The organism is Rhodococcus sp. 852002-51564_SCH6189132-a, assembly GCF_001665495.1.
In the GTDB taxonomy this organism is placed as follows: Bacteria; Actinomycetota; Actinomycetes; order Mycobacteriales; family Mycobacteriaceae; genus Rhodococcus; species Rhodococcus pyridinivorans.
Genome location: NZ_LZMJ01000006.1, coordinates 1 through 50,530 on the forward strand (window position 1 = coordinate 1; position 50,530 = coordinate 50,530).

General features: G+C 65.3%; 35 protein-coding genes and 6 pseudogenes. 22 read left to right on the plus strand and 19 right to left on the minus strand.

Annotated elements, in window-relative coordinates; genetic code table 11:
* On the minus strand, positions 1-608 hold a 608-nt coding region (locus A5767_RS23975; RefSeq protein ID WP_331712082.1), incomplete at its 3' end, for a DUF6920 family protein.
* A gap of 270 nt (positions 609-878) precedes the next feature.
* Here A5767_RS23975 and A5767_RS01200 point away from each other — a divergent pair.
* Positions 879-1,565, plus strand: a complete 687-nt coding sequence (locus A5767_RS01200) for a ZIP family metal transporter (RefSeq protein WP_039958072.1) — start codon at positions 879-881, stop codon at positions 1,563-1,565.
* Positions 1,566-1,615: 50 nt separating this feature from the next.
* Here the strand turns inward: A5767_RS01200 and A5767_RS01205 are convergent, their stop codons facing one another.
* From A5767_RS01205 to A5767_RS23560, 4 genes and pseudogenes are all read right to left on the minus strand, one after another.
* Positions 1,616-2,416, minus strand: a complete 801-nt coding sequence (locus A5767_RS01205; protein WP_006552097.1) for an HAD-IIA family hydrolase — start codon at positions 2,414-2,416, stop codon at positions 1,616-1,618.
* A gap of 49 nt (positions 2,417-2,465) precedes the next feature.
* A complete protein-coding gene (locus A5767_RS01210; protein ID WP_019289459.1) occupies positions 2,466-2,720 on the minus strand; it encodes a hypothetical protein in 255 nt (84 codons plus the stop codon).
* 766 nt (positions 2,721-3,486) lie between these two features.
* Complete coding sequence (locus A5767_RS01215; protein ID WP_082937553.1) at positions 3,487-4,614, minus strand: ISAs1 family transposase; 1,128 nt, start codon at positions 4,612-4,614, stop codon at positions 3,487-3,489.
* Between the two features lie 186 nt (positions 4,615-4,800).
* Positions 4,801-5,009: pseudogene (locus A5767_RS23560) on the minus strand (VOC family protein); the annotation flags it as partial.
* 846 nt (positions 5,010-5,855) lie between these two features.
* Between A5767_RS23560 and A5767_RS01225 the strand changes: the two are divergent.
* From A5767_RS01225 to A5767_RS24075, 8 genes and pseudogenes are all read left to right on the plus strand, one after another.
* Positions 5,856-7,511, plus strand: a complete 1,656-nt coding sequence (locus A5767_RS01225) for an acyl-CoA dehydrogenase family protein (RefSeq protein WP_197483177.1) — start codon at positions 5,856-5,858, stop codon at positions 7,509-7,511.
* A 28-nt stretch (positions 7,512-7,539) separates the two neighbouring features.
* On the plus strand, positions 7,540-15,510 hold the full coding sequence (locus tag A5767_RS01230) for a non-ribosomal peptide synthetase (RefSeq protein WP_082937555.1): 7,971 nt from the start codon (positions 7,540-7,542) through the stop codon (positions 15,508-15,510).
* The gene (locus A5767_RS01235; protein ID WP_082937556.1) at positions 15,507-17,225 is read left to right on the plus strand and encodes a thioester reductase domain-containing protein; all 1,719 of its coding nucleotides are present in this window, start codon (positions 15,507-15,509) and stop codon (positions 17,223-17,225) included. The genes A5767_RS01230 and A5767_RS01235 overlap by 4 nt, the downstream gene beginning before the upstream one ends.
* Positions 17,226-17,245: 20 nt before the next feature.
* Positions 17,246-18,415: a cytochrome P450 gene (locus A5767_RS01240; RefSeq protein WP_331712083.1), complete on the plus strand. Its 1,170-nt coding sequence runs from the start codon at positions 17,246-17,248 to the stop codon at positions 18,413-18,415.
* A gap of 112 nt (positions 18,416-18,527) precedes the next feature.
* Positions 18,528-20,018: an MFS transporter gene (locus tag A5767_RS01245; RefSeq protein WP_197483179.1), complete on the plus strand. Its 1,491-nt coding sequence runs from the start codon at positions 18,528-18,530 to the stop codon at positions 20,016-20,018.
* Between the two features lie 85 nt (positions 20,019-20,103).
* Positions 20,104-20,655, plus strand: a complete 552-nt coding sequence (locus A5767_RS01250) for an NADPH-dependent FMN reductase (RefSeq protein WP_064851466.1) — start codon at positions 20,104-20,106, stop codon at positions 20,653-20,655.
* 438 nt (positions 20,656-21,093) lie between these two features.
* Entirely contained in the window at positions 21,094-21,909 is an 816-nt protein-coding gene (locus tag A5767_RS01260) for an N-formylglutamate amidohydrolase (RefSeq protein ID WP_082937558.1), read from the plus strand.
* Between the two features lie 747 nt (positions 21,910-22,656).
* Positions 22,657-22,800: pseudogene (locus A5767_RS24075) on the plus strand (ANTAR domain-containing protein); the annotation flags it as partial.
* 73 nt (positions 22,801-22,873) lie between these two features.
* Here A5767_RS24075 and A5767_RS23890 read toward each other — a convergent pair.
* Complete coding sequence (locus A5767_RS23890; protein ID WP_331712084.1) at positions 22,874-23,281, minus strand: VOC family protein; 408 nt, start codon at positions 23,279-23,281, stop codon at positions 22,874-22,876.
* A 286-nt stretch (positions 23,282-23,567) separates the two neighbouring features.
* On the opposite strand from A5767_RS23890, the gene eat reads away from it, so the two are divergent.
* A complete protein-coding gene (gene eat, locus A5767_RS01275; protein WP_064851470.1) occupies positions 23,568-25,022 on the plus strand; it encodes an ethanolamine permease in 1,455 nt (484 codons plus the stop codon).
* Between the two features lie 30 nt (positions 25,023-25,052).
* Here the strand turns inward: eat and A5767_RS01280 are convergent, their stop codons facing one another.
* The 3 genes from A5767_RS01280 to A5767_RS01290 form a co-directional block, all read right to left on the minus strand.
* Positions 25,053-25,892, minus strand: a complete 840-nt coding sequence (locus A5767_RS01280) for a sucrase ferredoxin (RefSeq protein WP_064851471.1) — start codon at positions 25,890-25,892, stop codon at positions 25,053-25,055.
* 66 nt (positions 25,893-25,958) lie between these two features.
* Positions 25,959-27,095 carry a cupin domain-containing protein gene (locus tag A5767_RS01285; protein ID WP_231913089.1) on the minus strand — a complete coding sequence of 379 codons (1,137 nt, stop codon included), beginning with the start codon at positions 27,093-27,095 and terminating at the stop codon, positions 25,959-25,961.
* Between the two features lie 70 nt (positions 27,096-27,165).
* A complete protein-coding gene (locus tag A5767_RS01290; protein ID WP_064851472.1) occupies positions 27,166-27,411 on the minus strand; it encodes a hypothetical protein in 246 nt (81 codons plus the stop codon).
* Positions 27,412-27,641: 230 nt separating this feature from the next.
* Between A5767_RS01290 and A5767_RS01295 the strand changes: the two genes are divergently transcribed.
* Positions 27,642-27,893, plus strand: coding sequence for a DUF6480 family protein (locus A5767_RS01295; RefSeq protein ID WP_019289476.1), 252 nt, complete (start codon positions 27,642-27,644; stop codon positions 27,891-27,893).
* Here the strand turns inward: A5767_RS01295 and A5767_RS22895 are convergent.
* Positions 27,868-28,242 carry a hypothetical protein gene (locus A5767_RS22895; protein WP_071934997.1) on the minus strand — a complete coding sequence of 125 codons (375 nt, stop codon included), beginning with the start codon at positions 28,240-28,242 and terminating at the stop codon, positions 27,868-27,870. The genes A5767_RS01295 and A5767_RS22895 overlap by 26 nt on opposite strands.
* A gap of 101 nt (positions 28,243-28,343) precedes the next feature.
* Here A5767_RS22895 and A5767_RS01305 point away from each other — a divergent pair.
* Positions 28,344-28,667, plus strand: a pseudogene (locus tag A5767_RS01305) (integrase core domain-containing protein); the annotation flags it as partial.
* A 108-nt stretch (positions 28,668-28,775) separates the two neighbouring features.
* A pseudogene (locus A5767_RS01310) lies at positions 28,776-29,506 on the plus strand (potassium channel family protein).
* Between the two features lie 181 nt (positions 29,507-29,687).
* Here the strand turns inward: A5767_RS01310 and A5767_RS01315 are convergent.
* From A5767_RS01315 to amiA, 7 genes are all read right to left on the minus strand, one after another.
* A complete protein-coding gene (locus tag A5767_RS01315; protein WP_064851474.1) occupies positions 29,688-31,376 on the minus strand; it encodes an ABC transporter ATP-binding protein in 1,689 nt (562 codons plus the stop codon).
* A complete protein-coding gene (locus A5767_RS01320; RefSeq protein ID WP_064851475.1) occupies positions 31,373-33,019 on the minus strand; it encodes an ABC transporter ATP-binding protein/permease in 1,647 nt (548 codons plus the stop codon). Before A5767_RS01320 ends, A5767_RS01315 begins: the two co-directional genes overlap by 4 nt.
* Positions 33,016-33,963 (minus strand): hypothetical protein, encoded by a 948-nt coding sequence (locus tag A5767_RS01325; RefSeq protein ID WP_156665107.1) that lies wholly within the window; start codon positions 33,961-33,963, stop codon positions 33,016-33,018. The genes A5767_RS01320 and A5767_RS01325 overlap by 4 nt, the downstream gene beginning before the upstream one ends.
* A gap of 139 nt (positions 33,964-34,102) precedes the next feature.
* Positions 34,103-35,527, minus strand: coding sequence for a YcaO-like family protein (locus tag A5767_RS01330; RefSeq protein WP_039587341.1), 1,425 nt, complete (start codon positions 35,525-35,527; stop codon positions 34,103-34,105).
* Between the two features lie 16 nt (positions 35,528-35,543).
* Entirely contained in the window at positions 35,544-36,494 is a 951-nt protein-coding gene (locus tag A5767_RS01335; protein ID WP_064851477.1) for a CocE/NonD family hydrolase, read from the minus strand.
* 29 nt (positions 36,495-36,523) lie between these two features.
* Entirely contained in the window at positions 36,524-37,192 is a 669-nt protein-coding gene (locus A5767_RS01340) for a hypothetical protein (protein WP_156665108.1), read from the minus strand.
* A gap of 261 nt (positions 37,193-37,453) precedes the next feature.
* Positions 37,454-37,552, minus strand: coding sequence for a streptamidine family RiPP (gene amiA, locus A5767_RS23895; RefSeq protein ID WP_016691944.1), 99 nt, complete (start codon positions 37,550-37,552; stop codon positions 37,454-37,456).
* A gap of 115 nt (positions 37,553-37,667) precedes the next feature.
* Between amiA and A5767_RS01345 the strand changes: the two genes are divergently transcribed.
* The 6 genes from A5767_RS01345 to A5767_RS01370 all read left to right on the plus strand — a co-directional run bounded on the left by A5767_RS01345 (position 37,668) and on the right by A5767_RS01370 (position 44,633).
* On the plus strand, positions 37,668-38,864 hold the full coding sequence (locus A5767_RS01345) for a hypothetical protein (RefSeq protein WP_033098200.1): 1,197 nt from the start codon (positions 37,668-37,670) through the stop codon (positions 38,862-38,864).
* 3 nt (positions 38,865-38,867) lie between these two features.
* Positions 38,868-40,616: a prolyl oligopeptidase family serine peptidase gene (locus A5767_RS01350; protein ID WP_064851479.1), complete on the plus strand. Its 1,749-nt coding sequence runs from the start codon at positions 38,868-38,870 to the stop codon at positions 40,614-40,616.
* The gene (locus A5767_RS01355; protein ID WP_231913090.1) at positions 40,613-41,764 is read left to right on the plus strand and encodes a FecCD family ABC transporter permease; all 1,152 of its coding nucleotides are present in this window, start codon (positions 40,613-40,615) and stop codon (positions 41,762-41,764) included. Before A5767_RS01350 ends, A5767_RS01355 begins: the two co-directional genes overlap by 4 nt.
* Positions 41,761-42,579 carry an ABC transporter ATP-binding protein gene (locus A5767_RS01360; RefSeq protein WP_052040130.1) on the plus strand — a complete coding sequence of 273 codons (819 nt, stop codon included), beginning with the start codon at positions 41,761-41,763 and terminating at the stop codon, positions 42,577-42,579. The genes A5767_RS01355 and A5767_RS01360 overlap by 4 nt, the downstream gene beginning before the upstream one ends.
* Positions 42,576-43,622 carry an ABC transporter substrate-binding protein gene (locus A5767_RS01365; RefSeq protein ID WP_071935002.1) on the plus strand — a complete coding sequence of 349 codons (1,047 nt, stop codon included), beginning with the start codon at positions 42,576-42,578 and terminating at the stop codon, positions 43,620-43,622. Before A5767_RS01360 ends, A5767_RS01365 begins: the two co-directional genes overlap by 4 nt.
* Before the next feature lie 570 nt (positions 43,623-44,192).
* Complete coding sequence (locus tag A5767_RS01370; protein WP_059384455.1) at positions 44,193-44,633, plus strand: VOC family protein; 441 nt, start codon at positions 44,193-44,195, stop codon at positions 44,631-44,633.
* Positions 44,634-44,690: 57 nt separating this feature from the next.
* Here A5767_RS01370 and A5767_RS01375 read toward each other — a convergent pair whose 3' ends face one another.
* The gene (locus A5767_RS01375) at positions 44,691-45,758 is read right to left on the minus strand and encodes a hypothetical protein (RefSeq protein WP_019289495.1); all 1,068 of its coding nucleotides are present in this window, start codon (positions 45,756-45,758) and stop codon (positions 44,691-44,693) included.
* A 616-nt stretch (positions 45,759-46,374) separates the two neighbouring features.
* On the opposite strand from A5767_RS01375, the gene A5767_RS01380 reads away from it, so the two are divergent.
* Positions 46,375-47,097, plus strand: coding sequence for an aspartate/glutamate racemase family protein (locus A5767_RS01380; protein ID WP_019289496.1), 723 nt, complete (start codon positions 46,375-46,377; stop codon positions 47,095-47,097).
* A gap of 697 nt (positions 47,098-47,794) precedes the next feature.
* Positions 47,795-48,307 carry a LysM peptidoglycan-binding domain-containing protein gene (locus tag A5767_RS01385; protein ID WP_231913091.1) on the plus strand — a complete coding sequence of 171 codons (513 nt, stop codon included), beginning with the start codon at positions 47,795-47,797 and terminating at the stop codon, positions 48,305-48,307.
* Positions 48,308-48,347: 40 nt separating this feature from the next.
* On the opposite strand, the pseudogene A5767_RS01390 reads toward A5767_RS01385, so the two are convergent.
* Positions 48,348-48,777, minus strand: a pseudogene (locus A5767_RS01390) (carboxymuconolactone decarboxylase family protein).
* Positions 48,778-49,676: 899 nt separating this feature from the next.
* Here A5767_RS01390 and A5767_RS23575 point away from each other — a divergent pair.
* Positions 49,677-50,336, plus strand: a pseudogene (locus A5767_RS23575) (IS3 family transposase); the annotation flags it as partial.
* Between the last annotated feature and the right edge of the window lie 194 nt (positions 50,337-50,530).

The following is a 50,530-nucleotide window of genomic DNA, read 5'->3' on the forward strand; positions in this document are numbered from 1 at the left end:
CCCCCCCCCCCCCCCCCCCCCCCCCCCCCCCCCACCCCCCCCCCCCACAACGCCCCGCCCTCGCCCACCCCCCCCCCCCGGTTGCGGTGCGCCCCCCCCCCGGCCCCGGCCCGGCGCCCCCCAATGGCGCCCCCCCGCCACCGTGCGAGGGGAAACGACGTCGGCACGAAGATGCTCTCCCCGGCCAGGCGGCCGGCCGCGCTGTCGCTGACATCAGGGCCGTCCGCGGACATCACCGGAATGATTCCCCCTATCCGCCAACACATCTCGCCACAACCGTCGGTGAAGCGGTCGTACCCCGACACTGATACCGGGCCGATCCGAGTGGTCGCAGCCCACACGAATCCCGACGTCGGGGCGAGGAGTTGGACAGCGGTGAACGGTCGCCAGGATCCGAGCCGGATCTGCCCGGACATCTCGAGTCGTGCGGCTGCGGCCATCGGCGTGCCCTCGGCCACCGCATGGTTGATCCAACGCCGCGCAGCAGGCGGCAGGGGTTCGGTCAGGGCCGGGACGAACCGCTCACCGGTGCCCCTGATCTCGGACAGAGCACGCCAGTGTGCGCCGACATGATGAGCGGCGCGCGGAATAATCGGTGCACGGCCCATGCGCACGAATCCTCCACCGCTCGATTCGGCCCTTCACGATGCTTCGCTCGGACTCGGTGCTTCATCGATGGTGTGGGCCGATACTCGCTGATTCGAGCAAATTATGCCTGGGCACCGTGTCCTTGCCGACGGAATCGTCGATCATCGCGTTATAGGTGACCCTGCCGAGTCGGTCGGCGGTGACGTCCCTGGGTACCAGGTCGCCGGGACGGAAGAGGTACACATGAGCGTAACGAGTAGAGGACGGTGCCGACGCGGGGGTTCGGTTCGATGTTGACGGCCCTGTGGTACGGACTGGGGACCGCCGTGCCCTTGTTCCTCGGAGCTGCGATCGGCCTGCTCTACAACCTGCCCCGCCCGGTGCTCGCGGGGTTGATGGCCTTCGGCGCCGGTGCCATGGTGGCGGCGGTCTCCACAGAACTGTTCGCCCCGGCCTTCGCCGACCAGGGGTTGTGGGCGGCCGGCGGGGCCTTGATGCTGGGAACCGTCGTCTATGTCGTTGCCGATCGCGTGATCGAGAACATGCTCGGCCCTGCAGCCCTGGGTTGGGCGCTGATGCTCGGGGCCCTCCTCGACGGCGTTCCGGAGAATGCTGCGTTGGGGACCACTCTCGCAGCCGGCAGCGGTGGAATCGTGTTGCTGGTGGCCGTGGCGGTTGGCAACATCCCCGAGGCGGTGGCGGGTGCGGCGTCGATGCGGTCGGCTCTGTCGCATCGCTCTGCTCTGCTCATCTGGGGCGTGACGGCCGTTCTGCTGGTGGCGGTGGTTGTGGTGGCCACTGCGTTCGCCGATTCTCTGCCGGAAGCGGGAATTCCGCTGATCCAGGCATTCGCCGGAGGCGCCACCATTGCGGTGATCGCCGACTCGTTGATGCCGGAAGCCTATCGAGAAGGCGGATGGTGGGTCGGTATCTGCACTTCGCTGGGATTCCTGGTCGCCTTCGCTCTCGGTGCATGAAAAGCCCACCCTCATCGGATCCGGCCGAAAGTTCGGACCCCCGATACTCTTCAGAACGGATTTGCCGTTGACCCAACGAGATCCGCAACGGAATTGATGACGCGGGTCGGGCGGTAGGGGAACCGCTCGACGGACTCGCGGGTCGAAATGCCGGTCAGGACCAGCAGTGTCTGCAGACCGGCCTCGAGGCCGCAGACGATGTCGGTGTCCATGCGATCACCGATCATCAGCGTGTGTGCGGAGTGCGCACCGATCGCACGCAGGGCCGACCGCATCATCAGGGCGTTCGGCTTGCCCACGAAATACGGCTCACGGCCGGTCGCGCGGGTGATGAGCGCTGCGACTGCCCCGGTGGCAGGAAGCGAACCCTCTCGTGACGGGCCGGTCGGGTCCGGATTGGTCGCGATGAACCGGGCGCCGCGTTCGACCAGTCGGATCGCGGTGGTGATCGCCTCGAAGGAATACGTGCGTGTCTCACCGAGGACGACGTAGTCCGGGTCGCTGTCCGTGAGGACGTAGCCGATGTCGTGCAGCGCGGTGGTCAATCCGGATTCACCCACCACGTAAGCGCTGCCACCGGGACGTTGATTGGCGAGGAACGTCGCCGTCGCCAGCGCGGAGGTCCAGATCGATTTCTCGGGCACGTCGAGGCCGGAGCGCAGCAGGCGCGCCCGCAGATCTCGGGGTGTGCGGATGGAATTGTTGGTGAGCACCATGAACGGCGTACCGGTGTCGCGGAGCTCCGTCAGGAACGCGTCGGCACCGGGGATCAGGTGATCCTCGTGCACGAGAACACCATCCATGTCCATCAGGTAGTTCCAGACCGGCGCGGATGTGGGTTCTTCGCTCATTCTCCGAGTGTGTCACCTACTGTTCCGGTCGGCAGCCGATACAAGGCGATCACCCGCCGAGGTTCGCGACGGTCGAGCCGAGCACGCCCGCCTGTAGCTCCAGGTCGCTCTCGTCGTGGTCCCGATCCTGCGGTAGCTGCTTGCGGAGGTCTTCCCTGGTGACCACGAGGAACGCTCGGTTCTCATCCGTGAGCTCCTGACCTCCGACCACGCGGAAGCGTCCCTCCTCCAGAACGAGTGCGGGGTCATCGAGCGTCGAATCGAGGAGTTCTCGAAGGTCGGTGGCGGTCAAGTTGGTGGGCACATGTCCTCCTGCACTTGCTGTTCTTTCGAACCTGTCGGTGTCTTCCGGAGGTACCCGGTGGAGCGGTGGCCGAACCCGGTGGTATTCGGTCGCCGGGGCGGGTCGGCCACATCCGTGCGGGAAGCGCATCCGGTGGCGAAGGCTCGCGTGGCGGAGTGCGCCGACTCGCGTTACGAAGTGTGAAGGGATCGGGTGCGTTCGGTCGCCTCTCGGCAAAAGGCGCAACACGGCTCCAGTCGAACGGAACTTCCGTGAAGGCAAAGGGTTGAGCCCGGGGGACACGAATATGCACCCGATCCGCCCAGCACAACGCGACCAGATCCCCGTCTATTCCCCGCGGGAGGTAAGCGCGTGCGGAAGCTGATTGCGTGCGCGACAGGCTGTGACGAACGATACGCCGGTTGATGCTTCAACCGGCGTACGCTCGACACCACTCATGTACACAGACTTCGCCACACTCGGCGGAACTCTCATCTGGTTCGCCGCCCTCATCGCCCTTACCCACATCCTCGGCCACACCCTCTGATCTCCGGACCTGGTCGGCACCCCCTAGTCCTGAGGTCTCCGCAGGACGCCCAGCAGGTGTTCCTCACCCCACGTCGGCAATCACGAGTAGCGTGGGCGGTACGGGCATCTTGCCCGACACTTTCTCGCCTTGACACGCGGCATCGTGAAACAGGCGGAAGAGGCTGCATTTCATGGCCGAATCGATCGAAATCTTGATCAAGGCCCTTGGAGATCAGGGCCCCGGAAAGGTCGGGTTTCCTCAGGTCAAGGCCAGCATGAGTGCGTGATCGGGATGCCTGGCGTGATGCCGTAACCCGGCGGCGATGTTGTCCCAGCCGGCGAGGCGAAGCAGGCCGATCGCGAGGCTACGGCAGGTCGCCATGATCCTCGGGGCCTGCCCGGTGCGAACCTGCGACGAATCCTCGGCGAACGTCACATCCCGCACCCAGTGCAGACGGTTCTCGATGCCCCAATGTCCCTGCACCCACGTCGCGAGCACCGCGGGCGGTGCGGCGAGGTGGTCGGCGGAGGTGACCAGGTAGACGACCTCGACGGTCTTGCGCCCCTTCTTCGTGACGGTGCGGCGGATCTGCGCGACCTGAGCGGCGCCGGGGAAGTCGATCCATCCGGGGACGGCAGTGACCTTGATCGTGCGGGTGATCCGCCGACCCCGTCCGGTCGTCGTGACCCTGGTGGCGGGGACATCTCTCCACGGCAACGCTTTCAACTCCCTGTGCAGGGTGGGGGTGTTCTTCTTCACCGTGAACACGTAGTCGCCGCCGGCGCCGGTGATCAGGGTGGCGGTGTCGGTTTGGGTGTGCATGGCGTCCATCGTCACCACCGCGCCCGCGAGGTCGAATCGGGCCAGCAGTGTTCGCGCGGCCGGGATCTCGTTGCTCTTCTCCTTCACGCAGACCTGCCCGAGGACCGTGGCGGCGCCGTGGTCGAACGCGGCCACCAGGTGCGGTGCGGCGGTGTCGTCTGCGCGGCGTCGTGCGCCGCGAAGGGTCTTTCCGTCGATCGCGATCACCCTCCGCTGACCTGTGACGACGGTGCGGGTCCACATCCATACACCGAGTGCGGTGTCGAGGGCGTCGGCGTCGATGCGGGCGAACAGTTTCCGCAGCGTCGACTCGTCCGGAGCTGCTGCATCGGTGAACCCGAATGACGTCAACACCTCGACCGTCGCCTCGGCAGCCCACTGGCCGATCGCCGCGAACGACCGGCAGCCGGCAATGGTGGCGGTCACCGCGAGAGCAAGGACCCCGGCAAGTCGGTAGCGCACTCCACGCCGGTCTCGGGGGTCCGGGACCGTCTCGAACGCCGACAACAATCGCTCGTGTCGTGTCGGATGCGCGGTCGACGAAGGGGTGGGGGAAGATGGCATACGGGTGTGACCTCGGGTTCGGCTGGGTTGGTGTCGCAACCTCCATCCAAGCCTGTGGGGCACACCCTCCCATCACCAGCCCCACACTCATAAAATCCCAGGTCAGGGCATTGTCGAGTCAACCTTTCCGGGACCCTGGGGCTGAGGCGGAGCGACACGACGTGCCCGCTCGGCCGGACGATGCGATCAACTCGGTGGCGCGAAGAATTCGAGCGCGATGTTGTCCGGGTCGCGGAGGGGGAGTCCCGAGCCGTATCGGCCTCCTTGATGTCTCCGTGTGCGATTCCCAAACTGTCGAGCCGATCGCGCCATTTCACCAGATCACCTGCCGTACAACCGAAGGCGATGTGATCCAGGCCCACATCCCGTTCGTCGAAGGCCTTCTGTGGTTGCGAACCGCGCGGTTCTTACGGTCGGGGGGCAGCATTGAAACCTGCGGAATCGGTGAGTGTCCAACCGGATTCGTGTCTCACTGTATCGACGCCGAGTCGCAACGGTCGTATCGGGCTCGCTTGATCCAGGATGGGGAGTGGTGTCAGGTAAACACGCCGGCTCGGCGACCTGCCGGAACAATTCCGTCCCCGCGACCGCGTTCCGGGCATCGACGAAGCCGTCTCGGCGCTGCGAGGAGACCGTGCCTGGGGGAGCGGCCCATCTGTCGTGCGAATTCGCGTACGGCTACGGCACGGCCGGGCCGCATCGGCACCGCGGTGGCGACCTCGAGTCCGGCTCTTTCCGGTGGGAGCTGCGGAGTGGGGATCCGCTCGGTGACCGGTTCGGCCGGGGTGCCGATGAGGATTCGATCGATGCACAACACAAATCGTCCACGAAGGTCGAGACAGTCGCCCTGCTGCGGGGTGAGCGGTGTGTGTGTGCGGCTTCGATGACGCGGTTCGCCACGGTGAGCTCCGGAAAGGTTCGGGCCGCCGAGCCCTCGTCGACCCTAGCGTTGCCCGAAGTCGAATGGATCAACCAACCCGAAGAGGCGAAGGAACAGGACAATTTCGGCGGCGATCAGGCTGCGGCGAAACTCCCGTTGGACCCGAACACGGCGCGGCGCAATCCCCGTTGGGATCGAGCACTTCGGCAGGTTCCGTTTCGAGCAACCATGCAAGAATCGTAAATCAAACCGGGATTTCGGTTTGATTGTCGGGCTGGGCCTCGAGTTCGAGTGTGGCCAGGCATTCATGCGGTCTCGAGTTGCCGAAGTGTTACGGATGCAGCTGAATTGGGGGGGATGTATGACCACGATGGTAGGGATTTCCTATGACTCCGGAGTCGAGACCGAAGTCCGGGAGTGGTTCCGTGACCGGGGAGCGAACGTCACAACACGACAGGAGGCTGTGCGGGCCACCCCTGCCGATTTCATTGAGTTCGTTCGGGATTCGAAGCTTCTCGCACGCACTCTGATCCCCTCTGCGCAGCCGGAATTGCTCGGTTGGACCCCGCGGCGCGTTGCTGGGACCAGCTCCGCACTGGCCGCGCACGGATTCACCGAATGGCTGATGTGGCACGTGTCCTCGCTGGCTGCACTGCCGGTGTGGATGTCCGACAACCTGCAGGTTCGTGACGTGTACCGCGAGGGTTTCGAACGAGGAGTCTTCGGGGCGTTCGCGATGTCGGAGCGGGCCGCGGGTGCGGACTGGAGGCATACCCGTTCAGTCGTGCGGCCTGCGCGGCACGGCTATATCGCCGAGGCCCAGAAAGATTACTCGGGCAACGCCGAGAGTTCTCAGCTGGTCACCACTTTCGCGCGTTACGACGATGGCGCTGAGGGCGGTTACGCGTTCTTTCGGGCCGACGCGCGACAGCGCGGCTACATCGTCGAACGCAATGCGGTCCCGGAGCAGATGCGCGTGACCCAGTTCCGCCTCGAGGGATACGCATTCGGACCGCAAGACATGATCACTGCCGGCGGTCAGGCGTTCGCCGATGCGGTCAACACCCTCAACGTCGGGAAGTTCAACTTGGCGACCGCTTCAGTGGGGATGGCTCGGCGGGCACTGGCCGAAACCGTGCAACACACCTCGACTCGATCGCTGTTCGGCTCACAGGTCATAGAGTTCGGGCAGATCCGCCGGATCCTGAACGATGCTGGGATTCGGATTGTGGCTCTGAATGCATTCAACGAAGCGACGATTCAGAGTCTCGAGCGCGCCAGTTCTGCGGACAGGTCGTTCCGGCTGATGACCTCGGTGGCGAAATCGCTCGTCACCCTCAAGGCGGTGGAAGTGATCCGGGATCTCGGTGAAGCCATCTCCGCTCGCGCCTTCGAATCCGAATCGCTGTTCCGGATTATGGCCCAGTACGTCGAGTGGCTTCCCCGTCTCGAAGGCACGCGGTACGTCAACATGATGCAGTCCGTGCGGGCCGCTAGCGCTTTCTCGGCCTATCTCCGCGGCCACGACGATGCCGAAATGCAGATGTCGTCAGGAGACGTCGGCGTTTCCTACCTCCTGAGTCAACAGCCGCTCGGCAAGCTGGAGAACACCTCCTTCTCGTACATCGACCGAAGTGTTCTGACCACTGATCTCGCCGGTGGCCGGGAGTTTGTCGCGCTGGTCTCTGCACTGGCAGAGGTGTTCGAAAAGGACCTGCCCCGCCGTGGCGACGAAGCGGTGATCGAGGCTCGGGGCGAGCTCTTCACCCGCTGCTTCTTCGGTGTCGTGGTCCTTCAGCAGCTCACCGAGACCGGCGAGTCGGAAGAGGTTGCCGACCGGGTGGCGAACTGGCTCACCGACGATCTCATCGAGTGTGTCCTGCGCGCCCGACGAGTGATGCGAATACCGTCGACGGTGCTGCAGATGCTGACACCTATCGCTGAACGCGGAGGCGTCCAGAGCACACGCGAGTTGCTTCCGATCGTCGCGTCCATCAGCGCAGACCTTTCCGCCTGACGGCGCCGGTGACAGGAATCACGGAGAAATGACTGCAGTACAAACCGGGCAGCCTTTGCTTGCTGCGCAACGCGAATTGTGGACCGCTCAACAGATGGCCCCCGAGAGTGCGGAGTTCATCTGTGCCGGCTACCTCGACATCGAGGGCGCCATCGACTTTCCGAAGTTCGAGCGAGCATTCGACGCAGCCGTCGCGGAAGCGTCGAACCTGTGGATGACCATCGCCGGAGACGTTGAAAACCCGCACTTGGTCGCCGGAGAAGCGCCGACACTCGCCCACATCGATCTCACCGGTGCCGAGGACGCTGAGCGCACTGCAATGCAGGAAATGACCGCCCGGTCCGCTTCACCGGTGGATCTCACCAAAGAGGTCGCTGCGGAGTTCGTGTTCTACACGATGTCCGACAACCGGTCGGTCTTCTACATGCGCTACCACCATCTGCTGTGCGACGGCTTCGGGCAGGTGCTCCTCTGGAACCGAATCGCCGAGCTGTACAACGAAAACGACTCCGGGGGTACGTCCGCGGGCCTGTCGACGCACATGCACGCCGATCTCGTCGCAGACGAACGCGATCTCGCAGCAGCCTTCGCTGCGAATGAGGACGTGTGGGCAGAATTCGTGACCGGACGTCCGTGGACCGTCGAACTACCCTCAGGGGCGGGTCCGGCCGGTCGGCGCGGAGCCGCAGCGGTGACCCCCGCGGCACCCACCGACGAATGTGCGTCCAGGTTCGGGGCACGCTGGTCGACGGTGCTGACGGCTCTGATCGCCTGCTACCTGCGGCGTATTACCGATTCTGACAACGTGGTTGTCGGATTCCCCACTCGCGGTCGGCATACTCCTCGTCAGCGTGCACTCCCGGCCATGTTCTCCAACGAACTTCCGCTCTTTCTGGAGATCGGCCTGGACGACCGCTTCGTCGACGTCATCCAGCACGTCGACGAGCGCATCCGTCATCTTCTCGAGCACCAGAAAGTACGCGGGGAGACGATCCTGCGGCGTACCAGGCAGACCGATCCGTCTGTGCGACGGCCGAATGTGGTGCTGAACGTCATGTCGTTCAGCAATGCCATCTCGCTGGGCGAGGCGACCGGCCGGATCGAGCAGATTTCGACGGGGCCGGTACGTGATCTGGCCGTCGACCTGTACCGGCTGGACGGTGACGTGCGTGCTCATGTCGTGAGCGACGGCCGGACCCAGGGCGGCGACGCTGTGGCCCGGCACGCCGCCCGCATCGCCCGTCTGCTGCGGTCGGCAGGCGACGTCAGCGCCGACAGCACCGTCGCCGGACTGGATATTCTGCCGGAGTCGGAGATCGAACTCCTGAGGTCATTCAACGCCACCGACCGCACGTTTCCGCAGGAGCAGCCGCTCGCCGGGGCGCTGGACCAGGTGACCGGCCTCGACCCCGACACCGTGGCACTGTCCGGGGAAGGCGGCCAGATGACCCGGCGAGAGGTCGCCGACACGGTACGCGCGGTTGCCGGAGCATTGCATGAATCGGGTGTGAAGCCAGGCGATGTGGTCGGTGTGCTGATGCCGCGCAGCGCTCGCCAGGTGTGCGCGGTTCTCGGTATCATGCGGCTCGGTGCGGTCTATCTGCCGCTCGACCCGTCCGGACCGTCCGGCCGCCTCGAATACGTTGTGGCGGATAGTTCTCCGGCGCTTGTTCTCTCCGACGGCGACCACCGGGCGGTCACGGGTGACGTACCGGGAATCAGCTACCAGGATTTGCTCGCCGTCGACGGCGGCGACGATCTGCCTGGACCTCCCCAGCGCGAATCGCCCGCATACCTCGTCTACACCTCCGGCTCCACCGGCCGACCCAAGGGCGTTGTCGTATCGCACGCGGCGTTGTGGAACCGGCTGCAATGGATGAAGGAGGACTACGGACTCGATCAGACCGACGTCTACTTACAGAAGACCAATCCGGCATTCGATGTGGCGCTGTGGGAAACGGTGCTGCCAGTCATCACCGGTGCGCGTCTGCACTGCCTGCCGGCCGGACACGAGCGGGATCCCCGGGCACTTGCGGCGGTGATCGACTCCGAAGAAATTACCGTCGCCCACTTCGTGCCGACGATGCTCGACGCATTCCTTCGGGAGACACGGCGGGCGCCTCGAGCTCTCCGTCACGTCTTTTCGTCAGGGGAGGCTCTACGCCCCGGCACCGTCGAAACATTCTTGAATCGGCTGCCGGGTGTGCGGCTGCACAACCTGTACGGTCCCACCGAGGCTGCCATCGACGTCACGGCGTGGACATGCGGCCGTGACGAGGTGGTGCAGGGCAACGTTCCGATCGGACGACCGGTCGCCAACACCCGGATCAGCGTGGTGGACGAGCGGTTGCGCCTGGTGCCGGTCGGTGTCCCCGGCGAACTGTGCATCCACGGGATCCAGCTCGCCGACGGATACCTCGGGCGACCGGAACTGAATAGTGAGAAGTTCGTGCAGGGCGGCGAACTCGGCGAACGTACGTACCGCACCGGGGACATCGTGAGGTGGACCGAAGACGGTGTGCTCGAGTATCTGGGCCGTAGCGACCACCAGGTGAAGATCCGTGGCCATCGCGTCGAGCTTGGCGAAATCGAGGCGCAGATCCAGCAAACCGCCGGAGACATCGATGTCGCGGTTATTCCGGAGCCTGGCCCCGCGAACGACCGGCTGATCGCTTTCGTGGCCGGCGCGTCGCGGCCGTTCACAGATCTGCGCGAGGAGCTGAGGCGCGATCTGCCCGACTACATGATTCCGGTGCGCTGGATCGCAATTGACGCAATCCCCGTGCTGCCGAACGGAAAACGAGACACAGCAGGGTTGCAAGCGAGCGCGATCGAGCAGTCGGAATGTATCCCAGCGGCTTCTGGGAACGGGCGGGCAGCCGGCGTTCAGCGTGCCTTCTCCGCGGTGCTGGCATGCACCTTCGTCGGACCCGACGACAACTTCTTCGCGCTCGGCGGCGATTCGATGCGCGCAGTCCGGCTGCGGTCGGTCGTCGAGGACGAGCTGAACCTCACCTTCGCGATCGAGGACCTGTATACGCACCCGACTCCTGCCGCGCTCGCCCCCCGTCTGGGATGCAGTGCGGCTCCGGATGCCGTCGCTCCGTTCAGCCTTGTCTCACCCGCCGATCGTGAGCGACTGCCCGATGCGGTCGTCGATGCGTATCCACTGACGTCGATGCAGCAGGGCATCCTGTACCAGTTCGCGAAGGATCAGAGCTCGACGGTCTATCGGGTCGTCACCAGCGTCGCAGTGCCGCAGCAATACGACGCCGAGCGGTTGCGGCGGTCCTGCGACCTGGTCTTCGAACGGCATCCACAGCTGCGAATCTCCGTCGATCTGACGTCGTACAGCGAACCGCTCCAGTTGGTGCATGCGACGGTCGACATCCCGATCGACGAGATCCGCGACCTCGAGGATTTCGACGAGGAAGAGGTCTGCAGGCGGCTCGACGCGTTCGTCGACGAAGCACGCTCGGCCGACTTCGATCTGGAACGTCCTCCGCTGATACGGTTCGCAGTGCATCCGTTGGGCCCCCGCGGATTCCAGTTGACGGCTGTCGAGCACCACGTCGTGCTCGACGGCTGGAGCGATGTCCTCCTGATCGAAGAAATCGTCGCCGCATTCGGCGACGACGTGCTGCCATCGGCGCCGGTCACGACTTTCGCCGATTACGTTGCGCTCGAACGGCAGCGTTCGATCGAGCCCACATCGCGGGAGTTCTGGAGCGCTGAACTGCACGATGCGCGTCTCCCACAGATCTTCGGACGGCGCCCGGTTGCCGAAACCGATGTCCGCAACGAGATCGCGCGGTTTCCGATCGCGATCTCGGCGGTCACGTCCGAGGGGATCCAGAAACTTGCGTCCCGGCACGGAGTCTCGTTACGAACGGTCTTCGTCGCGGCGCATGTCCTTGCGGTGGCGGTCGCAAGCGGACAGAACGACGTCCTGACCGGAGTGATCGCGAATGCACGGCCCGAAACCGCAGACGCCGACCGGCTGATCGGAGTCTTCCTCAACACCCTTCCTCTGCACGTGCAGACACACGATCGGTCGGTGAGCGAGCTGTTTGCCGAACTGCGCAAGTGGGATGCACGTGTCGTGCCGCACCGGTACGTCCCGTTCGGGATTCTGGAGCGGGATCTGCGCGGCGACATCCACCTGGGCGACCTGCCGACCTACGTCAACTTCATGGATTTCCGGCGCGCAGACTACCAGGACGTGCCAGTTCGGATGAACGATGTCCGGGCTGTAGCCGACACGAATTTTCCTGCCGCGGTGGACTTCTTGTTCACCGACGACGCCGAGTGCAGCGGCTGGATTGATGGAAACCTCGGGGTCTTCTCCGCCGACGAACTGTCTCGCCTGGCAGCATTGCACGAGCGTGCGCTGGAGGCCCTGACCACGGTGGACAGTGCTGTGCCTGTGCGGTCCATCGACCTGCTCGATGCGGATGAGATCACCGAGCTCACGGGCCCGACGATCCGTGTGACTCCGTCGGGAACCGTGCTGAGCCGCATCGAAGAGAGCATCCGGCTCCATCCCGCCGCGCTTGCGGTGAGTCATCGTGACGGATCGTGGACCTACGCTGAACTGGCGAGATGGTCCGACCGATACGCCGAGGGGTTGTTGCGGATCGGCGTCCGGCAGGGCGATGCTGTGGCCGTCCATCTGCCTCGTGGCCGGCATCTCGTCGCCGCGATTCTGGGCGTGTTCAAGGCCGGCGGCTACTACATCCCGTTGGACCCGGGATATCCGGTGGCGCGGCTCGCGACGATCGTGGACGATGCTGCGCCACGCGCGGTGGTCACCGACGCGAATCCGGACTTCCTCGTCGGCGTCGCGGCGTTGCGGCCGAACGACCTCGACCTGGACGCCGGCCACGACGTGGCGCGGACCCGAGTGGAACTTGCCGATACCGCCTATGTGATCTACACCTCGGGATCGACCGGCATCCCGAAGGGCGTGCAGATCACGCACCGCAACTTGGCGAACTTCCTTGCAGCGATGGACGGGGCGATCGGTTGCGCGCCGGACGACGTGATGCTCGCGGCGACGAGCTTGTCTTTCGACATCTCGGTCCTCGAGTTGTTGTGGCCGTTGACTACCGGTGCGCACGTAGTGGTTGCCGACGATCAGATCGCACAGCACATCACCTCGGACGATTCGACCGCGACACGGCGTTCCCCGCTGGACGTCAGCCTGTTCTTCTTCGCTGGTGGCGCATCGGATGCGGCGGCTGCGAGTGAGGGCTACCGGCTGCTTCTCGATGCCGCACGCTTCGCCGACACTCACGGCTTCCGGGCTGTGTGGACGCCGGAACGACACTTCGATCCGTTCGGTGGTTTGTACCCGAATCCGGCGCTCACTTCGGCGGCGCTCGCGACGATCACCTCGAACGTCCACCTTCGCAGCGGCAGTGTGGTCGCGCCGTTGCACGATCCGCTCCGACTGGCCGAAGAGTGGGCGGTCGTCGACCAGCTTTCCGGCGGGCGGATCGGACTGGCGTTCGCGCCGGGGTGGAACTCCAACGACTTCGCGCTCGCACCATCCGAGTTCGGCGACCGCAAGACGGTTTTCGCGGACCGGATCGACGAGTTCTCGAGGCTGTGGCGAGGCGAGCCGAGCACCCGGACAGGCGGCAGTGGAGAGGAGGTCGAACTGGTCACTTATCCGCGCCCCGTCCAGCCGCTCCCGGAACTGTGGCTGACGACGGTGGGCACGGAGGCCACCTTCATCGACGCCGGTCGCCGCGGGGTGAATATTCTGACGCATCTGTTCGGCCAGGACCTCGATACGCTGACCGAGCGGATCAGACTGTATCGGTCTGTGAGGGCCGAAGCGGGTCATGACGGTCCGGGCACGGTCACCCTGATGCTGCACACGTATCTCGGCGCAACTGACGAGGAGGCTCGGTCCGCGGCGCGCGAACCGTTCAGGAACTACCTGCGGGGCGCTGGCGAGCTGTGGCGCACCATGTTCGCCAGCACCGGACAGGAGTTCCCCCAGGAGGACGCCGAGGACTACCTCGACGCCGTCATCGATATCGCGATCGACCGCTACTACCAGGACGCCGGGCTGTTCGGCGCCCCCGAAACGCGTATCGAGTTGGTCCGGCGCATCCAAGACGCAGGTGTCGACGAAGTGGCCGCGCTCATCGACTTTGGAGTGCCGCGCCAGGATGTGATTTCCGGGCTGGACCGTCTGCACGAGCTGTTCAGCCTCCATCGGCGTGATGTCGAGCGGACCGGGCATTCACTCACCGAGCTCTGTCGCCGTTACGGAGTGACGATGTTCCAGGCGACGCCATCTGTGATGTCGGTGATCGTGCAAGACAAGGCTGGTATGGCTGCGATGGCGAACCTGCGGTCGCTGCTCGTCGGCGGTGAACAGTTCCCGAGCGGTCTCGCTGCCGAACTCGTCCGCACATTGCCACGGACTCGGGTCTACAACATGTACGGGCCGACCGAGACCACCATCTGGTCGGCATTCGAAGAGGTACGGACGGTCGACCCCACCGGACTCGTCTCTGTAGGGCGACCGATTGCAAACACCACACTGACCGTTCTGTCCACCGACGGATACCCGGTGCCGACCGGCGTGGTCGGGGAACTCTGGATTGGCGGCGAAGGTGTCAGCCCCGGCTATCTACGCCGCCCGGAGCTGACACAGAATCGGTTCTGTGAGACCGGCGGGCAGCGACTGTACCGAACCGGCGACCTCGCCTGCCTCACACACGACGGCAAGGTCCAGGTGGTTGGTCGCCTCGACCGGCAGGTGAAAGTGCACGGTCAGCGCGTCGAGCTCGACGAGATCGAAGGAGCCCTGTCACGGTATCCCGGCGTAGCCGAGGCAGCGGTCGTGCTCCGCGATTCCGAGCTCGTCGCCTACCTGCTGCCGCACGTCGACGCTGCGGCCGACGCTTCGGCAGTCACCGACAGCTGGTCCCAGTTGTGGGACGGTGCCTACACCGACGCCGAGGACAACCCGTACGCGGGATGGACGAGCAGCTACACCGATCAGCTGATCCCCTCGGCTGAGATGGACGAATGGGTGCGGCACACCGTCGGGCGGATCTGCGAAACGCCGCACCGTCGGGTGCTGGAAATCGGAGTCGGCACCGGTCTCATCATGCGGGGTCTGGCAGGCGCGGCCGAGTCCTACCTGGGCGTCGATATCTCTGTCGCGGCGATCGAGGCGGCGTCGAAACACACGTTGCCGGGAGTCGAAGTGGAACTGCGGCACGGCGACGCCACAGCTCTGCAGGATCTCGTGGCCGGTTCGCGGGACGTGGTCGTGCTCAACTCGGTCATCCAGTACTTCCCGTCAATCGACTACCTGGCGTCTGTCCTGGACCGTGCCGTCGAGCTCATCGACGACGCCGGAGCGGTTTTCGTCGGCGACGTGCGGAGCTTCGAGGACCTCGAACTCTTCTACCTGGACGTGGAGCTGAGCCGGGCGGCGCCGTTGGACGCCGTAGACGATGTGCGGTCCCGTGTCGCTCAAAGACGGGAGCGAGAGTCGGAGCTCTGTGTCGCGCCGCGCTTCTTCCGGATGTGGGCCGAACAAGCCGGCGTCGACGTCGAGTTTCGGGTGAAGCGGACCGCCGCGTGCAATGAGATGTCGTTGTTCCGATACGACGTGGTCGTGCGGAAGTCTTGCCGGAGTGAGGAACTGAGACATTCGGTCGGGTGGTCTGCGACAGGCTCGCTCCGGCAGACGCTGGAGCGGTTCGACGACGCGGTCACGGTGATCGGCGTGCCGAATCCGAAACTTGCGTGGGTGGCGGCAACGGCGGCTGAGCTGCCGACCGCGTCGCCGGGCCAGACGGTGTGGGATCTCGAGCGCACGGCGTGGTCGCAGTCGTGGGCCGTCGATCCCGATCTCACCGACCTCGAAGCACTGGCCGCTGGCGAGGGCCGCACTGTCGAGCTGGTTCCCCACGAGGACTCGCTGCAGAGATTGGACTTGCGATTCGGTCCGAAAGGAGAGGCGTGAACACGACAGCGGTGAGCACCATGCCGACCGGCACAGTCGGCAACACGAAGCTGATCAATGATGTGCGGCAGCACATCGCAACCCTGCTTCCGCCCGGTGTGGTTCCGAGCAAATATGTTGTGCTGGAAGAATTTCCACGCTTGCCGAACGGCAAGACCGATCGATCGCGACTTCCGGCGCCGATCACTGCGCCGGTCGCAGCGAAGATCGAACACGTGTCGCCGCGCACCGAACTCGAGCGCACGGTGGCAACCGTCTGGAACGAAATCCTGGGACTCGGTGCGGAAGATGTCGACATCGACACGCCGTTCAGCGAACTGGGAGGCAGCTCCTTGAGCATGATGCAGATGGCGGCGCGGGTGAAGCTCGTCACCGGGCAGCGTGTCGATGTGCGCAAGTTCATCGCCGCCCCCACCATCCGAAGCCTTTCTGCGGAACTGTCGGGCACCACACCGAGCACAACGATCGTCCGGCCGCTGCATTACGCCGACGAGCACACCATGCGCACAGACGCACAGTTGCCTGACGACATCAAGCCGGAGTTCGACCGTGACATCTCACGCGAGAGTCGTAACGTGCTGCTGACCGGGGGTACCGGGTACACGGGGGCGTTCCTGCTCCGGGAACTGCTCGACCGCAGCTCGGCCACCGTCACCGTGCTGGCCCGCGGTGCGCGGCCGGCCGACGTCGTGCAGCGCGTGGTCGCCAATCTCGCCGAATACGAGCTGAATCGGCCGGGCGACGAAGATCGCATCGCGGGTGTTCCGGGGGACGTGTCGCGGCCCTACCTGGGTATGCGCCCCGACGATTACGCGCGAGCCGCGGCCGATTCCGACGTGATCATCCACAACGCCGCCGATTCTCGGTGGACCACTTCCTATTCGGAGGTGAAGGTCACCAACGTTCTCGGCACGCTGGAAGTGCTGCGGCTGGCGAGAACCGGCGGCAACACACCGGTGCACTATGTCGGTTCCACCGGGTCGCTGCCCACCAAGCCGGGAACTTCGGTGTGGCATGAGCAGGCGAATGACGACCTCGACGGAGTGCTCGGCGGCTACCGCCAGACGAAGTGGGTTTCGGATCAGCTCATGCATCAAGCGCGTGAGCGCGGTATGCGAGTGACCGTCTTCCGGCCCGGAGCGCTGGTCGGAGCGCAGTCCACGGGGGCGTGCTCGACGGAAACGTTCATCAATCACCTCATCCGTGGCTGGGTCGGCCTGGGCTGCGCGATGCGTTACGACCTGCAGGTCGAGATGGTGCCGATCGACTACTTCGCTCGCGTCGTCGCGCATATTGCGCTGGACGCACGAGAACCGCAGACCTATCACGTGCTCGGCACCGCCCCGGTGATGATGGACGACGTCCTCGACCACCTGCTCGCCTACGGGTACGACCTGGAATCTCTCGACTACGCCGAGTGGTACGCCCGGCTGCTGGCGGCCGCCGACAGAGGAGAAGACAACGATCTGGTGCCTTACTTGCCGCTGTTCTCGCCCGACGCACCCGGATTGGAGATCGGTCTGGCGGGCAACTCACCACGGTTCGTCGACGACAATCTCGTGGCCGCGCTGGCCGGAAGCGATGTGCGACAACTGTTGTTGACCCGCGAAGTCATGTTCACCTATCTCGACTACTTCGTCAGGACCGGGTTTCTTCCCCCGCCGCCCGATCGGAGCGGCGCCTCTCCCTTCACCGAAAGTGAGAACGCTCGATGACAGTCACGGCGACCTTCCCCATGCCGCGTGATCGGCAGCGGCCACTCGACCCGCCCCCGGCGTACCGCGAGCTCGCCGCGACATCGCGAGTGCCTTTGGTGCAGACGCCGTCGGGCCCGGCCTGGCTTGTCGCTCACCACGACGACTGCCGCACGGTGCTCACTGACCGTTCGTTCAGCTCGGACCCCCGAACTTCGGGGTACCCCTCATACATCTCAGGGGGCATCACCCCTCCTCCTGGGTATTTCCTGATGTTCGACCAGCCCGATCACACTCGGCTGCGGCGTCTGGTGACGAGAGAGTTCGTCATCGGACGAATGGAGCAGTTGCGTCCACGAGTCAACGAAGTCATCAACGAGGCCCTCGACAAGATGATGGCGTCAGAGGATCGGCGAGGCGACATCGTCACCGACATCGCATTTCCTGTGGCGTCCACCATGATCTGCGAGCTGCTCGACGTCCCCGTCGAAGACCAGGGGACGTTCATCGGTCTCACGGACACGATCCTCGATCGGTCCACGCCGCCCGACGAGGCTGCGGTCGCCGTGCGCGACCTGATGGCCTACTTCGGAGATCTCGTGCGTCGGAAGAAGAAGCATGTCAAGGACGATCTGTTCGGCCGGCTCATCGAACACGAGCGCACCGGCACTATCACTGAGGGCGAACTCATCGGGTTGGCCGCGTTGCTGGTCCTGTCCGGCTACGACACGATGGCGCAGACGATCGGTCTCGGAGCGTTGCTTCTGCTCACGCACCCCGATCAACTTCGGTCTCTCGTCGACGATCCGAAGCGCGCCGCGCAGACGGTCGAAGAGATGCTGCGCTACCTGTCCATCAACCACGCTGGTCTACCGCGGGCCGCGACGGAGGACAGGGTAATCGGGGGACAGGCGATCCGGGCCGGCGACGGCGTGCTCGTCATGCTGAATGCCGCGAACCGCGACACCAACGTTTTCGAAGACGCAGACCGTTTCGACATCTCCCGGCCACAACTCGGTTCGCACATCGCATTCGGTCACGGCTTCCACAAGTGCATCGGTCTGACGATGGCCCGTGTCGAACTCTCCGAGGTCTTCACTGTCATGGCGGAACGACTTCCTGAGATGCAATTGACCGGCGAGATTGCCTCCCTGACGTTCCGCGACGACATGGTGCTCTACGGCGCCTGCTCGGTGCCTGTCGCATGGTGAACCGGACCCTCGCGGACTCGACGCAGGCGCTGCCGCCGCTTGGGGACGCGGCCCGGCTGCCGCTGCAATGCTCTGCACAGACCTGAAATCAATGAGAAGGAATCAGATCCCGATGCGCACAGAGACCGCCAACCAATCGTTCCGGAGGTGGGCACTTCTGCTGGCCTGCGTGGCGACGTTCATGTTGATGCTCGACGTAACGGTCATCAATGTCACCTTGCCGATGATCCGCCGAGAGTTCTCCGCCGACCTTGCCGACCAGCAATGGATCATCGCCGCCTACACGCTGCCGCTGGCCGCGTTTCTACTCGCCGGCGGATCACTCGCCGACCGGTACGGTCGCCGTACCCTGTTCATAATCGGCTTGGTGCTCTTCACCGCCGGTTCGCTCGCCGCCGGACTCGCTCCGGGCCTTGTGGTGCTGGAGGTGTCGCGGGTGGTCCAGGGCATCGGGGCCGCCGTGCTCTTCGCGGTGAGCCCTGCACTTATCGCGCAGGAGTTCAGCGGCGTTGATCGTGCGAAGGCATTCGGAATCTTCGGTGGAGTGACGGGCCTCGCGCTGGCCCTCGGGCCGGTGGTGGGTGGCCTGCTGGCCACCGTGAACTGGCGATGGGTCTTCCTCGTGAACGTGCCGATCGGGGTAATTCTGCTCTTGGTCGGCTTCGGTCGGGCACGGGATGTATTGTCCCCCAATGCGCGACGCCCGCACCTGTTTGGACTGGCGACATCCGCCGGCGGACTCGGCGCCCTCACGTTCGGCATCATCGAGAGCGAACGTCTTGGTTGGGCGTCGACCGAGGTGCTGACAGCCCTGGTACTCGGAGCGTTGTTGATCGCACTCTTCCTCATCAGTGAACGCCATCCCGACACAGGGATGCTCGACCTCGCCCTGTTCCGCAATCGGACATTCTCCGGCCTGCTCACCGCCACGTTTCTGTCGAATGCAACCAGCCTCGCCGGACTGTTCCTGATCGTCTCGTATCTCCAGAACGTGCTGGATCTGTCGGCGCTGCAGGCTGGTCTGGTTCTTCTGCCGCTCACGCTGGTGCTGTTCGTGGTGGCCGCGGTCACCGGGCAGATCCTGCCGCGAGTGGCTCCGGGAGCGCTGTTGGGCACCGCCATCTTGCTCATCGCAGCGGGCCTGACGCTACTGGCGCTTGCGGGCACCGGCTCGGGGTGGGTCCGATTGTTGCCGGGACTGATCGTCATGGGCATCGGCATGGGCATGTTCAATCCGCCCAGAAGCGTGGTCACGGTGGGTGTCGTCACACCTGAGCAAGCCGGCCTGGCATCTGGTGTCGGCGAGACCTTCCAACAGGTCGGAGTCGTTTTCGGCATCGCGGTCTTCGGCGCACTGTTCCAGCACAAGGTGATCGACGCTGCGGGCACCGGCGAGCTCGGCAAGGCGGTGGCCAGCGGTGATCTCGCCGGTGTGCCGGCCGACGTGGTCGATTCGGCGCGGTCCTGGTTCGCGAGCGGACTCTCCTGGGTGATGATCGCGTGTGGCATCCTTTGTGCTCTCGGTGCGCTGGTCGCCTTCGCCACCATCCGAAAGTCGGACATGCTCACCGACGAGGGCGAGCTCGCCGAGGTAAGTGCATGACATTTCCTGAGTCGACCCCCGGCCGTCACCCTCGATCCCCGTCAGGTTCACATCTCCGAAGAATCCGTAGAAAGCATGGTGTCCAGTGACCAGCCCACAGATCCTGCTCGTTTCCGGGTCATTGCGCGAAGGATCGATCAACAGCTCGGCGATCCGTACGGTAGCCACCCAATTGGCCGCCGATGTGGACGTCACCGTGTACAACGAAATGGGCGCGCTGCCCCACTTCACCCCCGACGTCGAGGCCACAGCGGTGCCGGAAGTCGTCGCGCGTCTGCGCAAGCGCATCGAAGACAGCACCGCGGTCTTGATTTGCACCCCCGAGTACGCCGGAGCTCTTCCCGGCTCCTTCAAGAATCTGCTGGACTGGACCGTCGGCGGAATGGAGATCGTCGGCAAGCCCACAGCCTGGATCAACGTGTCGGCGAACGCCACCAAAGCGGCGGGTGCTCACGCGTCGCTCAAAACGGTCCTGACGTACACGGGAGCTGCCATCGTCGACGACGCATGCCGCCATGTTCCACTGGCCGTCGCGGATCTCTCGGGTGACGGACTGGTGGGCACGCCGGCCGCGGTCGAAGAACTACGATCGGCGGCGCTCGTTCTCCTGGAACGTGCGCGACAGGAACCGGCCTGAGGAGAAGGGGGCTCGGCAGCTGAACTAGGTTGCCGCAGTTGCTGACTGGAGTGACAACCGGGCCAATTCGAAGGTCTCGCGATTTCATATGGACGACGATCTCGATGGTGCGGTCCCGGTATCGAACACTGTGGGCAAGGCGCGGTCGATCGTGCTCAGGGTTGTATTCCTGCCGAGTTCGTCGCCGCCACCGTCGCGGGATCGTCGATGGTGGCGCGGCAGGCGGTCGAGCGAACCGGCTGTTCCACCTCCACCCGGATCGAGGTCGCGTTTCTGATCTGGGTCCGCGTGGTAGCCGGCAGTGCGCACTCGCAATCCGCACGATGCTTGACCGACATCCGCCCCTTGGTGAATCCGGCCTTTCTCGAGGATAATTCGCGTCTCGGGTTCTGTGTGTCGTGCCCGAAGACGCCGTGAGACCAAGAAGGGAAAGTGCACGTGCCCAGTTCAGCGCTCGTCACACCGGGAGACAGTCGGTCTCCGGTGCTCATCCACGTCCCGCACGCCTCGCGCGTCATCCCGCCCGAGGTGCGCGCGGATCTGCTTCTGAACGATGTCGAGCTGGCCGCCGAACTCGACGAATCAACCGACGCCGCCACCGACGGCATCGCAGCGGCAGCACTGCGCCACACCAGGATCAGGCCGACGACCGTGGTCAACACGCTCTCACGCCTGGTGATCGACCCCGAACGGTTCGCCGACGCGAGCGAGTCGGCCGCCGCGTTCGGCCGGGGCGCGGTCTACACCCGCACCTGCCCCGGGCTGCCGCTGCGCACCGAGCCCTACCCGCGCACCACCGATCTGCTCGACGGTTATTTTCGTCCCTACGCGGACGCGGTCACCGCCGCGGTCGAGGATCGTCTGCGCGCGTGTGGGCGCGCGGTGATCATCGACCTGCACTCGTACCCGGCAACACCGTCCGGGTTCGAGGACCACACCGCCGCGCGCCCCGCGCTGTGCATCGGCACCGACCCGATCCACACCCCGGATCGGCTGATCGAGGTGACCCGTGGCGCATTCGCGCCCCTGCCCGAGATCGACGAGATCGCCGAGAACACCCCTTACGCAGGAAGTTACGTGCCGCTGCGCCACTACGGCCACGACAAGCGCGTGACGTCGGTGATGATCGAGTTGCGCCGCGACGTCTACCTCACCGACCCCGGCACCCCCGACGCTGCGCGCGTCGACCGGCTCGGCCGCGCCCTGGCCACCCTGATCGACACGGTCGCCGCGCAAGCGGCCGCTGATGTGTAGACCCGAGCCCGGACCGCGCTGCACCCCGCGCGCGGGCCAACGCCTCGACCGCGCCGCTTGCGCGCGTCGCCGCCGCCCGTGCTCGCCTGGCCGAGAACCCGACACGCGCGCGGCTGCAACGCCGTCTCGCCGCCGCCGCCGACCGCCAGCGATCGTCGCGGTCACCACCAGTGCCAACCTCCATCCAAACCTGTGGGTCACACCCTCATGCCACCAGCCTCTCACCCATAAAACCCCAGTTCAGGGCATTGCGAATCGACCTTTCCGGGGCCCTGCCTTGGAGATCTATGAAGACCGCCGAGCGGACGGCACGATTTCGGTGAAGCACTGCGTGCGGTGACCCCGGCCGCCGCGGTGACGATCGCCGGGGTCGAGTGCGCCGACATCGTCCTCATCGGCAAGGACACATTCGAATCCCACGGAGCGACCTCGTCGTTGTCCCGGGAACTCGGTCGGATCCAACGCGACGCCGGTGGTCCCTGCATCGACGCTGCCGGGGTCACGAGCGTGGTCTACAGCAGCGACCTCCGATCCGAGATGCGCTGGCCGCAGTTCACGGAAGAAGCCCTGATGGTCGGGGTCGGCAGCGTGTTGTCCTTCCAACTCCACACCCGCACCGACATTGCCGGTTCGCTGAACCTGTTCGCATCGAAACCGCAGGCCTTCGACGGTGCCGCGGTAGCGCTGGGCATCGCACTGGCGGCGCAGGCGGCCGCCGAGCTCACTGCTGCACGCGCGGAGCTGCATCTGCGCTCGGCGTTGGGCACCCGAGACACCATCGGCCAGGCCAAAGGTCTTCTGATGCAGCGCTGCGGTGTCGATGCCGCCCGCGCCTTCGTGATGCTGCGGACGCTGTCACAGGATCTCAACGTCGCCGTCGCTCGAATTGCCCAGCGAATCGTCGAGGACCACACCGCTTCTCTGCGATCGGTTGTCGGATCACGGAACTTCGAGGTATACGGGCTCAGTCCAGACAGAACCCGTTGCCTTCGATGTCCTGCACGACGATGCAGGACTCGTCCACACCGTCGGCGTGCAGAACCTTCACTTGCGCAGCGCCGAGCGTCACCAGTCGGTCGGACTCCGCTTGCAGAGCAGACAGTCGCTCGTCGCTCTCCAAGCCTGTGCCGACGCGCACATCGAGATGCACCCGATTCTTCGCAGCCTTCGCTCGGGTCCGACGAAATCGAAGGTGACCTGTACCTGCCTGACCGACACCATGCGGGTACGCCCCGTGGCCGAGAGCGGACCCTCGGATCGGCGCACGACACTTCGATGAGCCCGCTACACCACCGATGCGCCCCATCCGAACGCAGCCACGGCCACGATCGCTACCGCCCACAGCAGCGCAGTCACTTCGAATCCTCCACATGTCGTCGGTTGGTAGGGGACCGCCCGCAGGCTACGTAACCGCGCGTTCCATTACAGGCTCGCAACAGAGTTGCAACAGTCTTCTCCGATACTCGAGAAACGAACAGACACCCTGTTCGCCCGGGAGGATGCTGGATCATCCGAGTCACACGGCGGCACTCCATCTCGTTGCGCGATTCTCCACTACCTGGGGGGTAGCTCATGAACACCGGCAGCGGCTCGCGCGACGTTCCACCACCGTGGCGGCGTGGCGCCGCCGTACGAACCGATCGCCTCAGGGAGACGGAATGGCAGTCGTAGAACCATCGAAGAGTTCGGGAACCCGTAAGCACCACGACGGCGCCGACTTCCACGCGGAGAAGAGCGAGTACCTCGAAAAACGTTCACTGCGCAAAGGAACCGCCGGGTGGGTGCTCCTTGCGGGGCTCGGTGTCAGTTACGTCATCTCCGGTGACTACGCCGGATGGAACAACGGACTCGCCGAAGGCGGATTCGGCGGCCTGCTCATCGCCGGCGTGGTCATCGCGGGCATGTACTTCGCGATGGTGCTCGGGATGGCCGAGCTGTCGTCGGCCCTTCCGGCCGCGGGTGGCGGATACACCTTCGCCCGCCGCGCGCTCGGCCCCTGGGGTGGATTCGCCACCGGCACGGCCATTCTCATCGAGTACGCGATTGCACCTGCGGCCATCGCGACGTTCATCGGCAGTTATGTCGAATCGTTGAACATCTTCGGGATCACCGACGGATGGTGGATCTACCTCGCTGTCTACGCCATTTTCATCGGCATCCACCTCACCGGTGCGGGCGAAGCGCTCAAGGCGATGTTCGTCATCACCGCCATCGCACTCGTCGGACTCGTGATCTTCGCGATCGCTGCGGTGGGACTGTTCGAGTCCCACAATCTCACGGACATCACGCCGACCGATGCCGTCGGTGCCTCGGGCTTCCTGCCGTTCGGCTACTTCGGTATCTGGGCCGCAGTTCCGTTCGCGATCTGGTTCTTCCTGGCGATCGAGGGCGTTCCTCTCGCTGCGGAGGAAGCGCGCGAGCCGGAGAAGAACGTGCCCCGCGGCATCATCTCCAGCATGCTGGTGCTCCTGCTGACCGGAGCGACCGTGCTGTTCCTGGCGACCGGTGCGTTGGGTGCCGAGGGATTGTCGACCTCGGGCAACCCCCTCGTCGAGGCGCTGGGCGACGGGACCGCGGCCAAGGTCGTCAACTACATCGGGCTCGCCGGGCTGATCGCCAGCTTCTTCTCCATCATGTACGCGTACTCGCGGCAGACCTTCGCGCTGTCCCGCGCCGGCTACCTACCGACGAGCCTGTCGGTGACGAATTCCCGCAAGGCACCCATGCTCGCGTTGATCGTTCCCGGCGTGATCGGTTTCGTCCTGTCGCTGACCGGTGAGGGCGCGATGCTCCTCAACATGGCGGTCTTCGGTGCCGCCGTGAGTTATGTACTCATGATGGTCAGCCACATCGTGCTGCGCGTGCGCGAGCCCGGGATGCGGCGTCCGTACCGCACGCCCGGTGGTGTCGTCACGACATCGTTCGCGTTGGTGATCGCTGCCGCCGCTGTGATGGCGACCTTCCTCGTCGATCCCGTCGCGGCTCTGTGGACGTTCGCCGCGTTTGCGGCATTCATGGCCTATTTCGGTCTCTACAGCCGTCACCACCTCGTCGCGAACTCCCCGGACGAGGAGTTCGCGGCCCTCGCGAAGGCAGAGGAAGAGCTGGGGTGACGACCTGAAGCCGTCCGCACGGCCGTGTGCTCACAGCGTGCGGACCGAGGTGGGTTCATAGACCATGACCGAAGCCGTCGGCGCTCCACGGCAGGTCAATCGGCACGGGGGAGTGCGATGGGCCCGCAGTTCGACGTCGACACGCTCCGGGTGTGGTGCACGACCGGCGAGCCGGATCCGCCAGAGATCACCCTCGCGGACACTCTCGGCGACCGTGTAATCACTGCGCCCGGCCGGACCGAAGCGTCGGAGCGTGGCAGCGAGCGCGGCCTGCTGAGGCGGAGACATGTCGGTGTAGCCGCGTAGATGGTGGTGGTGGATCCGGTCGAAGAAGTGTTCTTCGGTCGTGAGGACGGACGATTCGGCGTCGAGACCGCCGTAGTAGACGCCGTCGGGTACGACGACGACGTTGGCGGCGAACCGGTCTCCGCCTACGTGCGAGCATTCCCACACCTGGTCGGGCCAGCGCTCGGCCAGAGCGCGCGCGACCGGCCGTCCACGCACAGCGCAGCACGGATCGTGGTGACCGTGAGCGCAGACCAGGAGGACGGAGGGGCCACCGAGGTCGCCGGGTGTCTCGAGGGCGGTGACGATCTGTGTCAGATCCTCCTCGCGATCCCACGTTCCCCATTGCTGACGCACCGCGCCCGAGGTCTCGCGGCGGAGCACCGCCCAATGGTCGTGTCCTCCGCGGCGACGACGGCCCGGGCGCTTGACCAGCAGTATGCGTGCGCGAGCCGCCTGCGCGGCGGAGAACACGGCCGTCTTGGTCGCGGCGTCGAGATCGAGCCCCTCGAACCCGTTCACCGGCCATCTGCCCCGATATTCGACGAGGATCCAAACGAATCCGCGTGGGGCCGTGCCGGCCATCGGATCACCCCGCTGTCGGGCACTGTCTGCGCAGAAGAAGCGTTCGGCTGAGGCCACAGTGCACCGTCACTGTTCCGCGGGGACGAGGATCCCTGCGCGCAACAGCCGTTCGACCAGGTCGGTCCCGAGGGTTTTCGTCGGGTGGGATCCGCCGTCGAGCAGGCGCGTGACAGACGGCATTTCATCGTCCGCCACGGTGACGCGGCCGACGCGCGTGACCAGGTGTGAACCTTCCAGACGCGCATACAGCGCGCTGCGGAGTTTCACCGTGGTGTCGGGGCCGAGATCGTGGACGGCGGCGAATTGGGCGAGCGGCCCCAGCGGTGCCGGACGCGCCTGCTCCCGCCGGGCACGGTGGAACAGGGAGGTGGCGTCCGCCTCGGCCAGTGCGGCGATGAGATGCTCACGTACAGCAGTGATCTCGTCATCCGGATCGTCGATGCCCATGGGTAGTGCACCGCGCATCTCAGGATCGTCGCCGAGCGCAGTGAGCGCTGCTCGGGTCAGATGCTCGGCAAGTGCGTGACGCGTCCACGTATGGATGCCGACGGTGAGGTGGATGGAGATCTCCCCTCGGGCCTCGGCGGCATGGATCCAGCCTCGCGGCAGATAGAGGCAGTCGCCGGGTTCGAGCACCGTGTCGATGCACGCCGGCTCTGTCGCGGCTCGGGCGACAGCGGGGCGATGATCGGTCCAGGGTTGATTGCGTAGCGGCGCCGGGTGGACGGGCTCGTGGATCACCCACCTCTTCGTTCCCTCGATCTGCACGACGAAGACGTCGTGGACGTCGTAGTGGTGGCTGAACCCCTGGTTCCGAGGTGGAGTGATGTACGCGTTGACCTGGACGGGATGTCCGAGTTCGTCGCTCAGAGCGGTGCCGAACTGCGAGATCGGTTCCCACGTGCGGTGCAGTGCCTGCAGGACGAGGGTGGCACCGTCGGCGAGGTTGCGCCAGAGCATCGTGTCGTCGAGTTGGTCGGAGATGGTCGCTCCGACACCGCCGGGGGAGGTGAACGACGAGTCCGGCAGTGTCGTCCCGTCCTTGGCGACGCGAAGAAAGGGCGTGCGAAGTCCTCGTCGCGAGATGAGTTCATCGACTGCCTCGACGGAGAACAGGTCGGTGAATGTGCCGGCGCGACGCGTCAGCAGTGGTGCACGTCCCCAGATTTCGGACGCGAACTTCTCCCGACCGATGTCGATCAAGCGTGTTTCCAGGACTCCGGCGTCCGTTTCGACGCCGGAGTCCTGGATGCGATATGAGGAGTCCTCACACCTAGCTGCCTCCGTCGGCTCCGCCATCGGCACCTCCGTCAGCCCCGCCGTCGGCTCCGCCGTCACCGCCGCTGTCGGCTCCACCATCGACGCCGCCGTCGGCTCCGCCGTCGCCACCGCTGTCGGCGCCCCCGTCGGCACCTCCGTCAGCGCCACCGTCGTGAACGCCCGGGACGCCGGCTGCACCGCCGTCCGCCGGGCCCTCCTCACCTTCGTCCTTGTTCGGATCCTGCTGTGGGTCGGTCATGATTCCTCCCGAGGTCAAAAGGCTTGGGAGCAGCGGTGTTACCGGCTCCCGGAGCCTGCAGCGGTGTATTGTTCGGCCGTTGTCAGCTTATCCCGGCGTATCGGCGGCCACGTCGATTCCGGGATCATCGAACCGTTGTCCCAGACGTTGTACCCCGCGCACTCGCAGGTGCGGCGCTGCGAAGAAGAAAAGTCGACGCGTTGCTCGCCGATAATCGGGTACAGGAGAGTATGGCTGACGAGAATCCCGACGCGTCCGAGTTCGACCCGCAGAACCCTGATCCCGCGAACACTCCTGGTCTCGAACCCGGAGGCGGGGTGTCGCCCGGAGATACTCCGCCCGCCGAGACTGCTGTGGGCGGTCCGCAACACGAACCGCCGCAGCGCCGCAGTGCCGGGGCCCTCATCGCCATCGCGATCGTGGTGATCGTGGTCCTGGTGGTGGCCGTCGGTCTGATCATCCGAGCAGTCGGGCTGTTCTGAGCGCGCGACGAAACGAAGGTGAAGAGGTAGCGGAAAAGCGAACTGCCTCCCGGTAGTAGAGAGGGGCGTGGACCGGTCGCATCACGCCACGAAGGCGATAGCACGCCGCCGTATCAGTCGACTCGATGCGACGGCGGGTTCGATCGGTCCTCGAGAACGCCATGACGATCATGTCGGTCAGCGTCGTGACAAGACCCTCATGGTCGTCCGAGAGCGAAGTGATCGCCCCGGCGTCGGAGTCCCTGCTCATCTGCGCTGCCAGTTGACCGTCGAGATCGGTGACCAGCGACATCCACCGAGCGTCGAGCTTGTCGTCGTAGTTGACTGCCTGCAGACCGGCGATCAACAACAGGCCACGCAAGGTGCTCGGCTGGCGAACCCCGGCCGAGGTCTTCGCCGAGCAGCTACGCTCCCTGCAGTAGCCCGGTGTTGCATCGACCGGTTGAACTCGCCCAGTATACGGCTCTTCGGTTCGAGGAAACCTTGTTCCTGCAAGGGATTCGGCCGTCGATAGGGTCGGTGGCCGATGCCTACGATAATGCCCTCGCAGAGACGACGATCGGGCTCTACAAGGCCGAGTGCATCGCCGACGATTCCCCGTTCCGCAAGGGCCCGCTGCGCACTGTCAGTGACGTCGAGGAAGCCACCTCGGCGTGGGTGCACTGGTACAACACCGGCCGGCTCATGCACCGCCTTGGGCGGATCCCACCGGCCGAGTATGGAGCCAAGTACTACGCTGAACACCGTGCCGATCAACCGGTCGCACACAAATGACAATGTGTGCATGAGACCCGGGATGGTTCAGTATCAGGGTTACGTAGACGCTGATGACCATGCCGTGGGTAGCGCTTTTCACCGTCCGATCGACAGATCCGACCGTCGATGCCCAGTAGATTGCGGGTGCCGCTGCGACGCTCGGATACCCTCACCGACCGTCCCGACTTCGCTCTGGTCGGGGTGCTGCGGGTCCCGGAGGAACAGACCAGCCCGGGCCGGGCGATCGTGCGCCGCATCGGTTACGCCCTGGCCGCGCTGACCGCGGCGGTGATCGTGGTGTATCCGGGTCGGGACGGCTACCGCGACGTACAGGACAACCCCGTTGCCGCTGTTGGATTGCGTCTACTACGCCACCGTGTCGCTGTCGACCACCGGCTACGGCGACATCACTCCGCTCACCCCGCAGGCGCGGCTGGTAAACATCCTGGTCATCACGCCGCTGCGAGCGTTCTTCCTCATCGCGGCAGGGTCTGGTGACCGTACAGGGCTCGGCCACCAAGTCGGATGTGTTGCACTTGGCCGGGGCCATGTGCTGCGCCAGTCTGGTGCCGATACGGTCGTGGTGTCCGCTGAGACGGGCGGGCCGGTTGCTGGGCCTGGCCCCTGCCACTCCCACGGTGATGGAGATGATCGAGGACCTGTTGACTCCCGAGGATGGGTTCGCCGTCTCTGAACGCGGTGTGGAGCCGCACGAGCTCGGCCTTTCGCCGCGGGAGCTGCCCGTCATCGTGCTCGGGGTCGTCCGTTACGGACGGCTGATCCGGGTGGGTTCTCCCGAGCTCGGCGTCATCGTCGCTGATGACAGATTGCTGTATCTGCGCTTGGTGGCGAATTGACCCCGCCCGGACCAGATCCTGCGGCAACCGCAATGGGAACTTCGATGACGATGCACTGTGCGGTGATGAGACGGGAATCTGGGACCCCGCCGTCCGGCGATCAGGGGCTGAACCGGGTCGACCATAGAGTCGACTGCGCGGCGCGCATCGCCGCGCGGCCGAACCACGAGCTGATCGTTACCTATCGTGCCGGTGACGCGATGGCTTCACTTGCAGATCGGATCGGGACTACCCGGTGCATGCGCTGAAGGGTTTCGTCCCGGTGCGAGGCAATTACAACGGTGCCCGGGTAGTTGGCAAGAACACCGGAGATCGCGTGTTCGGTCTCGGGATCGAGGCTGGCAGTGACTTCGTCGACGAGAAGGATCCGCGGCCGACGAACAAGCGCTCGGGCAAGGACAAGGCGCGCCTGCTGCCCACCGGAGAGAGTGATCCCTCCCTGCCCGATCTCGCTGTCGAGACCGGCCCACCCGTCCGCTTCGACGCGTTCGAGTATCCGGAGAAGTTCGTCATCCGAAACCGGGCCTGCCCCGCGGAGCAGGTTGTCTCGCACGGTGCCATGGAACAGTGTGGTCTCCTGATCCACCAGCGCGACGCTCTGCCGGAGCGCAAAATCGTCAACGTCCTGGAGCGGAACGCGCTCGCCGTGATCGTCGAACAGCTCGATCGTTCCTGACAGGGGTTCCCAGAGCCGTGCGGCCAGCGCGATGATCGTGCTTTTGCCCGCTCCCGAAGCCCCGGTGAGACCGACGTGTTCTCCCGGTTGCACTTCGACAGACCAGCCACCTACCGCCATGGCACGGTCATCGTAGGTAAACGACAGGTTCTGGATTCGCAGTCCGAGCGGCCCGTCGGGGATCGCGCGCGGGCAGGGCGGCTCGGAAACAACCGGCTCGCGCCGGAGGACGTCGTGGACGCGTCCGGCGCTGGCCGTGAGGGGATGGAGCTGCGTGAGCGTGGTCGCAGCGTCAGAGACCGCCGAGACACCGGCGAGGGTGAGAGCGACCATCGAGGGGAGCAGCGCAAGCTGCAAGTTTCCGGTCGCGGCGCCGCCCAGCGCTCCGGTCGCATAAGCACCGACAAGGACGACACCGATGATGGTCGTGGTGACGAGCGCTTCGCGGAGTCCGGTAACGAATTGTGTCAGCTTTCCCTGGTGCCGGGTGACGTCGGTAGCCCGCTCCGTCGTGTTAAGGGTGTCAGCGACAACCTTGCTTTCCAGTTCGTAGGAGAGGACTTCTCGGAGCGATCCGAGTGCATCGACGATCTGCGTCGAAAGGTCCGCGCGCAGTCGCTGCTCCGCATCACCCAGCTGCTGGATCCGGTGTCGCGCGACCAGTGCGGTGGCCGCGATGAGTACAGCTCCGGCCAGCATGATCCACGCGGCGGACGGCAGGAAGATGAACGCCGTGGCGAATGAAGAGATGAACACCGTGAGTGATGTGGCGATTTGGGCGAGTGTGTGTGCGTAGAAGAACTCGAGCTTTTCGATGTCGTCCATCGCGACCGCGGCCGCGCGGCCCGAGTGTTCACGACGGCGTCCGGGCACGCTGCGTGCGTACGAGTCGAACAGCGCCATGCGCAGCCGAGCCAGCACCCGGTAGGCAACGGCATGCGAGACGTTCATCTCCTGCCAGGTCAGAACAGCGCGGACCAGCACCAGAACGGTTACAGCAACCCACCACGTCGCGCCGGGGACGGTGCGTTCGACGACCGTATGTCCGATACCCCAGGCGGTGAGAACGCCCAGCGCAGCAAGGACGAGGGCGCTGGCTGTGCCGGTGAGATAGCTGGCGAGCATGCCGCGGTACTCGGGGCGCAGTGCGGGAAGTAGCGCGCGGAACGCATGGAGGGAGCTGCGGATGCTCAAACGAGTTTCCTTTCCAGCCGGCCGTGCTCGAGCCGGAACTGCTCGTTGACACCGGACAGGCTTTCGGGCCGGTGCGTGATCATCACGACGATCCGATCTGCCGCAGCATGTCGGAGCGTTTCCATTACCTCAGCGGCGCGTGCGGGATCGAGCGCACTGGTGGGCTCGTCGACGAGGAGCACCGGACGCCGTGTCAGCAGGGCGCGTGCGAGCGCGAGACGCTGCCGCTGACCGCCGGACAGGCTCAGGCCGGCTTCGGCGACGCGGCTGTCGAAACCGTACGGTAAGGCCAGGATCTCGTCGAGGATGCCCGCTGCCCGGCACGCGTCCACAAGGTCGGCGTCCGTCGTTTCGCCTGTGACGGTGAGATTGTCGCGGATCGTTCCGGTGAACAGGACGGGGCGTTGCGACACGACGGCGATGTCTCCGGCGCGCAGGGACTTGCCGTCGAGTTCGACTGTGCCCGACTCGGGTGTCAGGAAGCCGAGGAGCACGTCGAACAACGTCGATTTGCCGGCCCCGGACGGACCGATGATCGCCGTGAGTACGCCCCGATGTGCCGTCATATCCAAACTCTCCAACACCGTGGTGTCGGAGCCTGGGTAGCGGTATCGCAGTCCTCGAGCTTGCAGGCACTGTATGTTCCTGCCGGACCTTCCGTGTTCGACGACACACGTACCCGAACCGTTGTCGGGCGAATCGAACGCGCCCAAGCGGTGCAGGCCGGGCACCGCGGTCAGCCCCAGGAACCCGGCGTGCCAGTAGCGGGACAGGTCACGGATCGGGCGGAACGCTTCCGAGGACAGCAGAAGAATCAGGTAGACCTCGAACGCCGGGGGTTGCCCGGTCGCGGCGTGGACGATCGCCGTCATGACCGCGGCGACGGTACCTGCCTGGATCGCGAAATCCGTTACGCCGGTCTCTGCCAGGGACACTCGCATCACCCGTTCGGTTGCCGTGCGCAGCGCCTCCGATCGCTCGTGCATCCGCTGCCGGGTGCTGGGCACGTCGCCGAGTGCACGCAATGTCGCCATGCCTCGAAGCGACTCGAGCAGGTCCGCGCTCAGTGCTTCATAGGAGTCCCAATGCTCGAGGCCCCGGCGCGACATCATCGTCTTCCACGCAAGCGGTCCTGCCAGAGCCATGACCACGGCGACCGCGACCCACAAACCCGCCCAGGGGTTCAGTACCGCGAGAGCAACGACGATGCACGGGCATGCTATGAGGATCAGAGCAACGGCAGGGATGTACTTCGAGACGTACGTGTCCGTCCCATCGATGCCGTCGCTGAGCGCGACGCGAATGGAGCCGTCGCGGGTTCCCGCATCGTGCAACCGTTCTGCGGTCAACGCCGACCGGATTGCTCGATGCCGCAATTCTCGACGAACCAGGCCTCCGAGACGCGCCGAGACCGAATCTTGCGCCACCACCAGCAGCACTCGCGCAACTGCGAGCCCTGTGACAGATGCCAGCGCGATGATCACCGTAGGGCCGGTGCCCTGGAGCGTCGCGGTCAGTGCCCACGCGATCGCGACCGCTTGGCCGACATAACTGGCGAACACCAGCAGAGCAAGCAGCACGCTCCCGGCGAGCAATCCGGGGAAGTGCCTCGCTTCACGCCACAGCTCGCGGACGATCATCATTCGGCCTTTTCCTCCTTATTCTCGACGCCGTCGAGCATTGCCACTGCGTGCACCGTCCAGCTCTCTGCCGCAGCAGGGATTCCGGAGACAGGCCGGCATCTCACTTTCTGGGACAGCGCGGCGTCGTAGCACAGCCGGGCGGCGGCGCGATGGGCATGCCAGAGGGCGTCGTAGATGGTCTCGGCTGAGGCACTCGGGATGATCTTCCATGTCTCGATGCGGTCGGCATGGGCAATCCAGGCCTGGCCTGCGAGTTCGGCGAGGTGTGCGGCGTTGGTGTCGCGGACCGGATTTCGTACGAAGTCGGCAAGTTTCGGTGAGCGTCGCCGCGCAAGCGCATGTCTCCGCTGTGAGGCGATGTCCCAGTTGCTGGGCAGTTCGATGGAGACGAGCGGAATCTCGGGTACGAGGCCCCGAGAGAGCCAGGCGGACGTCTCGGTAGCAGGTGGCACGCCGAGTTGTGCACGGATCTCCGGCCCTGGGCCGAAGACGGTGGGGAAGTCCGTGTCGAGAAGAAAGCGCACCGCCTCCAGCGCATATGCGGCATCGGCGATCCACAGCGGCCACGCGCGGTGCCGGTATCGGCCGAAGCTACGGCCTGGCTGCACACTGAACACCAACCGCGAGCCTGGGGAAGGGCTGCGCGGTAGTTCCCAGCCCGCCGCGGTTTCCCTGGCGTTGTCTCTGCGAAGAAGCTGTCCTTTGTCGTGGTCGTACGCATAGTGGCCTGGATCGAGGCCGTCGGTTCCATCCCCGCCGACAATCACGTGAGTATGCACCGCGTATGTCGCGCCGGCTGACGGGATGGGCCGGCGCGCGATACTTGTGACGCTGCCGTCGTCGCGGAGGTGCCAGTCGCCCGGGTACCACAAGGCGCAGAGCAGCTCTTCGATTCGTCCTTCTGTGGGAACACATGGAGTACCGAATCGGCGCCACGGGTTCATCCGCGGTCCTGGGGCGAGGGGGGCTCCGGGGGTGTGTGCCGTCAATGACATCGCCAGCGTCGTCGGGAGGCCGATGCTGCTACCGGGTTCGTTCGGTGCGGATGGGTGCGCTGGTCGATTCGAGGTGGTCATCGCGGGCCTACATGTGCGGAGGGGGTAGGAGTGAGAAGTCGTTGACGTTGTCTTCCCAGGTCGAGCGCCAGCCGCGATTCTGCGCGGCTGCTCGGAATCTGGGAATGCCGAAGTAGGCGAATGCGGCCGGGGCGTTCGGGACGAGACCGGTGATGAAGGTACGCACGACGCGTAGAGGTGTACGCCGGATGTCAGCGGTGGTCACGTCTCGCGTGAAGATCTGATGCCCGTGCGAGGCGAGCCGTTCGTAGATATCCGCCATCGTGGCCGTCGGCATTTCGTCGATGGCCCGAATCCCGAGTGCGGGGGCTGTGAAGCGTCGAGCGTGGCGGCGGGCCCTCGGATCGAGCCAGACCTGTACGTGAGCGCCGAGGTCGACGACATGCTCGAACTGTTCCCCGACATCGTCGAGGTAGCGCGCGTCGCTGCGGAAGTCCAGGTAGAGGCCGCGAGCCATGAGCCCCTGTTCGACTGCACGGAACACCCAGCCGTCGGCTGTGGTGCAACCTTGGGTGTAGACCCAGGTATGCACGGCTTCGAGGACGGCCTTGCGTGCGGCCCGGTCCGGATCGAGTGCAGCGGAGAACCCGGCGGCGTAGATCCCTCGTTTCGTGTCGCGGAGGAGAGCGGCGACAGCGGGAGCGAACTCGGAAGGCATGGCGACGAGTGACACCTCGAAGTTGCCCCCGGTGAGATCGTCACGCAGGCCAGGAACACTGTCCGGGTCGATGCCGTATGTCGGCCCGTCGAGGTGCCACCAGACTTCCAGTGCGTCGCGTTCGATGACTTCGAGAACACCTCGGTCCCGGGCATCGTCGGCGCCTTGACCGGTAGCGATCCCTGCATAGTTCAGGTGATGCGTTCGCGGCAGGTGTCGGAATCTCGACTGCCGCCAGTTCAGGTAGATCAATGACGCCGGGATCCAGGCGTGTTCACCGTCCGTGCGTTGACACCGGGTCCACAGCGTGGGAGTGGTTTCCGTCAACGGTGCGTAGGGAAATCGCGATCGCTGGTACTGCCACGACGCAAATGTGGGGAGGTCGTCGAGTGGAAGTGGGGCGTTGTCGTCGGACAGCAGGTCTGCGTATGTAGCGATTCTGAACTGTTCGGTAGGGAGCTCGGCGGGAAGCCAGTTGCCGCAGTACCGTTCGACGCCCTCGGCGATCGCGGCGATCCGCGCAATGTCCGGGTCGTCGAATGACGTGCCGAGCGAGACGCGATCGGCGGGCCATTCCCCGAGCTGGCGAGCATCCGCTACCGACGCGGTCAGTCCCAGGTAGGCGGTGGGGGCGCCGTCGGGGTGTGGAACGGCGCGTACGGATCGGATGACACCGCACTCTGCGTCGACCAGTGACTCGACCGGCAGTGTAGGGAGCTCGTGGACGGTGAGGTCGCTGCTGTGTGAATTCTTGCCGCTGTCTCGGGGGTTCATGGGCGGTCCTTTCTGCTCATGCTGCCGTTCTGCTCTGCTGCCAGCTGCCGCTGTCCGGATCGAAAGCAGAAACGTAACGAGCGGGCTCGAGCCGGCCGAGCCGTGCAGCGAAGGGTGTGTGGGTGCGGAGCCAGCCGTCGATGATGCCCCCGATGCCTCCGCTGTTGTCGAGTTGTTCGCGCGTGTGGGGGTCAGTGAGGTCTGCGGCGAGACGATGCCCCCACGGGCCGGTCACGAGATGACTGTCGCTCGGCCAGGAAGCGGCCAGGCGGCGGGCATCGGCGTCGAAGAAGTCGTGTGCTCCGGTGACGACGAGCAATGGTGAGATCAGTTCTGCGTAGCGGGTGCGCACGCTGAGGTGCGTCGCAGTCCAGAGACGTTCCCAGCGCTCGAACACGGCTGCCGGCCAGGACCATTCGCGGGCGGCTGAGATCACGCCGATTTGTTCGGTTCGGCGAACGCGGGTGGCGAGCTCGTCAGGGGGCAGCGGCTTCCGCGATCGGGGGCCGATGCCGTGCTCGTGCCACCACGCGATGCGATGTTCGATCTGAGGGGCACCGTCGGGATTCCATGCCGTCTCTGCCAATCCCAGTGCCGGCACCAGCACGATGATCCCGTCGGGGGCTGATTGCTCGTGCCGCATCGCGCCGTACGCGCCTTCGAGTGCTGCATGTGCAGCGTACGAGGCCCCGAATGCGATGAGCGGTAGACCCGGGAAGTGCGCGCGGAGCTGCGCGATGACCTCGGCGCCGTCGATGGTCTCATGCTGATACGGATCCCATTCGCCGGACGAAAGATACCGTCCGCGTACGTCCTGGATCAGGCAGTGGTATCCGCGGCCTGCCCAGGATCGGCCGGTCTCGGTGTGACGCCGGGCGTCGTACGGGGTGCGGAGCAGGACGATCCCGGCGGCGTCGTCGATCTCCCACAACAGGCCGCCGAGGCGGATGTCGTCCGAGGTCGTCATGGTGTGTAACCGGGGGAGTGGTGGCGGGGTCATGCCGTGGCCTGCGGTTGGTCGGGGAGGTATGGCGGTTCGTATCCGAGGATCGGATGTTCGGTCGTCCTGCCTGTGGCGGGGACGAGTTTCCAGAGTGTGTGGCGGTGGTGTGTCAGCGTCGGCGCTTGTTGCGCCCATGCAAGCGCGACGGTGAGGACTTTGCTCACTGTCATGGCGCGGGCGTAGGTGTCGGGCACCGTGGTGGCACCGGGTGCGTTGTGGATCCACTCGGTCATCGCAGTGGGTGTGAGGCTGGCGGCGATACGTCGCCGTAGCACGTGGTCGGCCGTTGCGTCGCCCGCAGCGAGTGTCAATGGGTCCACGAAACACACGTCGCCTTCTCGGTATGTGCGGAGCCAGGCGACGGACGGGCGACGTTGTGCGTCCAGCAGTCCCCAATGTTGGCGCTCGTTCGGCGAGTCCGCGTATGAGATCACCAGGCTCGGATCGTCGGCGCAGGTTTCGTCGCGGAGAATCGGATCTCTCGAGAGTTCTTGGGTGGTGGCGAAACGCGACGGTGTGGCTCCCCACGTGCGGAGCGCGTCGGCGGTGTCGTCGGCGATCGGTCCCGTTCCGGTAAGGATGACTGCACGTCGCGCTTCGGGCCAGCGTGCCTGCATGTCGGCGGTGTCGCGTTCGGCGACTTCCTCGTTCAGGCGCTGCACGTAGGTGCAGGCAGTCTTGGTCGCTGACGCCGGATCGTGCAGTGCGGGAAGAAGATCGGTCGGCGGGTTCTGGACCTGCAGGAGCGTGCCCGCGGTGGTGCGGAGCGTGACTGTGTTGTCCCTGGAGGCGATCAGATGGCCTGGAGCGCCAGGGAGCGCAACAACGGAAGAATTGGAGGACATCGGCAGCCTTTCGAACGAGCCCGGTCGAGCAGCCACCGGGGCTGCTCGACCGGGCGTGTGCAGTGTGTGCTGCGAAGGTCAGTCGAACGGGTTCTCGACGAGTGCGTTCGAGTGCGTGGCCGACAGGTGGGCCAGCTGCTCGGTCTCTTCGATCTCGGCGAGGATCTGCTTGTCCATGGGACTTCTCCTTCGTGTGTTCTGTCGGCCGCACCGGATGGGGTGGCCGTGTCCGCGAGGCGAACGACCGGAGCATAATTGAAAACGATTGTCAGAATCAATAGTATGTGGACGCATGAGACCTTCGCAGCTCGTGCTCGTCGATTACCGCGCCGATCGCGTGTACGGCATCAGCGATACGACAGCGACGCTCCACGGGCCCGGGCGCGGGCACGCAGCGGAGCACGCAGGGGTTCTTTCCCTGGGGGGAACATCGGGAGGGCACGCCTTCGCCGATGATCTGCGCGGCGAACTCATTGTGGTGCGACAGGGCGTCGCAGCGACGGTTCCGGTCGCAACGCCTGTGGAACACATCGCAAGTGACCCGAGCGGACGATACGTAGTGGCAACTACAGGCTTCGGTGCCAATTCCGAGCCGTGGAGTGACGTCGTGACAGTCGTCGACCTCGATACGAATACATCCAGGCGGTTCCGCTCACGCATCGGCGAACCCGGCGCGGGCCTCGTCCGCGATCGAGCGACCGGTGAACCGTTCATCGTCCTCCGGCATCGCTCGCCAGGGGCGATTGAGGCGCTCGCGCTCGCGGCAGCGCTCAGGGTCGGTCCCCACGTTCCCGTCCTGCGCGGAGCGATGACCGAGGTCGCGGACGACGGGCATGGCGATGTCGCAGATGCGCGGACCGGAATCTTCGCCACCGCGACGAGCCGAGGTCTCGAGCGCTTCGCGGTGGAAGCGGGCGTTCCTGTGCCACTGGGGATCGTACCGTGGCCGGTACCCGGTCGTGCGTTCTACCTGCGCATGGACTCCGACGCAGGAAAAGCCCTAGGTGTTGTGCGCGGGGGCCCGGCGAACCCGACTGCATGGGCGGAATGGACGAACCACCTCGTCGAGATCGATCTCACCACCGGCCGAACCGCTCACGCATCACTGCCCCCGGGACTTGCCTTTCGCTTCGCGCTGGCACGCACCCGCGCTGCAGTCGCAACGATCCATCCGGACGGCGACCAACTTACGATCTTCGAACGGCAGAGACCGCAGCTACGCATTCACCGGCAGCTGTCACTGCCCGACATGAGTGCCCCTCCGACACCGGGACGCCTGCCCTGGGATCCGGTCGGTGACGCACCGGCGCAACGCAGGGCCGTCGCCCTTGCCCCCGCCGGTGACACTGTTGCCGTCACACGCGGCGGGGACGGCGAACTCCACCTGATCGCCGACCGATCGTTCGAGACCGTCACTGTTCCCACCCCCGTGGACGAGGGGGGCTTGCTGTTCTGGCCGGGAGGCCCTCACGACGGAATGGGCCGCTGAGTCGTGACCTCATCCTCTTTCCCGATCAACGATGCTCTCGATGCCGCGCTCGCACGTTGGGAACAGTACGGCCGCCCCGGCACACCTGACACGGGGTTCGTACTCAGCCGCTTGCCCGGCAGACGCACACGCGGAATCTACGTCGCCGGATCGGAGCAACCGATCTTCGAACCGGACGCGCACATCCTGGCGATGTCGCCGGCGCCTGACGGCCGCCGCATCGCCCTTCAGCTCGCGGAGCGGGCAGACGAAGACGGGGTTCTCGCCGTGCTCGATACCACCTCCGGAAATCTCCGCCACTACAACGACATCCATTGCCGCTACGAACCGATGCAATGGACTCCGGACGCCCGGTCGCTGGCAGTGGTTGCTCGTTCCCCTCAACGGCTCGTGCAGGTCGATGTCGTCCACGACGAAGTCACCGTCGAACCGGTCGCCGGTGATGCACGATGCAGACTCTTCTCTGCCGGCATCCACATGCTTCTCGCCGAGAGTCGACCAGCGAGCCCGACCCGATTGATCCGCCTCGACAACAGTGCGCGTCTCGGTTCCTTCCCATCGATCACGGGTGTATTCGGAATCAACGACGGCGACGTCCTCGTGTATGGGGGCAATGCGTTGCACGTGCTCGACGCGCATTCGGGGGTGGAACGATGGCGATGGATGGACCCTGCGGTGCGGCTGACCGCCGTCACCGTCACCGGGGACACGGTTCATGCGAGCGCGGTTCGCGCCGGCGCCAGCGTGCTACTGCGACTCGCACACGGAACCGTGATCGACGAATGGCCCGTGAATAGCGGCGGGTCGGTCGCATCGATCACGGATCTGGGCGCCGACGGCGGCAGAACGTATGTCGTAATCGAAGCACCGGCAGTGCCTCCGCACGTGGTAACCGTCGACGAGCGCACCCGCGGCGGTGGCGCGGCGACGGTCGCCGGAGACTTCGAGACTGTGCGGCACGAGTTCGCGGCAGATGATGGGGAGACTTTGACGGTCGTCGTCACCTCTCCGAAAGGGCTCACCGGCCCGGCCCCGACCATTTTGACGTGTTACGGCGGCTTCGGAGTCCCTGACCTTCCCGTCTTCGAACCGACGATTCCCGCGTGGGTGGAGTCCAGGGGCAGATACGCGACAGCACACATCCGTGGCGGTGGGGAGCACGGTGAGCAGTGGCGTCGGGCCGGTTACGGCGCCGGGAAGCGGCGAGGGATCGATGACCTTGCCGACGCTGCTCGTGGTCTGGCCGGCGCAGACTTGACGAACCCCGAATTGCTCGTGCTCGCCGGTGCTTCTCACGGCGGAACCGTGGTGGCGAGTTGCGCTCTCGACCATCGCGGAATATGCACGGGCTTCGCCACCACGGCAGCACCTTTGGATCTGCTCTCCCTCGAGAAGCACCCGCTCGGCCGAATCTGGCTCGACGAGTTCGGTGATACGAGCAGTCCCGAAGGCACGCAGGAACTTCGTGCGATATCACCGCTGCACCGCGCGAAGATGATCGACCCGGAGCACAGGCTGCCGCGATTCCTCGGGATCGTGCTCGCCGAGGACTCGCGCGTGAATCCCGATGACAGCTATGCGTTGGCCTCAGTTCTCCGAGAAGCGGGAGCAGAAGCACTCGTGTGGGAAGCACCGCACGCCGGTCACGGCTCCAATCATCTCGACAGTCTGCACTCGATGGGTTCGGTGCTTCTCAGCTTCGCTGCACACACCACCCGACGCACCCGCTCTTCCGAAGGACGACACGCATGACACCGGATATTTCGACGGCTGCGGCAACGCCGCAGCCGCCCGTTTCCCTCTCAGCTGCGGCCGGTCATGACACAGCCGCTGCCGCGCACGTCCCCCGCCGAAGGGGCGCGCTGGCGGTGCGGATCCTGGTGCCGTCGTTGTCGGTGCTCCTAGTGGTGATGCTCGTGTTGTCCGTGAGCGTGGGGACGATCGCGGTACCTGCGATGGACGCCGTGAAGATCCTTGTCGGACATCTGGTGCCGGGTATGCCGTGGATGACGGACGGCTCGCTGACGACGATGCAGGACAACGCAGTGTGGCAGTTCCGGCTTCCGCGTGCCGTTCTCGCGGCATTGACCGGTGCGTCGCTCGCGCTGGCGGGAGCGCTCATCCAGGCCGTGGCGCACAATGCGCTCGCCGAGCCGTACATCCTCGGAGTCTCGGCGGGTGCCGGCGTCGGGGCCGTGTCGTACATCGTGCTCGGCATCGGGATCGGTTCGCTCGGTATCGGGGCATCAGCGTTCATCGGGGCGGGGATCGCGACGGGTGCGGTGTACCTCCTGGCGTGCAAGGGCGGTCGAATCGCTCCACAACGGCTGATCTTGGCAGGGGTTGCTCTCGGATCGTTGTTCAGCGCAGTCACCAGCTACCTGACGATCTCAACCGATGCACAGAACGTGTACAGCATCATGTTTTTTCTGCTCGGCTCCGTCTCGGCGGCGACGATGCCACAGTTGCTCCTCCCGGTGATCGCGTTGATCGCGGTTGCGATCTTCGCCGCGACCCGTGCGCGTGCGCTCAACGCGTTGCTCGTCGGCGACGACGCGGCCACCTCACTCGGCATCAACGTCAACGGGTTGCGCGCCACGGTCCTCATCGCCGCCGCGCTTCTGACCGGCGCGGTGGTGGCAGTCTCCGGCGGCATCGGGTTCGTGAGCCTGGTCGTGCCGCACGTGGCCCGCATCATCGTCGGCTCCGATCACCGCAAGATGCTGCCGGTCGCAGTCCTGGGGGGAGCGGTGTTCCTCACGACCTGCGACCTGCTGGCACGCACGCTGGCCGCACCTGCGGAGGTCCCTCTCGGAGTGCTCACCGCACTGGTCGGCGCCCCGTTCTTCCTGTGGTTGTTGCGCCGCGACCGCGCCGACCGGCTGGGTATGAGCCGATGAGAGTCACCGTCGACCAACTGGGCGCGCGCCGAGGAGACCGGGACATCCTCCGCGACATCAGCTTCGAGGTCCCTTCCGGCACGGTTCTGGGCCTGCTCGGGCCGAACGGCAGCGGGAAATCGACTCTGCTGCGCGCCCTCTCCGGAATCGACATCCCATCAGCAGGGACGGTGCGCTACGACAATGCCTCGCTGGCCGCCCTCACCCGCCGCCAGCTCGCGCAGAGGGTGGCGGTGATGACGCAGGAGCACAGCGAAGAATTCGAGATCCCCGTCCTCGATCTTGTACTCCTCGGACGCATCCCGCACGGGGCGGGCTTCGGACGTGACTCGGACTCGGACATCGCGCTCGCGCTGGGCGCGCTTGCCCAGGTCGGCGCCGGTCACCTCGCATCTCGAGCGTTCTCGGAGCTGTCCGGCGGTGAGCGGCAGCGCGTGCTGTTTGCCCGGGCGCTCACACAGGACACGCCGGTGCTCATTCTCGACGAGCCGACGAATCACCTCGATATTGCCCATCAGCTCGAGCTGCTCGACCTTGTGCGCACGACCGAGCGCACAGTACTTGTCGCCCTCCACGACCTCAACCTCGCGGCTCGCAACTGCGACGCGATCGGTGTGCTCGCAGACGGAGGGCTCATCGCCTACGGAGCCCCCGACGAAGTGCTCGACGTCGACCTCATCCGTTCGGTCTTCCATGTCGAGTCCACCTCGGTCGTCCACCCGCGTACCGGACAACGGCACTTCGTCTTCGACGAGCGCGTACGCACCGCCGATGAAGCCGGTATCACCCTGAGAAAGGAAATCCCCATCCGATGAACTCTCTTTCCAGCAACCCGAGACCAGCGAGTAAAGGCCTGACCGCTGGTGTCGGTCTTCTCGTCCTCGCATCACTTCTGCTCACTGCCTGCGGCACGAGCGTGACATCCACCGGCAGTGGCATTTCCGAAGGCACGCGCGAGACGGTGACGTTCAGCAACTGCGGGCGCGAGCTCACCTTCGAGCAACCGCCCACTCGGGTCGTCGGCATGATGCCGTCCCAGACCGATCTGCTGCTGCGCCTCGGAGCCCAGGACACGCTCGTCGGCCAGGCCCAGGTCAGCACCTCAGAACTCCCTGACGACGTCGCCGGTCGTGCTGCCGACGTCCCTGTGCTCAGCACGGACACGCCTCCGGCTCGTGAGGACCTCCTGACGGTCTCACCGGATCTGGTGGTCTCGCCCACCGAGTACGAGTTCACCGCCGAGCAGGGCTACGCCAGCATCGAACAACTCTCCGAAAACGGCGCCCAGGCCTACGTTGCCACCGGCGGATGCGCGGACCGTCGCTCCAGCGCACAAGTCACCGACCTGTTCATCGACATCGCCAACCTCGGGCAGATCCTCGGAGTTGCCGACGCGGCCGATGCGCTCGCCGAGGGCGCGCAGAACCGCCTCGAGGCCGTCGAAGAGTCGATCAGAGGAGAAGAGCCTGTGACCGTGGCCCAGGTCTGGGTCGAGGGGAACGTTCTCGGTGCGATCGGTGCGGGCATCGAGTACGACATCATCCGCACCGCCGGCGGCGAGAACGTCTTCGACCCGGACGCCCCGGAGTTCGCGGACTTCTTCTCGGCCGAGATCAACCCTGAAGAGATCATCAGCCGCAACCCCGACGCCATTGTGTTCGGCACCACCAGCGACAAGCAGGAACAGCAGGTGCTCGAATACTTGCGCGCCACATTCCCGAACGTCACAGCGGTTCGGGACGGTCTGCTCATCGGCGTCCCACAGAGCGACTTCTATCCCGGCACCATCGGCAACGTCGAGGCGGTCGAAACCATCGCGGAGCGGCTCTACCCGGACGCCTTCCACAGTCAGAGGTAAGGACCTTGACATGACTGTTCAGTCTGCTCGGGAACCGAACGCAGTCGATCGAGCCGGTCTGCGGCGCGGCACCCGTGCGGGTGGGTGCGCCGAAGTCCGAAGCGGTGGCCGCGGGGTCGGCCGGTCTGTCGCTCCGAGCGGAGTGCCTTGACCTTCGACGAAGACATCCACCCCGAGTTCGTGGCCTTGACCGTAGCTACCGGTAAGCCTGGATGCACCGAACCGGCGGAGATAACCAGCGCGTCGTAACAACGAAGTGCCCTGTCGCAGTGGAAGAATTGAACTTCTCACAGAAACAATTCGGGCTCTACTGCTCTGAATGTGGATGAGCAGGTGTGTGATATGACGGGGCGGTGGTGCGGGTGTGATGCTGTCGGAGATCGGATGGGGCATCGCGCTGTGCCTGCTGATGCTTGTCAGGGCTGCTCGGATCAGAGGGACGCGTCGTAGCTCATCGATGCGGTGGTGGGGAACGATCCGATATCCCACCGAGTCCGCGGAATGCCGAGATCCGAGCACCGGCTCCGTCCCAGCAGTAAACGGACGAGACAACATCGAAGGATGGATCCCATGGCACACGTACGACGTTTCGACCATGTCGGCCTCACCGTCTCCGACCTCGACGTTGCGACGGCGTTCTTCGTCGGCCTCGGCTTCGAGGTCGAAGGCACCGGCTCTGTGCAGGGCGACTTTCCTGCGACCGTCTGCGGACTCCCCGGCACGCACTGCGAGATCGTGATGCTCCGACCCCCGGACGGAGGGACCCGGCTCGAGCTTTCGCGCTTCATCGCGCCCGACCACCTCCCCGGTTCGCCGACGGCGATGCCGAACGAGCTCGGGATCCGCAATGTGTCGTTCGAGGTCGGCGACCTCCAAGTTGCCGTCGACGCTGTAGCCGAGCAGGGTTACGGGCTCGTCGGGGGTATCGGTGAATACGAGAACAGCGTGCGAATGGCGTACGTGCGGGGACCGGACGGCATCATCGTGTCGTTGTTCGAACAGCTCGGATGACGCTCGTCCCTGCCGGCGGAGATCGGCATCGAACCTCTCGATGATCGGGCGACCGGCTCAGCTCGTCCCGGCGGCCCTCGCTGCATCCAGTTCGGCGCGGAGAGAGGTCGATTCGGTTCTCAGCGTCAGATTTTCAGTCTGAAGCGTCTTCGTCTCGTCGCGCAAGGCGGTGATCTCGTCGCGCAGTGCCGACAGTTCGGCCCGCAGTTCGTCGCCGCGTGCTCGTGCCGCGGTCTCGGCTGCCTGGGCCGTCGCGGCGGTGATGCGCGATTCCTCGAGTCGGCTCCGTAGCTCGGAGGTGCGGTCGCGCTCGGTGGTGAGCTCGGTGTCGAGGCGCTCGCGGGTAGAGACCTCCCGGTCGAGTGCGGCCTGCAGGCGCGCGATCTCGGCTCGCAGGTCGGTGACCTCGACGGTCGCGCGCTCACGCTGGGCTGCTGCCTCGTCGAGTTCGCGTCGCTGCGCGGTGAGGGATTCGTCCTGCTGAACGATCGTCGCACGCAGGTCGCCGACTACCCCTGTGTGCTCGGCGGTCGCGGCCTCGAACTCGTCCTTCCACCGCTGCAGTGTTGCGGCGTGCTCGTCCTTGAGGCGCGTCAGCTCGGCGTGATGCGCCTCGTCGAGTCGGCGCACCTGTTCGGTGTGTGCGGTACGAGCGTCGGCGAGTTCGGCGTCGACGGCGGCCACTGCCGCGTCGGCGTTGTCGCGGTCCTCGAGTGCCTGGGCGAGTTGTTCGCGTAGACGGACGATCTTCGCGTCGGCGTCGGCTTTGACCTTCGCGAGTTCGGCGGCGGACCGCGTCATCTGCGCCTCGAGGGCCTCGGCGTCGGTGAGCTTGTCGACCGCGGTGGTGATCCGTTCGGCGATCGCCGAGTACTGCTCGACGCTGTTGGTTGCGAGGGCGCGTAGGGCAGTGGTGGCGGCCGTGAGCGCGGAGATCGCATCGTCCGGGCTCTCGACGACCGCCGGGGCCGTGCCGGCGGCTTCTTTCTTGGCGCGTTCGCGTTCGCGATAGGCGCGCACACGGTCGGCTGCCGTGGCGTACTTCCGAGGGCGTCCCACCCGGGGTTTGCTCGAGTCCTCCTCGTCGGTGGTCGCTTCGGGAGTGGGGGAGTGTGCGTCGGTCATGGAGGTCCTCGTCGTGGCGCGTCGAAATCCCGGGTCGCAGGTATCGTACCGCATTTAGTTACGTAATTAAGAAACGGTACTGTGATGAAACGAAACGATATGAAACGCTGCGAACTGGGTAGAAACCACACGATGTGGCTTTTCGTAACGAAGAGCGCAGTAGAAGCAGCTTGATCTCATCCGTGATCGAGTGTGCGTACTGATCGTCATAATCCCCACTTATGACGATCAGACACGCGCGCGGATCGAAAACTGTGCACCCCTCGGATCGGGGCCGGGAAGGTTGCCGAGGGAGGAGCGCCCCTCGGCTGTGGCGCCGGTCACCGAGTGCGCGGAGCAAGAATTGTCTACTGTCTGCCCCAGCCGGCGGATGCAATGAAAGCCATTGCAGCGCTAGGCAGTCTGCGCTCGCCCGAGCGCGCGTACCTGTACACCGAAGGAAGAGGTAATCGAATGGGCTCTGCAGCAACGTTCCTCGCGGATGTTCTCGTCGCCGTCATCACGCAGCTGATCGAGACCGGATCGTCGTCCGGATCCTGATCCGTCACCGCCGTGGTCGCTCTCCCGCTCGTCACACGGAGAGCGACCACAGGTGCAGGACAGAGAGGGTGCAGGGGTGAAAGACGTCGGAATCCTGGGCCACAGCTGGGAAGGTGCCTCGCTGTGCCGGCGTGAGGTCTGTCAGCACAGCAACCGTCTCGGGCACCCGGCACATCCGGACGTGACGATGGACTGCATCTCCTTCGAGCGCTGCATGCCCGCGTGGGAGCGCGGAGACTACGAAGCGGTGCGCGCCGTGCCGGCGACCAGCGTCGATCGACTGGCCCGGGCCGGCTGCGACTTCTTCGTGTGCCCGGACAACACCGCACACCTCGCGCTCGAAGCACCCGGCGAACCACTCGCAATTCCCGGGCTGCACCTGATCGACATCGTGGCCGACACAGCGCAGCGTGCCGGGCACCGACGCGTCGGCATCCTGGGAACGCGGTTCACCATGCAGGGCCCTCTGTATCCTCGCGAACTGGTGGCACGCGGGATCGAGGCCGTCATCCCGACCGACGACGACCAGGACCTGGTACACGCGACAATCTTCGACCAACTGGTGCACGGCGTCTTCAGGGACGAGACCCGGACGTCCTTCGTGGACCTCATCGGCAGACTCGCGGACTCTGGATGCGACGCGGTTGCGCTGGTGTGCACCGAGATCCCGCTGTTGGTCTCCCCGGCCGACTCGCCGTTACCGGTACTGGACTCGACACGACTGTCCGGACAGGCGGCCCTCGAGGTGGCACTCGGAACGCGCGACCTGCCGACCTGGCGCGGCGGACAATTCCGGTGATAACAGGCAGGTAGCCACGGCGGGTCGTAGCATCGAGCACATGGTCCTCTTCTACGAGATCGCGCTCGTGATCGCGTCGGTGCTCATCGCGTGGTTCGCGGTGTACGTGCTGTACCGCCTCGTCACCGACGAATCCACCAGCCGGCACTGACGGGTCGCCCGCCCGACCGGCCACATGCGGACATGTCGGCCACGCCGCCCCGGCTCAGCGAGCCCGGGGCGTGTGGGACGCCGGTGTCCAACCTTTTCGAGCACGTTCCGCACGCTTTCCGGGGTGCGCGACGGTCGTAAAGGCAGACCATGACCGATAGTTCGTTCCGTCCCGAGCGCACCTACCGACCGAGCCGGTGGCGACACATCGAGAGCATCGTGATGAGCGCGCTCACTCGTGCGGGTTTGGTGCCGCACTCCTCTCTGCTGACCACTGCTGCCACCGACGTAGTCGAAGGGACTCCTCGGTAGTGATTTCGGGTAGCGCGCTACGCGTGTACCTGCTCCTGATGGTGAGCAGCATGGTCATCGGCGGCTCGATCCGAATCGCCGACGTCCACACCACCCGGGGCACGGCCATGGTTACGAAATACGAAGTTGCCGCAGGCGATACCTGTCGAAGCTGGCTCAGAGGTTCTACGGCGACGCAACTCTTTTCCCCGTCATCGCTGTCCCCAACGGCATCGCCGACCCGAACACGATCAGTGTGGGTCAGGAACTGCTCATCCCGTATATCACCCGCCGGCACACCGTCGCGTCCGGCGAAACACTGTCGGGGCTGGCTCAGCACTTCTACGATGACGGGACTTTCTTTCCGGTACTCGCAGCGGCCAACCACATCGGCGATCCGAACGTTGTCCGGGTAGGTCGATCGCTTCTCATTCCCGAACTCGGGGACGTCGGGCACACCGTGGTCGCAGGGGAGACGCTCTCGGAACGGGCACGTCGCTGGTACGGCGAGGCGCAGTTGCATCCGATCATTTCGTTCCCGAACCGCATCGCCGACCCCGACCACGTCGAGGTCGGACGCGTGCTGATCCGTCCGGGACTCAATCTCCGGCACACCGCCGTCGCCGGCGATACCCTGCGGGTCTTGGCGCAACACCACTACGGGAACGCGGAGATGTTCCCGATCGTTGCGGCTGCCAATCACATCGCCGATCCGAACAAGATCACCGTCGGGCAGGTGTTGTTCTTCCCGGACCTCACCGACTTCTGACGCGGGAGATCTTCCGGTCGGAGGTGGTGTCCGGCGCAGGTCACGGAGCGACGGGGTAATGGCTTCGGACGGCGATGCGGTTCCACGCGTTCATGACGATCGTGAGCCACGTGATCGCGGAGACCTGCTCGTCGCTCAGTGATCCGTTGTCCCACTCGTGACCAGCGGGTTCCATGGGGTGAGTGACGTCTTCGGCGAGCGCGGCCCGCTCATGTTCGGTGAAGTACTGCGACTCCCACCATGCGGCAAGGACCGCGAGACGATCGGTGGTCTCGCCCTTGTCGAGCGCGTCGCGTGTGCATGCGCAGACAGAACGCGCATCCGGTGAGCTGCGACATCCGGACCTTCACCAGTTCGGCCAGCTTCGCATCGAGTCCGGCTCGCGCGACGGCCTCCTCGACCTCCTCGTTCAGGGCTAATACGCTCTTGTAGGCGGCCGGGTGCTGCTTACCGAGGTTGACATGCGCCATCGTGAATGTCCTTCCGGCGAGCGATACCGGTCGGAACGACCGGCTGCTTCATTCTGTCAGCCACGTCCGGGCCGGTGGGGGTGGATTTTTGCATTGCGGCCAGAGGTCGGCCGGTCCCGGTCTGTCGAGTTCCGGGGATTCCTGCCACCGGTAGTCCATCTGTCGCGCGACCCGGCACGCCGGTTCGTGGTCGACGAGCGAGACCGGGTGCAGTGCCAGACCAGCAGGACGTCGAACGGCGGTGCGGCAGCGATCGAAACATCGGTGGGGACCCGCAGGCCAACGCGTGCGCCACCGTGTTCGCCGATTCGCGTAGTGCTCTACTCGCGAGTTGCCCGTAAAGCGACGCGAAAGTGGATGTCACGCACGGAGGGAACCATGATGACACCGTCACGCCGATACAGCGCCTTGTTCACGCTTTGCCTTGCAGTGGTTCTCGTTGGTGGGATGTCCACAATGCACGCAGCAGCACAGAGGAAGCCCGGAGTCGACGCGTGTTCGACCTGTTCGGGGCCCGACCGAGGAGAGACCGAGTCCGGTACCGAAGGAGGGACGTCGGGAGGTGATGGATCCGGTTCGAAGCGCGGTTCCGGTGGAACGGGTGGCGAAGTCGTCATTCCGCGGGCCCCGATTCTCACCCTCTCGTGGCCGCCCCCTCGACCTCCTACGTCGACGCCGCCGCAGTGGACTCCACCTTCATGGTGGCGGCCTTCTGTGCCGTTGTGGACACCAGAGGTGGCTCCATCCCCACCGCAGCGCCTCGAATCTCTGCAGCCGCGGTCGGAACAACCAGGAGCCACCACCGTCGAAGACACAGTTGCGCCGGCCGGTCCTACCACCCCAGAGGTCGAAGCGGCCGGAGTCGAGCACCCGACGACAGCGCGCCACGCGCGGCCACCCGAATCCGAAGTTGGGTCCGCGCCGCTCGCTCCAAGGTCCGCACCACGATCTCGGAGCCGTCGGCGCCGCGGCCACCGGATCTGGTCGACCGGAACTTCCGGGTCGAGCGGCCCGACGCGCTCTATGTCGCCGACTTCACGTACGTGCGGATGGTGCCGTGCTTCGCGTACACGGCGTTCGTGATCGATGCGTTCGCCGGCACGATCGTCGGTTGGGAGGTGTCGACGTCGAAGGAGACCGCGTTTGTGCAGCGGGCAGTGAATCAGGCCTGCATGCTGCACTCGATGCACGGCAATCCGTTGCGCGAGAGAACTATTCACCAATCAGATGCGGGCTCGCAGTATACGGCTTCTTGGTTCGGGGAAACCCTGTTCCTGTAAGGGATTCGGCCGTCAATAGGTTCGGTGGCCGATGCCTACGATGATGCTCTCGCAGAGACGACGATCGGGCTCTACAAGACCGAGTGCATCGCCGACGATTCCCCGTTCCGCGAGGGCCCGTTGCGCACCATCAGTGACGTCGAGGAGGCTGCCTTTGCGTGGGTGCACTGGTACAACACCGGCCGGCTTATGCATCGCCTCGGGCGGATCCCACCGGCCGAGTACGAAGCCAGGTACTACGCTGAACACCGTGCCGATCAACCGGTCGCACACAAATGACAGTGTGTGCATGAAACCCGGGATGGTTCATAGCAAGCCGTTATCCCGGGATAATGCTGGTGCTGTGAGAAGCCCGTGCCCACCAAAACGAGTCCGTGAACCCGCCGGGAGTGTGCCGGGACTGCTGCACGGATAGGTGACATCTGATCTGTGGTGCCGCAAGGCACTGCTGGAAGGATGTGCCCTGTGCCGAA

Coding starts and splice junctions, on each gene's coding strand:
- A5767_RS01360 (WP_052040130.1), top strand. CDS start 41,761: ATGAGAGTCACCGTCGACCAACTGGGCGCGCGCCGAGGAGACCGGGAC.
- A5767_RS01200 (WP_039958072.1), top strand. CDS start 879: ATGTTGACGGCCCTGTGGTACGGACTGGGGACCGCCGTGCCCTTGTTC.
- A5767_RS01295 (WP_019289476.1), top strand. CDS start 27,642: ATGGCTGACGAGAATCCCGACGCGTCCGAGTTCGACCCGCAGAACCCT.
- A5767_RS01280 (WP_064851471.1), bottom strand. CDS start 25,892: ATGGCCGGCACGGCCCCACGCGGATTCGTTTGGATCCTCGTCGAATAT.
- A5767_RS01365 (WP_071935002.1), top strand. CDS start 42,576: ATGAACTCTCTTTCCAGCAACCCGAGACCAGCGAGTAAAGGCCTGACC.
- A5767_RS01245 (WP_197483179.1), top strand. CDS start 18,528: ATGCGCACAGAGACCGCCAACCAATCGTTCCGGAGGTGGGCACTTCTG.
- A5767_RS01290 (WP_064851472.1), bottom strand. CDS start 27,411: ATGACCGACCCACAGCAGGATCCGAACAAGGACGAAGGTGAGGAGGGC.
- A5767_RS01335 (WP_064851477.1), bottom strand. CDS start 36,494: ATGACGACCTCGGACGACATCCGCCTCGGCGGCCTGTTGTGGGAGATC.
- A5767_RS01215 (WP_082937553.1), bottom strand. CDS start 4,614: ATGCCATCTTCCCCCACCCCTTCGTCGACCGCGCATCCGACACGACAC.
- A5767_RS01230 (WP_082937555.1), top strand. CDS start 7,540: ATGACTGCAGTACAAACCGGGCAGCCTTTGCTTGCTGCGCAACGCGAA.
- A5767_RS01325 (WP_156665107.1), bottom strand. CDS start 33,963: ATGAACCCGTGGCGCCGATTCGGTACTCCATGTGTTCCCACAGAAGGA.
- amiA (WP_016691944.1), bottom strand. CDS start 37,552: ATGGACAAGCAGATCCTCGCCGAGATCGAAGAGACCGAGCAGCTGGCC.
- A5767_RS01330 (WP_039587341.1), bottom strand. CDS start 35,527: ATGAACCCCCGAGACAGCGGCAAGAATTCACACAGCAGCGACCTCACC.
- A5767_RS01205 (WP_006552097.1), bottom strand. CDS start 2,416: ATGAGCGAAGAACCCACATCCGCGCCGGTCTGGAACTACCTGATGGAC.
- A5767_RS01355 (WP_231913090.1), top strand. CDS start 40,613: ATGACACCGGATATTTCGACGGCTGCGGCAACGCCGCAGCCGCCCGTT.
- A5767_RS01225 (WP_197483177.1), top strand. CDS start 5,856: ATGACCACGATGGTAGGGATTTCCTATGACTCCGGAGTCGAGACCGAA.
- A5767_RS01370 (WP_059384455.1), top strand. CDS start 44,193: ATGGCACACGTACGACGTTTCGACCATGTCGGCCTCACCGTCTCCGAC.
- eat (WP_064851470.1), top strand. CDS start 23,568: ATGGCAGTCGTAGAACCATCGAAGAGTTCGGGAACCCGTAAGCACCAC.
- A5767_RS01375 (WP_019289495.1), bottom strand. CDS start 45,758: ATGACCGACGCACACTCCCCCACTCCCGAAGCGACCACCGACGAGGAG.
- A5767_RS23890 (WP_331712084.1), bottom strand. CDS start 23,281: ATGTGGAGGATTCGAAGTGACTGCGCTGCTGTGGGCGGTAGCGATCGT.
- A5767_RS01345 (WP_033098200.1), top strand. CDS start 37,668: ATGAGACCTTCGCAGCTCGTGCTCGTCGATTACCGCGCCGATCGCGTG.
- A5767_RS01240 (WP_331712083.1), top strand. CDS start 17,246: ATGCCGCGTGATCGGCAGCGGCCACTCGACCCGCCCCCGGCGTACCGC.
- A5767_RS01320 (WP_064851475.1), bottom strand. CDS start 33,019: ATGATGATCGTCCGCGAGCTGTGGCGTGAAGCGAGGCACTTCCCCGGA.